The sequence below is a fragment of the Pseudomonas spartinae genome (assembly GCF_965197125.1).
In the GTDB taxonomy this organism is placed as follows: domain Bacteria; phylum Pseudomonadota; class Gammaproteobacteria; order Pseudomonadales; family Pseudomonadaceae; genus Aquipseudomonas; species Aquipseudomonas composti_A.
Map to the genome: position 1 here is coordinate 1 of NZ_CBDAMB010000009.1, position 54,702 is coordinate 54,702.

The 54,702-nt window shown below is 64.2% G+C and carries 55 protein-coding genes and 1 rRNA gene; 32 read left to right on the forward strand and 24 right to left on the reverse strand.

What is annotated here, in order from left to right; genetic code table 11:
• Both rrf and ACN8M7_RS18680 read left to right on the forward strand, forming a co-directional pair.
• Window positions 1–116: ribosomal RNA gene (gene rrf, locus ACN8M7_RS18675) — 5S ribosomal RNA — on the forward strand.
• A 563-nt stretch (window positions 117–679) separates the two neighbouring features.
• Entirely contained in the window at window positions 680–1,021 is a 342-nt protein-coding gene (locus tag ACN8M7_RS18680; RefSeq protein ID WP_490261743.1) for a PilZ domain-containing protein, read from the forward strand.
• Between the two features lie 68 nt (window positions 1,022–1,089).
• Here the strand turns inward: ACN8M7_RS18680 and flhA are convergent, their stop codons facing one another.
• The 7 genes from flhA to ACN8M7_RS18715 are packed head-to-tail and all read right to left on the reverse strand — an operon-like array spanning window position 1,090 to window position 7,360.
• On the reverse strand, window positions 1,090–3,186 hold the full coding sequence (gene flhA / locus ACN8M7_RS18685; protein ID WP_490261744.1) for a flagellar biosynthesis protein FlhA: 2,097 nt from the start codon (window positions 3,184–3,186) through the stop codon (window positions 1,090–1,092).
• Between the two features lie 3 nt (window positions 3,187–3,189).
• A complete protein-coding gene (gene flhB / locus ACN8M7_RS18690; RefSeq protein WP_490261745.1) occupies window positions 3,190–4,323 on the reverse strand; it encodes a flagellar biosynthesis protein FlhB in 1,134 nt (377 codons plus the stop codon).
• The gene (gene fliR / locus ACN8M7_RS18695) at window positions 4,316–5,110 is read right to left on the reverse strand and encodes a flagellar biosynthetic protein FliR (protein WP_490261746.1); all 795 of its coding nucleotides are present in this window, start codon (window positions 5,108–5,110) and stop codon (window positions 4,316–4,318) included. The genes flhB and fliR overlap by 8 nt, the downstream gene beginning before the upstream one ends.
• A gap of 5 nt (window positions 5,111–5,115) precedes the next feature.
• Entirely contained in the window at window positions 5,116–5,388 is a 273-nt protein-coding gene (locus ACN8M7_RS18700; RefSeq protein ID WP_036998720.1) for a flagellar biosynthetic protein FliQ, read from the reverse strand.
• A 12-nt stretch (window positions 5,389–5,400) separates the two neighbouring features.
• Window positions 5,401–6,153, reverse strand: a complete 753-nt coding sequence (fliP, locus tag ACN8M7_RS18705; protein WP_036998726.1) for a flagellar type III secretion system pore protein FliP — start codon at window positions 6,151–6,153, stop codon at window positions 5,401–5,403.
• The gene (gene fliN, locus ACN8M7_RS18710) at window positions 6,153–6,524 is read right to left on the reverse strand and encodes a flagellar motor switch protein FliN (protein WP_490261747.1); all 372 of its coding nucleotides are present in this window, start codon (window positions 6,522–6,524) and stop codon (window positions 6,153–6,155) included. Before fliN ends, fliP begins: the two co-directional genes overlap by 1 nt.
• Window positions 6,521–7,360, reverse strand: coding sequence for a FliM/FliN family flagellar motor switch protein (locus ACN8M7_RS18715; RefSeq protein ID WP_061238286.1), 840 nt, complete (start codon window positions 7,358–7,360; stop codon window positions 6,521–6,523). Before ACN8M7_RS18715 ends, fliN begins: the two co-directional genes overlap by 4 nt.
• Before the next feature lie 478 nt (window positions 7,361–7,838).
• Between ACN8M7_RS18715 and ACN8M7_RS18720 the strand changes: the two genes are divergently transcribed.
• The 19 genes from ACN8M7_RS18720 (at window position 7,839) to ACN8M7_RS18810 (ending at window position 25,060) form a co-directional block, all read left to right on the forward strand.
• Window positions 7,839–9,248, forward strand: coding sequence for a sigma-54 dependent transcriptional regulator (locus tag ACN8M7_RS18720; RefSeq protein WP_490261748.1), 1,410 nt, complete (start codon window positions 7,839–7,841; stop codon window positions 9,246–9,248).
• Between the two features lie 12 nt (window positions 9,249–9,260).
• A complete protein-coding gene (gene fliE, locus ACN8M7_RS18725; protein ID WP_490261749.1) occupies window positions 9,261–9,596 on the forward strand; it encodes a flagellar hook-basal body complex protein FliE in 336 nt (111 codons plus the stop codon).
• A gap of 19 nt (window positions 9,597–9,615) precedes the next feature.
• Entirely contained in the window at window positions 9,616–11,310 is a 1,695-nt protein-coding gene (fliF, locus tag ACN8M7_RS18730) for a flagellar basal-body MS-ring/collar protein FliF (RefSeq protein ID WP_490261750.1), read from the forward strand.
• Window positions 11,285–12,349 (forward strand): FliG C-terminal domain-containing protein, encoded by a 1,065-nt coding sequence (locus ACN8M7_RS18735; RefSeq protein ID WP_061238290.1) that lies wholly within the window; start codon window positions 11,285–11,287, stop codon window positions 12,347–12,349. Before fliF ends, ACN8M7_RS18735 begins: the two co-directional genes overlap by 26 nt.
• A gap of 1 nt (window position 12,350) precedes the next feature.
• Entirely contained in the window at window positions 12,351–13,043 is a 693-nt protein-coding gene (fliH, locus tag ACN8M7_RS18740; RefSeq protein ID WP_490261751.1) for a flagellar assembly protein FliH, read from the forward strand.
• An 18-nt stretch (window positions 13,044–13,061) separates the two neighbouring features.
• Window positions 13,062–14,378, forward strand: a complete 1,317-nt coding sequence (fliI, locus tag ACN8M7_RS18745; RefSeq protein ID WP_061238292.1) for a flagellar protein export ATPase FliI — start codon at window positions 13,062–13,064, stop codon at window positions 14,376–14,378.
• Complete coding sequence (locus ACN8M7_RS18750; RefSeq protein WP_490261752.1) at window positions 14,375–14,800, forward strand: flagellar FliJ family protein; 426 nt, start codon at window positions 14,375–14,377, stop codon at window positions 14,798–14,800. Before fliI ends, ACN8M7_RS18750 begins: the two co-directional genes overlap by 4 nt.
• A 77-nt stretch (window positions 14,801–14,877) precedes the next feature.
• The gene (gene flgM / locus ACN8M7_RS18755) at window positions 14,878–15,156 is read left to right on the forward strand and encodes a flagellar biosynthesis anti-sigma factor FlgM (RefSeq protein ID WP_061238294.1); all 279 of its coding nucleotides are present in this window, start codon (window positions 14,878–14,880) and stop codon (window positions 15,154–15,156) included.
• Window positions 15,153–15,599 carry a flagellar export chaperone FlgN gene (gene flgN, locus ACN8M7_RS18760; protein WP_490261753.1) on the forward strand — a complete coding sequence of 149 codons (447 nt, stop codon included), beginning with the start codon at window positions 15,153–15,155 and terminating at the stop codon, window positions 15,597–15,599. The genes flgM and flgN overlap by 4 nt, the downstream gene beginning before the upstream one ends.
• Window positions 15,600–15,756: 157 nt before the next feature.
• Window positions 15,757–16,308 (forward strand): chorismate--pyruvate lyase family protein, encoded by a 552-nt coding sequence (locus ACN8M7_RS18765; protein WP_490261754.1) that lies wholly within the window; start codon window positions 15,757–15,759, stop codon window positions 16,306–16,308.
• A 175-nt stretch (window positions 16,309–16,483) separates the two neighbouring features.
• Entirely contained in the window at window positions 16,484–17,377 is an 894-nt protein-coding gene (ubiA, locus tag ACN8M7_RS18770) for a 4-hydroxybenzoate octaprenyltransferase (RefSeq protein WP_490261755.1), read from the forward strand.
• An 85-nt stretch (window positions 17,378–17,462) separates the two neighbouring features.
• A complete protein-coding gene (gene phoB / locus ACN8M7_RS18775; RefSeq protein ID WP_024310067.1) occupies window positions 17,463–18,152 on the forward strand; it encodes a phosphate regulon transcriptional regulator PhoB in 690 nt (229 codons plus the stop codon).
• Window positions 18,153–18,188: 36 nt separating this feature from the next.
• A complete protein-coding gene (gene phoR, locus ACN8M7_RS18780; protein WP_490261756.1) occupies window positions 18,189–19,508 on the forward strand; it encodes a phosphate regulon sensor histidine kinase PhoR in 1,320 nt (439 codons plus the stop codon).
• 62 nt (window positions 19,509–19,570) lie between these two features.
• Window positions 19,571–20,911 carry a hemolysin family protein gene (locus ACN8M7_RS18785; protein WP_490261757.1) on the forward strand — a complete coding sequence of 447 codons (1,341 nt, stop codon included), beginning with the start codon at window positions 19,571–19,573 and terminating at the stop codon, window positions 20,909–20,911.
• A gap of 213 nt (window positions 20,912–21,124) precedes the next feature.
• A complete protein-coding gene (locus ACN8M7_RS18790; RefSeq protein ID WP_061238300.1) occupies window positions 21,125–21,880 on the forward strand; it encodes an outer membrane beta-barrel protein in 756 nt (251 codons plus the stop codon).
• Window positions 21,881–22,069: 189 nt separating this feature from the next.
• Complete coding sequence (locus ACN8M7_RS18795) at window positions 22,070–23,218, forward strand: NAD(P)/FAD-dependent oxidoreductase (RefSeq protein WP_490261758.1); 1,149 nt, start codon at window positions 22,070–22,072, stop codon at window positions 23,216–23,218.
• 188 nt (window positions 23,219–23,406) lie between these two features.
• The gene (locus ACN8M7_RS18800) at window positions 23,407–23,679 is read left to right on the forward strand and encodes an HU family DNA-binding protein (protein WP_003242571.1); all 273 of its coding nucleotides are present in this window, start codon (window positions 23,407–23,409) and stop codon (window positions 23,677–23,679) included.
• Window positions 23,680–23,829: 150 nt separating this feature from the next.
• Complete coding sequence (locus ACN8M7_RS18805; RefSeq protein ID WP_490261759.1) at window positions 23,830–24,225, forward strand: helicase; 396 nt, start codon at window positions 23,830–23,832, stop codon at window positions 24,223–24,225.
• 82 nt (window positions 24,226–24,307) lie between these two features.
• The gene (locus ACN8M7_RS18810; RefSeq protein ID WP_490261760.1) at window positions 24,308–25,060 is read left to right on the forward strand and encodes a hypothetical protein; all 753 of its coding nucleotides are present in this window, start codon (window positions 24,308–24,310) and stop codon (window positions 25,058–25,060) included.
• Between the two features lie 20 nt (window positions 25,061–25,080).
• Here ACN8M7_RS18810 and ACN8M7_RS18815 read toward each other — a convergent pair whose 3' ends face one another.
• From ACN8M7_RS18815 to ACN8M7_RS18825, 3 genes are all read right to left on the reverse strand, one after another.
• The gene (locus ACN8M7_RS18815) at window positions 25,081–26,490 is read right to left on the reverse strand and encodes an aminoacyl-tRNA deacylase and HDOD domain-containing protein (RefSeq protein WP_490261761.1); all 1,410 of its coding nucleotides are present in this window, start codon (window positions 26,488–26,490) and stop codon (window positions 25,081–25,083) included.
• A gap of 91 nt (window positions 26,491–26,581) precedes the next feature.
• Window positions 26,582–28,657 (reverse strand): ATP-dependent DNA helicase RecG, encoded by a 2,076-nt coding sequence (gene recG, locus ACN8M7_RS18820; protein ID WP_490261762.1) that lies wholly within the window; start codon window positions 28,655–28,657, stop codon window positions 26,582–26,584.
• Window positions 28,658–28,665: 8 nt separating this feature from the next.
• Window positions 28,666–29,595, reverse strand: coding sequence for a hydrogen peroxide-inducible genes activator (locus ACN8M7_RS18825; protein ID WP_061238306.1), 930 nt, complete (start codon window positions 29,593–29,595; stop codon window positions 28,666–28,668).
• Window positions 29,596–29,810: 215 nt separating this feature from the next.
• On the opposite strand from ACN8M7_RS18825, the gene ACN8M7_RS18830 reads away from it, so the two are divergent.
• The gene (locus tag ACN8M7_RS18830) at window positions 29,811–30,668 is read left to right on the forward strand and encodes an NAD-dependent epimerase/dehydratase family protein (protein ID WP_490261763.1); all 858 of its coding nucleotides are present in this window, start codon (window positions 29,811–29,813) and stop codon (window positions 30,666–30,668) included.
• 1 nt (window position 30,669) lies between these two features.
• The gene (locus ACN8M7_RS18835; protein WP_061238308.1) at window positions 30,670–31,470 is read left to right on the forward strand and encodes a helix-turn-helix transcriptional regulator; all 801 of its coding nucleotides are present in this window, start codon (window positions 30,670–30,672) and stop codon (window positions 31,468–31,470) included.
• On the opposite strand, the gene ACN8M7_RS18840 is transcribed toward ACN8M7_RS18835, so the two are convergent.
• On the reverse strand, window positions 31,433–32,011 hold the full coding sequence (locus ACN8M7_RS18840; protein WP_490261764.1) for an AAA family ATPase: 579 nt from the start codon (window positions 32,009–32,011) through the stop codon (window positions 31,433–31,435). The genes ACN8M7_RS18835 and ACN8M7_RS18840 overlap by 38 nt on opposite strands.
• Window positions 32,012–32,090: 79 nt before the next feature.
• On the opposite strand from ACN8M7_RS18840, the gene ACN8M7_RS18845 reads away from it, so the two are divergent.
• Entirely contained in the window at window positions 32,091–32,708 is a 618-nt protein-coding gene (locus ACN8M7_RS18845) for a LysE family translocator (RefSeq protein ID WP_490261765.1), read from the forward strand.
• Window positions 32,709–32,745: 37 nt separating this feature from the next.
• Here ACN8M7_RS18845 and ACN8M7_RS18850 read toward each other — a convergent pair whose 3' ends face one another.
• The 6 genes from ACN8M7_RS18850 to ACN8M7_RS18875 all read right to left on the reverse strand — a co-directional run bounded on the left by ACN8M7_RS18850 (window position 32,746) and on the right by ACN8M7_RS18875 (window position 38,148).
• Window positions 32,746–33,477: a hypothetical protein gene (locus tag ACN8M7_RS18850; RefSeq protein ID WP_490261766.1), complete on the reverse strand. Its 732-nt coding sequence runs from the start codon at window positions 33,475–33,477 to the stop codon at window positions 32,746–32,748.
• A 58-nt stretch (window positions 33,478–33,535) separates the two neighbouring features.
• Window positions 33,536–33,916 (reverse strand): RidA family protein, encoded by a 381-nt coding sequence (locus ACN8M7_RS18855; RefSeq protein WP_061238312.1) that lies wholly within the window; start codon window positions 33,914–33,916, stop codon window positions 33,536–33,538.
• 69 nt (window positions 33,917–33,985) lie between these two features.
• Window positions 33,986–36,097, reverse strand: a complete 2,112-nt coding sequence (gene spoT, locus ACN8M7_RS18860; RefSeq protein ID WP_061238313.1) for a bifunctional GTP diphosphokinase/guanosine-3',5'-bis pyrophosphate 3'-pyrophosphohydrolase — start codon at window positions 36,095–36,097, stop codon at window positions 33,986–33,988.
• A gap of 63 nt (window positions 36,098–36,160) precedes the next feature.
• Complete coding sequence (rpoZ, locus tag ACN8M7_RS18865) at window positions 36,161–36,424, reverse strand: DNA-directed RNA polymerase subunit omega (protein ID WP_061238314.1); 264 nt, start codon at window positions 36,422–36,424, stop codon at window positions 36,161–36,163.
• A gap of 94 nt (window positions 36,425–36,518) precedes the next feature.
• Entirely contained in the window at window positions 36,519–37,136 is a 618-nt protein-coding gene (gene gmk, locus ACN8M7_RS18870) for a guanylate kinase (protein ID WP_061238315.1), read from the reverse strand.
• 148 nt (window positions 37,137–37,284) lie between these two features.
• Window positions 37,285–38,148 carry a YicC/YloC family endoribonuclease gene (locus ACN8M7_RS18875; RefSeq protein ID WP_490261767.1) on the reverse strand — a complete coding sequence of 288 codons (864 nt, stop codon included), beginning with the start codon at window positions 38,146–38,148 and terminating at the stop codon, window positions 37,285–37,287.
• Window positions 38,149–38,287: 139 nt separating this feature from the next.
• On the opposite strand from ACN8M7_RS18875, the gene rph reads away from it, so the two are divergent.
• On the forward strand, window positions 38,288–39,007 hold the full coding sequence (gene rph, locus ACN8M7_RS18880; RefSeq protein ID WP_061238317.1) for a ribonuclease PH: 720 nt from the start codon (window positions 38,288–38,290) through the stop codon (window positions 39,005–39,007).
• A 28-nt stretch (window positions 39,008–39,035) separates the two neighbouring features.
• Window positions 39,036–39,407, forward strand: a complete 372-nt coding sequence (locus ACN8M7_RS18885) for a DUF4870 domain-containing protein (RefSeq protein WP_061238318.1) — start codon at window positions 39,036–39,038, stop codon at window positions 39,405–39,407.
• 52 nt (window positions 39,408–39,459) lie between these two features.
• Here ACN8M7_RS18885 and crc read toward each other — a convergent pair whose 3' ends face one another.
• Entirely contained in the window at window positions 39,460–40,239 is a 780-nt protein-coding gene (crc, locus tag ACN8M7_RS18890; protein WP_061238319.1) for a catabolite repression control protein Crc, read from the reverse strand.
• Between the two features lie 80 nt (window positions 40,240–40,319).
• On the opposite strand from crc, the gene pyrE reads away from it, so the two are divergent.
• Together pyrE and ACN8M7_RS18900 are read left to right on the forward strand one after the other, a co-directional pair.
• Window positions 40,320–40,961 carry an orotate phosphoribosyltransferase gene (gene pyrE / locus ACN8M7_RS18895; RefSeq protein WP_061238320.1) on the forward strand — a complete coding sequence of 214 codons (642 nt, stop codon included), beginning with the start codon at window positions 40,320–40,322 and terminating at the stop codon, window positions 40,959–40,961.
• A 20-nt stretch (window positions 40,962–40,981) separates the two neighbouring features.
• On the forward strand, window positions 40,982–41,584 hold the full coding sequence (locus ACN8M7_RS18900) for a DUF4124 domain-containing protein (RefSeq protein ID WP_061238321.1): 603 nt from the start codon (window positions 40,982–40,984) through the stop codon (window positions 41,582–41,584).
• A gap of 228 nt (window positions 41,585–41,812) precedes the next feature.
• Here ACN8M7_RS18900 and argB read toward each other — a convergent pair whose 3' ends face one another.
• The 4 genes from argB to coaBC all read right to left on the reverse strand — a co-directional run bounded on the left by argB (window position 41,813) and on the right by coaBC (window position 47,037).
• Window positions 41,813–42,718, reverse strand: a complete 906-nt coding sequence (gene argB, locus ACN8M7_RS18905) for an acetylglutamate kinase (protein ID WP_061238322.1) — start codon at window positions 42,716–42,718, stop codon at window positions 41,813–41,815.
• Window positions 42,719–42,742: 24 nt separating this feature from the next.
• Window positions 42,743–44,137 (reverse strand): phosphomannomutase/phosphoglucomutase, encoded by a 1,395-nt coding sequence (gene algC / locus ACN8M7_RS18910; RefSeq protein ID WP_197432149.1) that lies wholly within the window; start codon window positions 44,135–44,137, stop codon window positions 42,743–42,745.
• 1,233 nt (window positions 44,138–45,370) lie between these two features.
• The gene (gene dut, locus ACN8M7_RS18915; protein ID WP_061238324.1) at window positions 45,371–45,826 is read right to left on the reverse strand and encodes a dUTP diphosphatase; all 456 of its coding nucleotides are present in this window, start codon (window positions 45,824–45,826) and stop codon (window positions 45,371–45,373) included.
• A gap of 2 nt (window positions 45,827–45,828) precedes the next feature.
• Window positions 45,829–47,037: a bifunctional phosphopantothenoylcysteine decarboxylase/phosphopantothenate--cysteine ligase CoaBC gene (gene coaBC, locus ACN8M7_RS18920; RefSeq protein ID WP_061238325.1), complete on the reverse strand. Its 1,209-nt coding sequence runs from the start codon at window positions 47,035–47,037 to the stop codon at window positions 45,829–45,831.
• A 197-nt stretch (window positions 47,038–47,234) separates the two neighbouring features.
• On the opposite strand from coaBC, the gene radC reads away from it, so the two are divergent.
• Window positions 47,235–47,909, forward strand: coding sequence for a RadC family protein (gene radC, locus ACN8M7_RS18925; RefSeq protein ID WP_061238326.1), 675 nt, complete (start codon window positions 47,235–47,237; stop codon window positions 47,907–47,909).
• Window positions 47,910–48,024: 115 nt separating this feature from the next.
• Here the strand turns inward: radC and ACN8M7_RS18930 are convergent, their stop codons facing one another.
• A complete protein-coding gene (locus ACN8M7_RS18930; protein ID WP_061238327.1) occupies window positions 48,025–49,602 on the reverse strand; it encodes an ABC transporter substrate-binding protein in 1,578 nt (525 codons plus the stop codon).
• A gap of 345 nt (window positions 49,603–49,947) precedes the next feature.
• On the opposite strand from ACN8M7_RS18930, the gene rpmB reads away from it, so the two are divergent.
• The 3 genes from rpmB (at window position 49,948) to ACN8M7_RS18945 (ending at window position 51,829) form a co-directional block, all read left to right on the forward strand.
• A complete protein-coding gene (gene rpmB, locus ACN8M7_RS18935) occupies window positions 49,948–50,184 on the forward strand; it encodes a 50S ribosomal protein L28 (RefSeq protein ID WP_003242523.1) in 237 nt (78 codons plus the stop codon).
• A gap of 10 nt (window positions 50,185–50,194) precedes the next feature.
• Entirely contained in the window at window positions 50,195–50,350 is a 156-nt protein-coding gene (gene rpmG / locus ACN8M7_RS18940) for a 50S ribosomal protein L33 (protein WP_003464575.1), read from the forward strand.
• 264 nt (window positions 50,351–50,614) lie between these two features.
• Complete coding sequence (locus ACN8M7_RS18945; protein WP_490261768.1) at window positions 50,615–51,829, forward strand: HDOD domain-containing protein; 1,215 nt, start codon at window positions 50,615–50,617, stop codon at window positions 51,827–51,829.
• Here the strand turns inward: ACN8M7_RS18945 and ACN8M7_RS18950 are convergent.
• Window positions 51,817–54,696 (reverse strand): EAL domain-containing protein, encoded by a 2,880-nt coding sequence (locus ACN8M7_RS18950; RefSeq protein ID WP_490261769.1) that lies wholly within the window; start codon window positions 54,694–54,696, stop codon window positions 51,817–51,819. The two genes, ACN8M7_RS18945 and ACN8M7_RS18950, sit on opposite strands and share 13 nt — an antisense overlap.
• Window positions 54,697–54,702: the final 6 nt, after the last annotated feature.

Here is a 54,702-nt window from a genome sequence, read left to right on the forward strand (position 1 = left end):
CTTGACGACCATAGAGCGTTGGAACCACCTGATCCCATCCCGAACTCAGTAGTGAAACGACGCATCGCCGATGGTAGTGTGGTGCTTCACCATGTGAGAGTAGGTCATCGTCAAGCTCCTATACGAACGCCCAGTTTGCTAACGCAGACTGGGCGTTCTTCTATGTGCGCAAAAAATGGCGCGTGGCGGTGAGAGTCCCGGAGTGCCGGCCAAGCCCTCGTCAAGCTCCTATACGAAACCCCAGATCGCTAACGCGGTCTGGGGTTCTTCTTTGCGCGGCAGAAAGTCGTACAGGCCTGGGCGGGGCTGGCGGGTCAAGCTGCAGGGCCTGCTTGCGGGTGAGCAGCTGATCGCTGGTAAGCCGGCTCCTACGGGGCGGTTAGCTGGCAGACTGCCGTGCGAGTGCTTCGGTCTTGCAGGTTATCCTGGCTGAAGCCACTCCTACGGTACGCAGCCTGGGTCTGAGTGCTACTAAATCCCTGTGGCGCCCGCTTGGCGATGCGGTGATCGCCGCGCCTGGTTCGCTCTGCAAGCGGACTTAAGTAATCCCTTCTGCCAGTCGCCTTGCGTTGATGAATCACAGGTTATCAACGCGTACGTCCTCTTCGCATGACTATCGATTGATAGCACCTGATCTTCGCGATCCAACCAGACGTGGCGAGCACTAAGGCATTCTCTTATGCGTCAATCGAGCCGTATCACCTTCCGTTCCACCTTTCGCATCAAGATCAGTGATCGAGACAGCGACACCCTGATCGGTTACGCAGGCGATGTTTCCGAATGCGGGATGAAGCTGCTGAGCGATACACCCGTCGAACCCTCGACAGAGCTCCGGCTGCGGGTGCGCATGCGCGATCGTCTGGGCGAGATGCGTCAGGTAGATGTGGACATGATCTGCCAGTGGTCACTGGAGAATGTCCGTACAGGTTTCTTCGAAGCCGGTTTGGCTCTGCAGGGCGACTCGGCCGATTATGTCCGGCTGATCGAAGGCATGCGCAAACTGCGCGAGGAAAAGGCGTAGCGCTTTTGCGTGGCAGTGGTGGTGGAGGCGAAGTGCCGCACCCCACCGCTGTCATCGGCGAGTCAGGCTCAGCCCAGGGTGCCGAGGATGTTGACGCCTACTCTGTCCGGAATCTCGTTCTGTGACAGCACATGCAGGCCGGGGCTGAAGACGCGGGCATAGCGAGCCAGCAGAGGGCGTAGCTGCGGCATGACGGTGAGGATTGGTGGATGGCCATCCTTGCGCAGCTTCTCTTTCACCACCGGCATGGTGTTCTGCAGCTGGTTGAGCAGACTGGGTTCCACCGGGATGTTGTCCAGGCTTACCGGGCCGGCCTGCTGGGCGATGGCCAGGGCATTGAGCAGAGTGTTTTCCAGTGCGTTCTCGAGAATGAAGACCGAAAGCTCCTGGCGTTCACCGGCGATCATGCCGACGATGCTGCGACGCAGCGCATAGCGCACGTCGGAGGCCAGCAATACCGGATCCTTGGTCGATTCGCTGGCTTCGAGCAGGGTCGTGGCGATGGTGACGATATCCTTGAGCGGCACCTGCTCCTGCAGCAGTTGGCGGTAGACGCGGTGCTGCTGCGTGTAGCTGAGCTGACTCTTCAGACTCTCCGCCAGTTTCGGCGCCTGTACCTGCAGACGCTGCATCAGATGGTCGACGTCATCGTGCTTGAACACGTCCGGCAGGTGCTCGCGGATGACCTTGTTCAGGTGCGTGGCGATCACGCTGGCACAGTCGATCACCTGATAGCCAAGGTTGAGTGCGCGGGCCTTGTCCTCGGGCTGGATCCACACCACTTGCATGCGATAGGCCGGGTCTACGCCGAGGATGCCGTCGATCTCGCCATACAGCTCCGGCGAGGGGATGGCCATCATGCGATCGGCATGCAGCTCGGCGCTGTCGATCTTCTCGCCATTGATCTGGATGCTGTACTGCGACGCCTTCAAGCGCAGGCTGTCGCGGATATGCACTTCCGGCAGGAGAAACCCCAGGCTTTCCGAAAGGGTCTGGCGGACTCCGCGCACGCGCTGGGTCAGCGGCGCACCGGCGGCCTCGTTGACCAGGCCCACCAGCTTGTAACCCAGTGAAACCGACAGGCGCTCGACAAGCGGTATGTCTTCCCACGCCAGATTCTGTACCCGCTCCTGCTCCATTGCCTTGCCCAGCGCTTCGACCTGCTCGAGGCTGGTCGCTTCCCTGGGGGGGCCATTGCGCGCCACCATCCAGGCGATGAACGCCACCAGCGCGGCGAAGCTGATGAAGGCCAGGTGTGGCATACCTGGCACGAGCGCGAGAGTGAAGAGAATGCCGGCCACGGTATAGAGCAGTGCCGGCTGAGCGAGCAACTGGCGGTGTACCTGGTCGGTGATCTCGGACGACTCGTTGATCCGGGTGACGATGATGGCGGCCGCGGTGGACAGCAGCAGCGCCGGAATCTGCGCCACCAGGCCATCGCCGATGGTCAGTAGGGCGTACTGCTGGAAGGCCTGGCCGGCGCTCAGGTCATAGACGAACAGACCGATGGCGAAACCGCCGAACAGATTGATCAGCAGAATCAGGATGCCGGCGATGGCATCACCCCGGACGAACTTCGAGGCGCCGTCCATGGCCCCGTAGAAGTCGGCCTCCTTGGCCACTTCGGCACGGCGGCGCTTGGCTTCGTGCTGCTCGATCAGGCCGGCATTGAGGTCCGCGTCGATGGCCATCTGCTTGCCGGGCAGCGCGTCGAGGGTGAAGCGCGCGGTGACTTCGGAGATGCGCTCGCCACCCTTGGTGATGACGATGAAGTTGATGATCATCAGGATCACGAACACCACCAAACCGACGATGAAGTTACCGCCGATCACCACTTCGCCGAACGACTCGATCACCTTGCCCGCCGCGCCGGTGCCGGTATGCCCCTCGAGCAGTACCACGCGCGTGGAGGCGACGTTCAGGCACAGACGCAGCAGCGTGGTGATGAGGATCACCGTGGGGAACAGGGAGAAATCCAGCGGGCTCTTGGACGATACGCTGACCAGCAGCACCAGGATCGCCATGGCGATGTTGAAGGTGAACAGGGCATCGAGCAGCACGGGCGGCAGTGGCAGGATGACCATGGCCAGGATCGACAGGATCAGCACCGGGATGCCGATGCGGCCGCTGCGGAAGGTGGGCGCGAGTTGCTGCAGTAGGTTCATGGATCAGCCCCTGTTGGCCAAGCTGTCGGGAATCGGAAGGTTGCTCGCCAGTTGCGGCTTGCTTCTGCGGCCCTGGCGCCAGGCCTTGAGCTGCAGGATGTAGGTCAGCACGTGGGCGACTGCGGTGTAGAGCGGTGCCGGTATCTGCTGGTTGACCTGGGTGGTGAAGTAGATGGCACGGGCCAGAGGCGGGATCTCCAGCACTTCGAGCTCGTGCTTGCTGGCCATCTGGCGCATGTACAGCGCGGTTTCGTCGACACCCTTGGCCAGCACGAAAGGCGCGGCGGCCTTCTGGGTGTCGTACTTCAGGGCGACTGCGTAGTGCGTCGGGTTGGTGATGACCACGTCAGCGTTCTTGATCACCTTGCTGATCTGCCGTTGCAGCATCTGCCGCTGCAGCTGCTTGATGCGCGCCTTGACCTCTGGGCGACCCTCCTGGTTCTTGTGTTCCTCCTTGCGCTCCTGCTTGGTCATGCGCAGTTTCTTGAGGAAGAAGTAGCGCTGCAGCGGGATGTCGATGAAGGAGAACAGCACGAAGATCAGCATCAGACACAGGGTCAGATTGAAGGTCAGGTCAAAGGCCGCCGAGATCGCCTCGAGCACATTGCCGCGCTGCAGGGCGATCAGCTCCGGCAGGGCCGCGCGCACCAGGAGATAGCCGACCCCGAGCAGCACCAGCACCTTGAGGATCGACTTGAGCAGTTCACTCCAGTTCTGTGCCGAGAAGATTCTTGCCAGGCCGGTGATGGGGTTGAGCTTGCTGAGTTTCGGGGCAAAGTTCTTCGCCGAGAACACCCAGCCGCCAGGCACCAGCGACAGCGCTACCACCAGTACTGAGGTGAGCAGCAGGGGCGACAGCAGTTTGATGAACACCAGCAGGTTGTAGCCAAGCAGGGTGTCGAGATCATCCAGGTCGATCTCGCTGTGGCCGAACTGGATGTACGACAGGCGGAAGCTGTCGCTGAGCCCTTCGAGGAACAGCCCGGCGCTGAACTTGAGGATGAACAGGGTGGCGATCAGCGAGATGGTGGTCGACAGATCCTTGGAGCGCGCGACCTGGCCATCATCCTTGCTCTTCTTCAGTTTGTGCGCGGAAGCTTCTTCCGTTTTTTCCTGGCCGCTATTTTGCTCAGACATCGCCGCCCTCGCGCAGAATCAGACCAATGCCGTTGAGCAGCTCGCGAGTCAGGTGCAGGTAGTTGTCGGGCAGGTTCGGCAAGGTTAGGTAGATGCACAGCAGGCCCATCAGGATGCTGATGGGGAAACCCAGAGAGAACAGGTTCATCGCCGGCGAAATGCGGTTGAGCAAGCCGAAGCAGAACTGCACCAGGGTCAGGCAGAACACGATCGGCAGGGTCACCAGCACGGCTGCCGCCAGCACCCAGGCGAAAGCCTGGATGAAGCTCTGCGCGCCCAGGTAATTCAGCCCGCTGCCTACCGGCCAGAACAGGAAGCTCTGATACAGCACGCTGACGGTGACCAGGTGGCCGTCGATGGCGAAGAACAGCAGGACCAGCAGGATGAAATACAGCTGATAGATGATCGAGGACGACGACACCCCGTTCACCGGGTCGTTGTAGCGGGCCATGCTCATGCCCATCTGGGTCGAAACCACCTCGCCCACCAGCATGAAGATGGTGAACACCAGTTGCAGGGTCAGGCCCAGCAGCACGCCGAAGGCGATCTGCTCCAGCGCGGTCAGCAGGCCTTTGACCGACAGCGGGTCGATCTGCGGTATGTCCGGCAGGGCTGCGCCGAGCACCACCGTCAGCGCCAGGGCCAGCAGGATGCGTACGCGTACCGACACCGCCTTGTGGTTGAACAGCGGCGCCATGCTGAACAGGGCGGCGATGCGACAGAACGGCCACCAGTAAGCCTGCAGGCTGCTCAGATACTGGCTGGTTTGCAGCAGTGGCTCGTGCATGGGCATCAGCCGACCAGGTGGCCGGCCTGCTTGAAGGTTTCGATGAACAGATCACCCAGGGTGCGCAGGATCCAGTGGCCGGCGAATACCAGCATGGCCAGGGTGATCAGCAGGCGTGGGAGAAAGCTGAGCATCTGTTCGTTGATCTGCGTCGCGGCCTGGAAAATGCTCACCAGCAGACCGCCGAGCAGGCTTGGCACCACCAGCACGCAGACGATGATGCCGGTGACATAGACCGCATGGGCCACCAGCTCGGCGGCGTGTTCCGGCGTGAGCATCGCGAAGCCTCGCTAATAGGGCTGAATACTGGTTGTGAGGGTGCCGACCAGCAGCGTCCAGCCATCGACCAGGACGAAGATCATCAGCTTGAACGGCAGCGAGATCATCATCGGCGAGAGCATCATCATGCCCATCGCCATGAGCACGCTGGCCACCACCAGATCGATAACCAGAAAGGGTACGAAGATCATGAAGCCGAGCTGGAAGGCGGTCTTCAGCTCGCTGAGCACGAAGGCCGGCAGCAGCAGGGAGAAGTCCAGCTGGGCCAGGTCCTCGGGCATCTCCTCGCCGGCCAGGCTGACCAGGGTTTCCAGCGAGTTTTTGCTGGTCTGTGCCAGCATGAACTGACTGAGGATGCGCTTGCCTTCACCCATACCCTGTTCGAGGCTGATCTGGTCGGCCTCGAACGGTACATAGGCTTCGGTGTACATCTCCTGCCACACCGGGCGCATCACCAGCAGGGTCAGGCACAGGGCGATGCCGATCAGTACCGGGTTAGGTGGGCTCTGCTGCAGGCCGATGGCCTGGCGCAGAATCGCCAGGACGATGATGAAGCGGGTAAAGCAGGTCATCATCATCAGCATGGCCGGGAGAAAGCCCAGCAGCGTCATGATCAGCAGAATCTGCAGCTTGACGCTCAGGGTCTGGCCGTCTGCGGTGTCGTTGAAGTTGAACAGGGTGATGTCGCCGCCCGCCGCCTGGGCCAGCAGCGGGCAGCACAGGGCCGCCAGCAGCAGGCCGGATTGCAGCAGCCGACGCAGCATCACACGCCCAGCCCGCTGAGGCCGCTGCCGGACAGCTCGACGATGCGCAGGCCGTAGTTGCCGTTCATCACCACCACTTCGGCCTTGGCGAACAGGGCGCCGTTGACCTTCACGTCCAGCGGCTCGCCGGCCAGCTTGTCGAGGGCGATCACGCTGCCGGCGTCGACGTCCATCAGCTCCTTGAGGGTGATCTCGGTGGAGGCCACTTCCAGGGTGACGTTAACCGGGATCTTGCCGAAGAAGCTCAGGTCCTGCTGCGGCAGACCGGGCGGGACTTCTGCCGGCGCGGGCTCCTTGGCGGAGTCATCCAGATTGAGGCCGGCGTCATTGATCAGGCTGTCGAAATCGTTATCGGAAATGGGGCTGCTCATGGGGTCTTCACGCTCTCAAGAGAAGTCAGGAACAAGCAACCGTCCTCTTCGAAGATGGCGCCGCGAAACAGCTTCTGCTGGTTGATCTGTACGTCGCAGCGCTCCAGCAGGCGCATCGGCAGGATGTCGCCTGGGCGCAAGGCCAGCACCTGCGACAGCGGCATCTGCAGGCTGGCCACTACGCAGTCCAGGTGCACCGGCAGCTGGCGAATCTGGTTGAACGAGTTGCCGCTTTGCATGAGGGGCGCTGGAGGGGTGAGGCGGTTGGTCAGCTCATCGACCAGCTGCGTATCCAGGTAGATGAAGATCGATGCCTGGCTGCCGGTGATGTGGCTGGTGAAGTGAAACTCCGCCACGTACTCCCAGTCGGCTTCTTCATAGGCATTGTCGAACGGCTCGAGCTTGCCGAAGGTCTGGCCGGCGAGGAGCGAACGGGCGAACAACTGGCTGACATCCAGGCCCAGGCGCGTGCGCATGCGCTGTTCCGAGGTGCTCACCGGGGTGGCTTCATGGTTGGGCAGGCAGGTGCCGCCGTAATAGCACTCCAGTGCTTCGGTCAGCAGGGCGCGGTCCATGGCGAAGCCGACCTTGCCCAGTGCCGAGCGATACAGGCACTCGGCATCCTTGTCCAGGTGCTCATGAACATCGACCCGAAGCAGTTCGAGATTGATTCGATAGTTGCGTAGAAAGTAGTCGCTGATGATGCGCGGGTACTTGCTGGAGAACTCGCGAATATAGTGAGGAATCTTGTGATAGTGCCGGCCAAGTTTCTGCGGTTTCAACCGGGTCAGACTGTCGGCGGGCACGCCATGAAGGACTTTTTTAATCCCGCTCATGTTGTGGGCTGTATTCCTGGTTGTAACTGCAAGTGCGCCATCGAGCAGTCCGCTGGGCGTGCAGAGGGTGTTTTGATGTGCCGGCGGGCGTTAGCAGCAGCGCCTGGGCCAGGGCGTCGGATTCATCCGGGCACAGTGCTGCAGGCCAGTGATGACGGGGAGGAGTCTAGGCAGGGGGAGGGCAGAAAATTAAATCAATAGATATCAAATGCTGTTTTTGATAGCGAATGGCCGGCATTGATAGGAAATAACAGCAAGTAATTCGGCGATTTTCTGTGCGCTTGTTAACGTTCGCGCCGTGATCCGTCGCACGTAGATAAGGCGCGCCGCCAAGTGCTGCTGAAGTTGACCAATAGAGGCGACGGGAAGTTTCGAAAGATTAAGGGGCCATGTGAAAAAATCTGTCATCTGTTTGGCAGTTTTGAACACGGGGTCGAATGCCGCCGTCGGGCTCATGAAAGACAACGGGTGATTTACCTTGAAGCATTCAACTCAAACGGTAAGTTACGCCTGCGACGAGTTGTTCGATGAACAACTGGGGCAGCAACACATCGTCGTGGTCGGGCAGGCCGATGCTGCCAGTGAGCGCTTGCTGACCGGCGGTCTGCTACGCCAGGGTTTTCAGGTGCGCCGCTTCGCCAGTTGCCTGGAGCTGGACCCGCGTGCTCTGGAGAGCGCCAGCCTGGTGCTGGTTTTCGTCAGTAGCCTCGCGGGCAATACCCTTTATGCACAGGTCGGCGCCATTCTGCGCCAGGTCGGTCGCATCGGTGTGGTGCCGGTGGTGGAGTATGCCGACCAGGAAAAAGCAGCTGCGCTGCTGGAACTGGGCTGCGTCGATTACCTGCTGGCGCCGTTCAGTGAGGCCCAGCTCAGCGCGCTGCTGCGTCGTCAGGAGTCGGCCAGCGCAGGCGAAGAAGGATTTGTGTCCTGCTCGCAGGCCGGCCGCCGCCTGCTGGCCATGGCCCAGCGCGTGGCCATGACCCGTGCGCCGATCCTGATTACCGGCGAGACCGGCACCGGCAAGGAGCTGATGGCGCGCTATATCCACCGTTTTTCGGCGCAGGATGATGCGCCCTTCATCGCGGTGAACTGCGCGGCGATTCCCGAGCAGATGCTCGAATCCATTCTCTTCGGTCATGAGAAGGGCGCCTTCACCGGTGCGGTGAGCGCCCAGCCCGGCAAGTTCGAACTGGCCAATGGCGGCACGTTGTTGCTCGACGAGATCGGCGAACTGCCGCTGGGTCTGCAGGCCAAGCTGCTGCGCGTGTTGCAGGAACAGCGTGTCGAACGCCTCGGTGGACGTCGCGAGATCGCCCTGGACGTGCGCATCATCGCCGCCACCAACCGTGATCTGCCGCTGGAGGTGGCCGAGGGTCGTTTTCGCGCCGACCTGATGTTCCGCCTCGATGTCCTGCCGCTGCATATCAGCCCGTTGCGTGAGCGCAAGGAAGATGTGCTGGCCCTGGCGCGGCGCTTCATTCGCCAGTACGCCCCGCAGGACGCCCGTCACGAACTGCTGACCGAAGATGCCTGCCGCGCGCTGCTGGCGCATGACTGGCCGGGCAATGTGCGTGAGCTGGAGAACTGCCTGCAGCGTGCGCTGATCCTGCGCAACGGCCTGTACATCCAGGCTCAGGATCTTGGCCTGAACCTGCCACCCAGCAGCGTTCCGGAACCGGCACCGCGCCTGCAGCCACAGTCGCTCGAGGGCGGCAAGGCCGCGCTACGCGCCAGCGGCAAGTGGGCCGAATACCAACATGTGATCGACACCATCCGCCGTTTCGGCGGGCACAAGACCAAGGCCGCCGAAAGCCTCGGCATGACCCCGCGCGCACTGCGTTATCGCCTCAATGCCATGCGCGAGCAGGGCGTTCAGATTCCCGTCTAGGAGAAGCAAAGGATGAACCCGATTAGCCAGGTGCAGCAGAACCTGCTGGGCCAAATGGAGCAGCTCAAGGGGCTCGGCGAAGCGACGCCGATCAAACCCGCACAGGCATTCGCCGTGCAGACCGGCGAGCCAGGTTTTGCGACGGCCTTCGACGATGCGGTGCGCGCAGTCGACGCCCAGCAGCATCGTTCCGGCGAGTTGATGGCCGCGGTCGACAGCGGCCAGAGCGATGACCTGGTGGGAGCCATGATCGAGAGCCAGAAAGCCAGCGTCTCGTTCAGTGCCCTGATGCAGGTGCGCAACAAGCTGTCCAGCGCCTTCGACGACATCATGAAGATGCCGCTGTAAGCGGATCGAGGGCTGACGTGTGCTGCAGACCATAAGAAGCAAGCTGCCCGAAACCGGGCTGAAACTCGATCCGCGCATGACCCTGATCGGCCTGGCGCTGATCGCTGCGTTGCTGGCGGTTGGCGTGGTGTTCTACCTGTGGCGCGACCAGGGCTCCTTCCGCCCCCTGTACGGCACGGGTGAAGCGTATCCGGCGGCCGAGGTGATACAGGTGCTCGATGGCGACGCCATCAGCTATCGCCTGCACCCGCAGAGCGGCCAGGTGCTGGTGCGTGAGGACCAGATCGGTCGTGCGCGCATGCTGCTGGCGGCCAAGGGCGTGCAGGTCAAGGTGCCGGCCGGCTACGAGCTGTTCGACAAGGACGAGCCGCTGGGTACCAGCCAGTTTGTTCAGGACGTGCGCCTCAAGCGCAGCCTGGAAGGCGAGCTGGCGCGCACGGTGATGGCGCTCAAGGGCGTGGAAGGCGCCCGCGTGCATCTGGCGCTGCAGGAGAGCAGTTCCTTCGTGGTCGGCAAGCGCGAGCCAGGCAAGGCCTCGGTGATGTTGCAGCTGGCGCCTGGCTACAAGCTGGCGCCGGAGCAGGTCAGCGCCATCGTCAATCTGGTAGCCGGCAGCGTGCCGCAGCTCGATGCCGGCAACGTGCAGGTGGTCGATCAGTACGGCGCACTGCTGTCGCGCGGTATCGACACCCTGGGCGGTCCGGTGCAGAACTGGCAGGTGGTCGATGACTATCAGAGCAAGGCCGTGGCCAATGCCGAAGCGGTGCTGGCACCTGTGCTCGGTGGCGGCAACTATCGCATCAGCGTGTCGGCCGATATCGATTTCAGCCAGAAGGAAGAAACGTTCCAGGCTTATGGCGAGAACCCGCGTCTGCGCAACGAAGTGCTGCGCGACGAAAGCGTGCTCGACCAGCTGGCCCTCGGCGTGCCGGGTTCGCTGGCCAATCGTCCGCCGCAACCGGCGCCACCGGCCAATCAGCCCGCCAATCAGCAGGCGCAGGCGGCTGCCCAGGGCGACAACGCCAACCAGGCGGCGACTTCGCTGCGCAAGGAATCCAACCGCCAACTCGATTACGACCAGAGCATCACTCACGTCAAGCATGCGCCGTTCAGCCTGCGCCAGCAGAGCATTGCCGTGGTGCTTAATGCCGCAGTGGCCCCGGAAGGCGGCTGGACGCCCGAGGCGCGCGAGGAGCTTACGGCCATGGTCAAGAGTGCCGTGGGCTTCAACCAGGCGCGCGGCGACCTGCTGACGCTGAGCGTCTTCCCCTTTACCGATGCTGGTATCGGCGGTGCCGGTGAGGATCTGCTGCCCTGGTGGGAAAACCCCAAGGTGCATGACCTGGCCAAGCTCGGCGTGTTCGCGCTAATTAGTCTGTTGCTGCTGCTGATGGTGGTTCGCCCCGCCGTGCGCAGTCTGAGCCAGCGCAGCCAGTCCACTCTGGCCGCCCCGGCGGAAGGCGATGATCAGCTCGCGCTGCACGGCGAACGTGCGGCTGAGCGCCTGCTGGCCCGGGTCGGCGGCGATGCCCCGGGCGCCACCGTACTCGGCGAACTCAGCCCGCTGTCGGAGATTCGCCTGCCGGCGCCTGGCTCGGGCCTGGAACTGCAGATCGAACACCTGCAGATGCTGGCCAAGAACGATCCCGAGCGCGTCTCGGAAGTCATCAAACAGTGGATAGGGCGCAATGAACGAGACCTCAACCCAGCCTGACGGCCGCGGTGGTTCCACCGCCAAGGAAATGCGCCTGCGCGTGCAGAAGCGTTCGCTGAGCACTTCCGAGCAGGCCGCCATCCTCATGCTGAGCATGGGCGACGAGATTTCTGCCGGGGTGCTCAAGCACTTCTCGCGTGAGGAGATCGTCAGCATCAGCCAGGCCATGGCGCGCCTGTCCAACGTCAAGCAGCCGATGGTGTCTGATGTCATCGGCCGCTTCTTCGAGGACTACAAGGAGCAGAGCAGCATCAAGGGCGCCTCGCGTGGCTACCTCGACGGCATGCTCAGCAAGGCGCTGGGCAGCGAGATCACCCGTTCGCTGCTCGACAGCATCTATGGCGAGGAAATTCGCGCCAAGATGGCCAAGATGGAATGGCTCGACCCCAAGCAGTTCGCCGCGCTGATCGCCAAGGAGCACGCGCAGATGCAGGCGGTGTTCCTCGCCTTCCTGCCGCCGGGCATGGCCAGCGACGTGCTCGAATGCATGCCCAGGGAGCGCCAGGACGAGCTGCTGTACCGCATCGCCAACCTCAGCGAGGTCAACAGCGACGTCATCGCCGAGCTGGAGCAACTGATCGAGCGCAGCCTGGCCGTGCTCAGTACCCAGGGTTCGCAGGTGCGCGGGATCAAGCAGGCGGCGGACATCATGAACCGCTTCAAGGGCGACCGCGGGCAGATGTTCGAGCTGCTGCGCGCCCATGACGACCAGCTGGTCGAGCGCATCGAGGATGAAATGTACGACTTCTTCATCCTCTCGCGGCAGAACCAGGACGTGCTGCAGGCGCTGCTCGAAGCCGTGCCGCTGGAAGAATGGGTGGTCGCCCTCAAGGGCGCCGAGCCGGAACTGGTGCGTGCGATCCAGGGCGCCATGCCCAAGCGTCAGGCGCAGCAGATGGAATCGATCAACCGCCGTCAGGGCCCGGTGCCGCTGAGCCGCGTCGAGCAGGTGCGCAAGGACATCATGGCCGTGGTGCGCGAAATGTCGGCCAATGGCGAGCTGCAGGTGCAGCTGTTCCGCGAACAGACGGTGGAATGAGATGACGGTCAAGGTGATCAGCGGCGACGCCCGTGCGTGGCGCGCCTACCGCTTTCCGCCGCGCAGCAGCCAGCCGGAAGTGGACTGGAGTTCGGATCCGGCCGGTTTGCAGCGGGCCATGGCCGACGGTTTCCAGCAGGGTATCGAGAAGGGCTACCAGGATGGACTGCAGCAGGGCGAAGAGGCCGGGCGTCAGGCCGGCTTCGAGCAAGGCCGCGACGAAGGGCTGAAAATCGGCCGGGACGAAGGCCGCAGTGAGGGCCGCCGCGAGTTCGAACTGGCCGCGCAGCCGTTGCAGCAGATCAGCGAGAAGATCGAGCAGTACCTGGGCGAGCTGGAGCACAAGCGTCGTCAGGAGCTGCTGGAACTGGTCGAGAAGGTCTCGCAGCAGGTGATCCGCTGCGAGCTTACCTTGCACCCGACGCAGCTGCTGGCGCTGGTCGAAGAGGCCCTGGCCAGCATGCCCGGCGAGCCCGAAGAGGTGCAGGTGCTGCTCAGCCCCGAGGAATACGCGCGGATCAAGGCGCTGGCGCCGGAGCGCGCGGCGAGCTGGAAGCTGGTCGCCGACGAGCGCCTGGCCCTGGGCGAATGCCGCGTGGTCACGCCGCAGGCCGAAGCCGATGTCGGCTGCCAGCAGCGTCTGGACGCCTGCATCGAGACCCTGGCCGATCACCTGCACCTCACCGAAGCCTGACCCGGAGCCCTCGCCAGCATGCTCGACTACAAACTCGACGAAGCGCTGCGCTCGCTCGAAGGCGTGCAGCTGGCCAAGGTGGCCGGGCGCCTGGTGCGGGTCTCCGGCATGCTGCTGGAGAGCCTCGGCTGCCAGCGCAGCACCGGCCAGCGCTGCCGCGTCGAGCAGGCCGATGGCAGCCTGCTCGATGCCCAGGTGGTCGGTTTCAACCGCGATATCACCTACCTGATGCCGTTCAAGAAGCCGGTCGGTCTGGCCGCCGGTTCGCGGGTGTTTCCGGCCAAGGACGAAGCCGTGCTGCAGATCGACGAGTCCTGGCTGGGGCGTGTGGTCAACGGCCTCGGCGAGCCACTGGACGAACGCGGCAGACTCAGTGGGCGCGACCCGCTGCCGGTCGGGCTGCCTGCGGTCAATCCGCTCAAGCGGCGTCCGGTGGAGGCGGCGCTGGACGTCGGCGTGCGAGCCATCAACGGCCTGCTGACTCTGGGCAAGGGCCAGCGCGTTGGCCTGTTCGCCGGCTCCGGTGTGGGCAAGAGCGTGCTGCTGGGGATGATCACTCGCCAGACCAAGGCTGATGTGGTGGTGGTCGGGCTGATCGGCGAGCGCGGCCGCGAGGTGCAGGAGTTCATCCTCCATTCGCTGGGGGAGGAGGGCTTGCGCAAGGCCGTGGTGGTGGTGGCGCCGGCCAACGAATCGCCATTGATGCGCCTGAAGGCCACCGAGCTGTGCCACAGCATCGCCGCCTATTTTCGTGATCAGGGCCAGGACGTGCTGCTGCTGGTCGACTCGCTGACCCGCTACGCCATGGCCCAGCGCGAGATCGCCCTGGCGCTTGGTGAACCGCCGGCGACCAAGGGCTATCCGCCCTCGGTGTTCGGCATGCTGCCGGAACTGGTGGAAAGCGCCGGCAATGGCGAAAGCGGCAGTGGCAGCCTCAGCGCCATCTACACCGTGCTGGCCGAGGGCGATGATCATCAGGATCCGATCGTCGACTGCGCACGCGCCATCCTCGACGGCCATATCGTGCTGTCGCGTCGCCTGGCCGATGTTGGCCACTATCCGGCCATCGACATCTCGGCCTCGGTCAGCCGTTGCATGAGTCAGGTCGGCGAACCCGCGCACCTGGCGGCCGGGCGCCAGTTCAAGGAGTTCTACAGCACCTTCCAGAAGATCAAGGAACTGATCCCGCTGGGTGGCTACACCCCGGGCATGGACGCCAAGACCGATCGCGCCGTGCAACTGGCGCCCAGCCTCGAACGCTTCCTGCGCCAGGAGGTCGGCGCCAGTGCCGAGCTCGGTGCCAGCATCGCCACCTTGCAGAGCATCATCAAATGAAAGACCAGCTAGAAGTGCTCGGGCGCCTGGCCAGCCTGCGTGGCAACCGCGTGCAGCAGATGCTCGGACGGGTCAGCTATCAGCAGAATCTCTGTCAGCGCTATCGCAACAACATCACCGGCCTCAGCCGCCTGTGCGGTTTCAGCGTGCCGATGACCACGCCACTGCAGCGCGACAATCAGCAGCGCTACAAGGCGACCCTGTACAAGATGGTCGAGCTGCAGCGCCGCGAGCTGGCGCTGGCCGAGGAGAACCTGGCGCGCATTCAGCGCGAGTTGCTCGCGGCGATGCGCAGCGAAAAGGTCATCACCCAGTTTCTCGAGGGCAAGATGGGCGAGTGGCAGGACCTGCTTGCCCGCCAGGAACAGAAGATTCAGGATGGTCTGGCCGCGCAGGCCTGGTGGCGAACCCGGGTCAGTTAATTTTCGGCGGCGTGTTTAAGTTCTCGCCACCCTCGGTCGCTCTTGAGTCATAACACCACGCGAGTTGGATTCGAATCATGGAAATCAGCCGGCATCTCAAGCCCAGTCTCAACCTGCCCAGCGATGCGCCGGCGCAGGTGCAGAGCGCCCGCCCGCAGCACAGTGGCAATGCCCGCAGCAGTGCCAGCGAGGAACCACGCCTGGAGCAACTGCAAGACGCCCTGCGCAACCTGCCGGACGTCGACCTGGACAAGGTTGCCCAGCTCAAGGCCGCCCTCGCGCGCGGCGAACTGAGCAGCGATCCGGCCGCGTTGGCCGGCAGCATGCTGACCTATCACAGCGGTAGCGATGCGTGACCACTGCGCGTGAGCAACAGCTGCTTCAGGTGGTCGAGCAGGATCTGCATCAGGACTGCGCCGACTACCTGAGCCTGCGCGGGCTGATGCAGGAGCTGTATCAGCAGTTGCTCAAGCGCGACAGCCGGCAGATTGATCTACTCAACGAGCAGATCCTGCCACTGGTGGATCAGGCCAAGGCGCGGGCCGAGCGCCGCAGCAAGGTCCTGGCCGCCTTCCAGCTCGGCAGCGGCCACAGTGCCATGCACAAGCTGCTGGCGCGCTATCCGCAAACCCAGCGCAATCACCTCGCCCTCACCTGGGAGCAACTCGGCCAGCTGGCCGGCCAGTGCAAGCGCCTCAACGAGCGCAACGGCAAACTGCTGGCCATGCATAACGAGATTCTCGAACAGTTGCTCGGCGAGCCAGGCTCGGCGCAGCTGTACGCGCCGCAGCCTTATTGAGTCGCGGCTAAAGCCCCTCGCACATGGGCGAGTGCCAGCATCTGACTCGAGGGCTGCACTGTGGGAGGCGCTTCAGCGGCGACTGCCTCCTTGTGCAAAAAGCGACTATCGCGCCGTGCTAGACTCGCGCGCTTTCGATCTGTAGTGACTTCTTGCCGTGCCTCACACCGCTCTCGCCCATCCGCCACGCTGGCTCACCGATGCTCAGCTGCATTCGCAGCCGGTTGCCGGTGTGCGCGACTGGCTGTTCAACGAGGATTCACTGACCCGGCGCCTGACCGCGCTGTCGCACGACGGCTTCTCGGTGACGCCGTTGCAGGAAGGCTGGCAGGGCCTGCGCAATGACGAATGCGCGCTGCTCGGCGTGGCCGATGGCAGCCAGGGCTGGGTGCGTGAGGTGTATCTGCGTGGCAATGAGCAACCCTGGGTATTCGCCCGCAGTGTCGCCGCGCGTAGCGTGCTGGAAGGTTCCGGGTTGAATCTGGCGGAGCTGGGCAGTCGCTCGCTGGGTGAGCTGCTGTTCAGTGACCGGGCTTTCGACCGTGGCGAGTTGCAGGCCTGTCGCTATCCGGCGGCCTGGCTGCCGGACGAGGTGCGCGAAGAGCGCCTGTGGGCGCGGCGCTCCTGCTTCAGTCGCGGTGCGCTCGGTGTATTGGTTGTCGAGGTATTTCTGCCGGCGTTCTGGCCGGCAGCGGGTATTGACGCCTAGGGCGGAAACCGCGCAGCGTTTTCCACCAGCCATCTGCGCGACGTGCCCCGATCCGAAGGCGCCGTCGCATCTCGCGGCTGTGATGGTGGATGAAAAAAGCACCGACTACGCGCCCCGATCCACCCTACGCCAGCAACCCTCGTATAATCCGCGCAACCTGCACGGAGACGCCTCGATGTACACCCGCCTGCTGCAATCGACCACCCGCCTGCACCCGCGCGCCTGGGACTTCATCCAGCTGATGCGCCTGGACAAGCCCATCGGCATCTACCTGTTGCTGTGGCCGACCCTGTGGGCGCTGTGGGTCGCGGCCGATGGCATGCCGAGCGTGAAGAACCTGTTCATCTTCGTTACCGGCGTGATCCTGATGCGGGCTGCTGGCTGCGTGATCAATGATTACGCCGACCGCAACTTCGACGGCCACGTCAGCCGCACCCAGTTGCGGCCGCTGGCCAGTGGCAAGATCCAGCCGCGCGAGGCGCTGGTGCTGTTCGCCGTGCTGGTGGCGCTGAGCTTCGTGCTGGTGCTGTTCACTAATGCCACCACCATCTGGCTGTCGTTCGGCGGCCTGGCCCTGGCCGCCTGCTACCCCTTCATGAAGCGCTACACCTTCTACCCGCAGGTGGTGCTCGGTGCCGCGTTCTCCTGGGGTATGCCGATGGCCTTCAGCGTCGTCACCGGCGAGCTGCCGCCGCCCGAGGCCTGGCTGCTGTACATCGCCAACCTGCTGTGGACCGTGGCCTACGACACCTACTACGCCATGGCCGACCGTGAGGACGACCTGAAGATCGGGGTGAAGTCCACCGCCATCCTGTTCGGTGATGCCGACCGCCTGATCATCGCCACCCTGCAGGGCATGGCGCTGCTGTGCCTGCTCTTGGCCGGCGCGCGCTTCGAGCTGGGCCTGTACTTCCACCTCGGCCTGCTGGTGGCCGCTGCCTGCTTCGCCTGGGAGTTCCACGTGACCCGCCGGCGCGAGCCGTTGGTATGCTTCAAGGCCTTCCTGCACAACCACTGGGCGGGCCTGGCGATCTTCGTTGGCATCGTGCTGGACTACGCGCTACGTTGAGCCGTGCCGCGCACCTGTCATATCGCTGCAATAATTTCGTTATCTAATGCGGCGCAGACAGAGAACGAATAGAGGCTAAGGCCCCATGGTTGGCAAGAACATCCTGATCGTCGATGACGAAGCACCGATCCGCGAGATGATCGCGGTGGCCCTGGAGATGGCCGGTTACGAGTGCCTGGAAGCGGAGAATACCCAGCAGGCCCACGCCGTTATCGTCGACCGTAAACCTGACCTGATTCTGCTCGACTGGATGCTGCCCGGCACCAGCGGCATCGAGCTGGCTCGCCGCCTCAAGCGCGACGAGCTGACCAGCGATATCCCGATCATCATGCTCACCGCCAAGGGCGAAGAGGACAACAAGATCCAGGGGCTGGAAGTCGGTGCCGACGACTACATCACCAAACCGTTCTCGCCGCGCGAGCTGGTCGCCCGCCTCAAGGCCGTGCTGCGTCGTGCCGGCCCCAGTGACGGCGAGGCACCGATCGAGGTGGGCGGCCTGTTGCTCGACCCGATCAGCCACCGTGTGACCATCGACGGCAAGCCGGCCGAGATGGGCCCGACCGAATACCGTCTGTTGCAGTTCTTCATGACCCATCAGGAGCGCGCCTACACCCGTGGCCAGTTGCTCGATCAGGTCTGGGGCGGCAATGTCTACGTCGAGGAGCGTACCGTCGACGTGCATATCCGCCGCCTGCGCAAGGCCCTCGGTGATGCCTACGAAAACCTGGTGCAAACCGTGCGCGGGACTGGGTATCGTTTCTCCACCAAGGGTTAATCGCTGGCGTGAATTCGCGCCAGCCGCTCGACAAGGATGCGCTCCATCGTGAATCAAGACTGGCGTGGCGCCGTGGTGCGTCGGCTGTTGCTGCTGGTGGGGGCCTGCCTGCTGCTGGGCTTCATCACCGGCGAATATGCCTGGGTGCTGGCCTGCGGCCTGGCCATCCATCTGGCCTGGACGCTCAGCCAACTGCTGCGTCTGCACAAATGGCTGCGTGAGCACAAACCCGACGAGCCGCCGCCGGATGGCTACGGCCTGTGGGGCGAGGTATTCGACAGCATCTACCACCTGCAACGGCGCAACCAGAAGGCCCGCGGCCGTCTGCAGGCGGTGATCGACCGCGTGCAGGAGTCCACCGCGGCGCTCAAGGATGCGGTGATCATGCTCGACAGCCAGGGCAACCTGGAGTGGTGGAACCGCGCCGCCGAGACCCTGCTCGGCCTGAAGACGCCACAGGACAGCGGCCAGCAACTGGCCAATCTGGTGCGCGACCCGCGTTTCAAGGAGTACTTCGAGCGCGGCAACTATGCCGATGCCCTGGAGATTCCCTCTCCGGCCAACGACCGGCGTCGCCTGCAGTTCCATATCACCCGTTATGGCAATCGCGAGCATTTGCTGCTGGTGCGCGACGTCACTCGCCTGTATCAGCTGGAGCAGATGCGCAAGGACTTCGTCGCCAACGTCTCCCACGAGCTGCGCACGCCGCTGACGGTGATCGCCGGCTATCTGGAGACCCTGCTGGACAACGTCGAGGCGGTCAACCCGCGCTGGCTGCGGGCGCTGCAGCAGATGCAGCAGCAGGGCGCACGCATGCAGACCCTGCTCAATGACCTGCTGTTGCTGGCGAAGCTGGAAGCCACCGATTACCCCTCGGACAACCAGCCGGTGGCGGTGGATCTGATGCTGCTGTCGATCAAGAACGATGCCCAGGCGCTGTCTGGCGATCAGTTGCACCGCATCAGCCTGGAGGCCGATGCGCATATCAAGCTCAAGGGCAGCGAGGCTGAGCTGCGCAGCGCCTTCTCCAACCTGGTGTTCAACGCGGTGAAGTACACCCCGGCCGGTGGCGACATTCGCATTCGCTGGTGGGGCGACGAGCAGGGCGCGCACCTGGCCGTCAGCGACACCGGCATGGGCATCGAGGCCAAACACCTGCCACGCCTGACCGAGCGCTTCTATCGCGTGGATTCGAGCCGTGCCAGCAACACGGGGGGCACCGGTCTGGGCCTGGCCATCGTCAAGCATGTGCTGCTGCGCCATCGCGGCAATCTTGAGATCAGCAGCGTTCCCGGCAAGGGCAGTACCTTTACCTGCCATTTCGCCGCGGCGCAGGTGGTGCAGCGCGCGCGCTGAGTGCTTGCATTCGCCGCGGTGAAGCTCCAACCTCTAGCGATCACTGGCCAACCCGAACCTTCATGGACCCCTCCACGAGTCTTCCCGCTTCTGCCTATATCGCCGATTTCGGCCTCATGTTGTTCGCCCTGTTTCTGGTTCTGCTCAACGGCTTCTTCGTCGCCGCGGAGTTCGCCATCGTGCGTCTGCGCGCGACCAAGGTCGATGCCCTGGCCGAGGCCCATGGCTGGCGCGGGCACATCCTGCGCACCGTGCACAACCAGATGGACGCCTACCTATCGGCGTGCCAGTTGGGTATCACCCTGGCTTCGCTGGGCCTTGGCTGGGTCGGTGAGCCAGCTTTCGCCGAGTTGCTGACGCCGCTGCTGGTAGCGGTCGGCGTCGAGTCGCCGGCACTGATTCACGGCATCGCCTTCTTCGCCGCGTTCTCGATCATTTCCTACCTGCACATCGTCATCGGTGAGCTGGCGCCCAAGTCCTGGGCAATCCGCAAGCCGGAGCTGCTGTCGCTGTGGACGGCCGCGCCGCTGTACGCCTTCTACTGGCTGATGTACCCGGCGATCTTCGTCCTCAATGCCAGTGCCAACGCCATTTTGCGTATCGCCGGGCAAGGCGAGCCGGGGCCGCATCACGAGCACCACTACAGCCGTGAAGAGCTCAAGCTGATCCTGCACTCCAGCCGCGCCACCAGCGACAACGATCAGGACCTGCGGGTGCTGGCTTCGGCGGTCGAGCTGGGTGAGCTGGAAGTGGTGGACTGGGCCAATTCCCGTGAGGACCTGGTCTTTCTCGAACTCAACGCCAGCCTGGATCAGGTGTTCACCACCTTCCGCCGGCACAAGTACAGCCGCTATCCGATCTTCGACGAGAGCAAGGGCGAGTTCGTCGGTGTGCTGCACATCAAGGACCTGCTGCTGCATCTGTCGCTGCTGGAGATGTTGCCGTCAGCGCTCAAACTGGGGGATCTGATGCATCCGCTGGAGCGCGTCAGCCGCCATATGCCGCTGTCGCAGCTGCTCGAGCAGTTCCGCCAGGGTGGTGCGCACTTCGCCCTGGTCGAGGAGGCCGATGGCAAGGTGATCGGCTACCTGACCATGGAAGACGTGCTCGAAGCACTGGTCGGCGACATTCAGGACGAGCACCGCAAGGCAGAGCGCGGCATTCTCGCGTACCAGCCGGGCAAGCTGCTGGTGCGTGGCGACACGCCGCTGGCCAAGGTCGAGCGGTTGCTTGGCGTCGACCTCGACCATATCGAGGCCGAGACGCTCGCCGGCTTGATCTACGAGACGCTCAAGCGCATGCCCGATGAAGAGGAAGTGCTCGACACCGATGGCCTGCGCATCATCGTCAAGAAGATGAAGGGGCCGAAGGTGGTGCTGGCCAAAGTGGTCAAGCTGGACTGAGTCGGCAAGGCGCCAACGGACCGCGTCTCAGTCGGTGAAGATCGCTGTTCGTTCGGTCAGCTTTTTCTCCTTCAAGCCAGGCCCGTTCAGGGCCTGTTCAGTTTCGCGACCGCTTATCCGGTTTGTCGAATAGCCGTTGGCAAGGGAAGTCTAGGTACTTGCGTCCCATCTCCCGGTGGGGCGGGGTATCCACTCATTGCCAAGGAAATCGTCATGCAGCTGTCCAGCATCACCCCCAAAGCAACACTCGCCCTGTGCCTGGCGGGCGCCTCGCAGGCCTATGCAGACTCGGTCACCGACCCCATCTCGACCTTCGGTGTCATCGCTTCGCACAACCAGTACAAGCTCACCGTGGACGATGAAAGCGACAAGGAGCGCCTCAACCAGGGCGGTCTGTTCTACCACTTCGGCAACAAGCTGACCGGGCAGGAAGGCTTCATCTACCAGGCCGGGATCGAAGGTCAGTACCGTGACAAGGACGACGTGGAATACAAGTCCGCACGTGCCGACATCGACCTTGGCCTGCGCGCGGCGCTGAGCACCAACAACTACGTCGACCTGATCGTCGGCGGCGGCTATGACTGGGGCCGCATCGAGCAGGACGACGTCGGCCCGCTCGACAGCAACGTCAAGCTGACCAGCAAATCGCCTTTCGCCAAGGCCGGGCTCGGTTACAACTACCTGACGCCGGATTACACCCTGCGCCTGGAAGTGGGGGCGCGCTATTCCATCAACTCCGAAGCGCGCCTGAAGGTCGATGGCGACAGCGACTCCGTGGACCTCAAGGACAAGGTCAATCCCTACGGCGAGCTGACCGTGCTGTGGAACAAGGGCATCAACAGCCTGCCGGTCAGCACCAGCCTGTACTACACCCAGACCCGTTACGAGCTCGACAGCAACAGCGAGATTGCCGAGCGCAGCAAGCTCAAGCAGGAGCAGGTTGGCCTGCGTGTAGGTCTGGCGTTCTAAGCGCCGCGTGGACCGCCTGGCATGCCGGGCGGTCTGCCGTGATTCCCCCGCTCACATCCTCCCCAACCTCCGAATGGCGGGCTGCACGCGATCTGGCCAGCGCTTGCTCGATCCAGTAGGGTGTCATCCCGCCATCTCGGGAGGCGGCCGCTGTGCCGTCGTGTCGTTTTCATTGTGAGGAAAGAGCGCATGAGTGCACCCGTCGTCATCATCGGCACCGGCCTGGCCGGCTACAACCTGGCCAAGGAGTGGCGCAAGCTCGACACGCAGACGCCCTTGCTGCTGATCACCGCTGACGATGGCCGCTCCTACTCCAAGCCGATGCTGTCCACCGGCTTTGGCAAGAACAAGGATGCCGACGGCCTGGCCATGGCCGAAGCCGGTGCCATGGCCGAGCAGCTCAATGCGGAAGTCCGTACCCATACCCGCGTCACCGGTATCGACCCAGGCCACAAGCGTCTGTGGATCGGTGAGGAGGCTGTGGCCTACCGCGACCTGATCCTGGCCTGGGGCGCCGAGCCGATTCGCGTGCCGGTCGAAGGTGATGCCCAGGACGCGCTGTTGCCGATCAACGATCTCGAGGACTACGCCCGCTTTCGCAGCGCCGTGGCTGGCAAGCGCCGCGTCCTGATTCTCGGCGCAGGCCTGATTGGTTGCGAGTTCGCCAACGACCTCAGTGCCGGCGGCTACCAGGTCGAGGTGCTGGCGCCCTGCGAGCAGGTGATGCCCGGCCTGCTGCATCCGGCGGCGGCCTCTGCCGTGCAAGCGGGTCTGGAGGGCCTGGGCGTGCGATTCCACCTGGGGCCGGTGCTGGCCAGCCTCGACCGCCAGGGTGATGCGTTGCAGGCGTCGCTGTCCGACGGCAACCTGATCCAGTGCGATGCCGTGGTTTCGGCTGTCGGCCTGCGTCCACGCATCGCGCTCGCCGCGGCGGCAGGGCTCGACGTCAACCGTGGGGTGATGGTCGACCGCCAGCTGCGTACGTCGCACGCCAATATCTACGCCCTGGGCGATTGCGCCGAGGTCGATGGTCTCAACCTGCTGTACGTCATGCCGCTGATGGCCTGCGCCCGGGCGCTGGCCAAGACCCTGGCCGGCGAGCCCACGGCTGTCAGCTACGGGCCGATGCCGGTGACGGTGAAGACCCCGGCATGCCCGCTGGTGGTTTCGCCGCCACCGCGTGGCCGCGAGGGCGAGTGGACGGTCGAAGGCAGCGGTAGCGACATCAAGGCGCTCTGCCGCGAGGCTTGCGGAACGCTGCTCGGTTACGCGCTGACCGGCGCAGCCGTGCAGGAGAAACTGGCCCTGAACAAGGAATTACCAGCACTGCTGGCATGATTGGCTGCCGTTCTGTCGGATACGCCACGAAATTGCCCGGTTAAACCGTCCGACGAGACTGGCGCCGCGCGGTGCGGCGTGCCATTCTCCCTTGGGTCTGCCGCAGCGCAGAGCTGTTGCGGCGCCTTGGGCGCTGTTCTGGAAGAACAGCACGGACACAACAACAAAAAACCGTCAAAGAGGCATCTATGCGTAAACCGGAACTCGCCGCCGCCATCGCCGAAAAGGCTGATCTGACCAAGGATCAGGCCAATCGTGTACTCAACGCCGTACTGGAAGAAATCACCGGTGCACTGAACCGCAAGGACAGTGTGACGCTGGTTGGCTTCGGTACCTTCGTCCAGCGCCATCGTGGCGCCCGCACGGGCAAGAACCCGCAAACCGGTCAGCCGGTGAAGATCAAGGCCAGCAATACCGTCGCCTTCAAACCGGGCAAGTCCCTGAAAGACGCGGTCAACTGAGCCCCTTACCCGGGGCCATTCGGCTCCGGGGTCCCCCTGCGCAGGCATACTGCGCCCCACGCTGCTACGGCCGTGCTTTAGACGGGCTGTAGTCTTGCAAGAAAACCACTACAATGCGCGCCCATCATCTTCGATCACGAGGGCCTGTGCATGAAATTCCGTTTTCTTCTGTGGATGCTGGGCCGCCTGATGGCCAAGGCCAGTCGTGAGAACCCGGCGTTCCGTCAGCAACTCGAAGGCCGCGATATGGTGTTCCAGCTGCACACCCTCGACGGCAAGGTCGCCCGCCATTTCATCGTTGCCGGTCAGCGTGTGACCAGCAAACGCGGCACCGCGACGGACCCCGCTTTCGCCATCGGTTTCAAGGATGCCGCCTTTGGCTTCGAAACCATGACCACGAAGAACAAGCAGCTGGCCTTCATGCAGGGTATCCAGAACAAGGACATTCAGATCCAGGGCAACCCGGCGCTGGTGATGTGGTTCCAGGGGCTGACCAAGTACCTGATGCCGAAGAAGAAGACCGAGGCGCCGAAAAAGGCTGCCTGAGCGACACCGACAGGCGTCGCGGCTGGCCGCAACGCTGCGCTTTGGTTAGGCTGCCAGGCACGTTCCTGTGGAAAACCTGGCCATGCGTCTTTTCCTGCTCCCCCTGCTATTGCTGAGCGCGACCACTGTGCGGGCCGAGCCGGCCTCTGCCAAAGCCCTGCTGCCTCTGTTCGAACTCGCCGGTATCCATCTGCTGTGCGAACAGAGTGCGCCGTTGCTGCAGCGTGGGCAGGCTGAAGCCGAACAGCAGCGCCTCGCTCAGCTGTTCGCTGGCGAGGCGTTCTGTCTGGAGCTGGCGACGCGGGTCGCGACCCGCTTCGATGCGGTGCAGGGTGAACAGGCCCGTGAGCGTCTCGATAGTGCGCTGGCGCAGCGTTTCACCGCGGCCGAGCGGGCGGTGGGCGAGCAACCCGAGGGCCTGGCCGAGTACCGCCAGCGGCTGCAGGAGCAGCCGCCACGCGGCTCGCGCCTGGAACTGATCAAGCGTCTCGATGCCGCCGCGCATACGACCGAACTGGCCAGCCTGCTGCGCTACGAAGTCGGCAAGACCCAGGCGTTACTGGCGCTGAGGGCGCGTGGCGAGAATCTCGGTGAGGCTGAGTTGCAGGCACAGACGCAGGCACAGGCGGATGCCATTCGCCAATCCAGCGAGCAGGCAGTGGAGACCTTCATGTTCTATGCCTATCGGCAGATGCCCAGCGACCAGCTCGCCGAGTATGCGGCGCTGTACGAGCATCCCAGCGTCAGCCAGTTGCTCAGCACCAGCCTTGACCTGTTGCCGCAGCTGTTCGCGGAGCGCCGCGAGCAGCTGCGCAAGGCGGCTATCGAGCCTTAGACAGCCGCGCTCACGACCACTCAGTGTTGCGGCTGTTGGAACTGCGCCGCCAGTTCACGCAGGGCAACCTCGGCGCTGAGCACCTTGCTCACCGCATCGTCGGCCTTTTCCCGGCTCAGGCCCAGGGCCTCGAACAGCTCGTCAGGAATCTCGTTCTGCGGGCCGGCACCGATACCCCGGTTGCGCAGCAGGCTGACCGCCAGGCACACCAGGTTGGGGAAGGCGGCGTTGTCGCCGGCATAGGACGGGTCGTGCTGGAAGCGCAGGGCGTTGGACAGCTCTTCGGGCATGTCCCAGTGGCGCATCAGCCAGGCACCGATCTGCTCGCGGGTGATGCCCAGCAGGTGTTGCTCGATATGGCTGTGCGACAGGTGCGGGTTGACCTCCAGATGACGGCAGATCAGCGAGAAGTGCGGCGGGAAGACGTGCGCCAGAACCAGATAGCCGAAATTGTGCAGCAGGCCGGCGAGGTAGGTCAGGCCGGCTTCTGGGCGCTGCGCGCGCGGCATGGCGCGGGTCAGGCCTTCGATTACCGCAGCGGTGTAGATCGCCTGTTGCCAGTAGGGCGTGGCGTGCTGGGGCTGGTCCTTGGGCAGGCTCAGGGTCTTGCCCAGGGCCAGGCCGAGGGCCAGGTTGATCACCAGATCGAAGCCCAGCACGCGAACGATGGCGTCCTCCACCGAGCGAATCTTGCCGGGTGCGGCGTAGTACGGCGAGGCCGCCCAGCTGACCACTTGGGCGGCCAGCGCCGGATCGGTTTCCACGACGCCGGTGATGTCGTCCACCGTGGCATTGGGGTCGACCCGTAGTTTGATGATTCTCTGCGCGGTTTCCGGCAGCGGTGGAATCTCGATGGTTTCTTCCAGGCGCTGCTGGATGCGCCGCGCGGTGAAAGCCTGTACCGCCTGGGTGATTTCCGCGCGGTCGTCATGCGGGCGATCGAGGTTCGGTTTGATCGCGCTGACCGGCTCGCCGAAACGCGCCGCGCTGGCCTTGCTCAGCAGCGCCTTGAATGCGTCGGTGGGGATTTCCAGCAGCACGCCGGGCTGGCCGGAATCGATCAGCAGGCTGGGGGCCAGCAGCAGGCGTTCCTCATACAGGCAAGGCGAGCTGGTCAGCGGTGGCAGGCCGGGCAGGGCGGCCAGGTTGTGCTTGCCGAGCATGCGCTCCAGGCGCTCCGGTTTGACCGCGGTGAGCTGGCGCCCGGTCAGTTCGGCCAGGCGCGACAGGTCGAGCAATTGGCTGCGCGGGTAGAGCACCAGCAGAGCACCGACGGCGTCGTCCAACAGCACGGCTTGCAGGCGTGCTTCGCTTGGCTGGCCCGGTCGCTCCGCACGCACCTGGTAGGGCACGGCGAGTTTCTCCAGCAGTTGCGCGATCACGGCAGGTGGTTGCGGAGTTGGATTGGCGGCGAAGGCTGCTTCAGTCATATCGATATCCAGCGTTGGCGCATGTGCCCCGGAGTATAACCAGCGAGGATTTGCGCAAAGGTTCGTGGCGACGGTTGTCCTGTGAACAGGTTCACACTTGACCGTATTGCTGGCCGTGACGCAACCAGCGCTCCAACAATGGAGCCACATGTTGCGGCCAATGTTCCAAAAGAGCTTGCGCGGCGTCGCGCACGGCGGGTAACAGGTCGGCATCGCGCATCAGGTCAGCGACCTTGAACTGCAACAGGCCGGTCTGCCGGGTGCCGAGCATTTCGCCGGGGCCGCGCAGTTCGAGATCCTTCTCGGCGATGACGAAACCGTCGGTGGTTTCGCGCATGATTGCCAGGCGCTCGCGCCCCAGTTGTGACAGGGGCGCATGGTAGAGCAAGACGCAGTGGCTGGCGGCGCTGCCGCGCCCGACCCGGCCGCGCAACTGGTGCAACTGGGCCAGGCCCAGGCGCTCGGGGTTTTCGATGATCATCAGGCTGGCGTTGGGCACGTCGACGCCGACTTCGATCACCGTGGTGGCCACCAGCAGCTGCAGGTTGCCCTGCTTGAATTCGTCCATCACCGCCGCCTTTTCGGCGGGCTTCATGCGTCCGTGGATCAGCCCGACACGCAACTCGCCAAGCGCCGCAGAAAGCTCCTCGAAGCTGGTTTCGGCAGCCTGGCAGGTGAGTTCTTCGGACTCTTCGATCAGGGTGCATACCCAGTACGCCTGGCGCCCCTGCTGGCAGGCATTGCGCACCCGCTCGACCACCTCGATACGGCGGCTGTCGGCAATCACCAGGGTGTTGACCGGCGTCCGTCCGGGCGGCAGTTCGTCGAGGATCGACGTGTCCAGATCGGCGTAGGCGCTCATCGCCAGGGTGCGCGGGATGGGGGTGGCGGTCATGATCAATTGGTGCGGGCTGAGGCGTCCGTCGATGCCTTTCTGGCGCAGCGCCAGACGTTGCTGCACGCCGAAGCGGTGCTGCTCGTCGATGATCACCAGGGCCAGGCGTTTGAACTTCACTTCGTCCTGGAACAGGGCGTGGGTGCCGACCACCATCGGGCAGCCGGCGGCGATCTGCTCCAGTGCGGCGGCACGCGCCTTGCCCTTGAGCTTGCCGGCCAACCAGGCGACGTCCAGGCCGAGCGGCGCCAACCATTTGCTGAAATTGAGAAAGTGCTGCTCGGCTAGGATCTCGGTCGGCGCCATCAGCGCTACCTGGTAACCGGCCTCCAGCGCCTGCAGGGCGGCCAGGGCGGCGACCACCGTCTTGCCGGCGCCGACGTCACCCTGCACCAGGCGCAGCATGGGTTCGCTCTGCGCCAGGTCATAGGCGATCTCGGCGCCGACGCGCTGCTGCGCGCCGGTCGGGGCAAAGCCGAGGTTCTGCAGGTACAGCTGTGGCAGTTTTTTCGCCGGCGGCAGGGCTGGCGCCTGCTGGGCGCGTACCTGTTCGCGCAGGCGTTGCAGCGACAGCTGATGGGTCAGCAGCTCTTCGAAGGCCAGGCGATGCTGCGCCCAGTGGCGGCCCTCGGCGAGTTCTTCGACATCGGCGTCCGGTGGTGGCCGGTGCAGGTAGCGGATGGCATCGCTCAGCGGCGCCAGGCGATAGTCGCGGGCCAGCTCGTCGGGCAGCCAGTCCGGCAGGCTGCGCGGACCGAGGCGCGCAAGCGCCTGCTGGCTGAGCTGGCGCAGACGCTGCTGGGTCAACCCTTCGGTGGTCGGGTAGATGGGCGTCAGGCTTTGCTCCACCGGGGCCGGCTCGTCGCCGCTCTGCGCGCGGTATTCCGGGTGGTAGATCTCCAGGCCGGTGGCGCCGGGGCGTACTTCGCCATAGCAGCGCAGGGCGGTGCCGCGCTTCAGGCCGTCCTTCTGCGCCTGGCTGAAGTGGAAGAAGCGCAGGCTGAGGGTGCCGCTGCCATCCTGCAGGCGCACCAGCAGGCTACGGCGGCGGCCCATGACCACGTCAGCACCGGCAACGATGCCCTCGACGACCGCATCCTGCCCCGGGCGCAGCGCGCCGATGGGGGTGATGCGGGTGCGGTCCTGGTAGCGCAGCGGCAAGTGGAACAGCACATCCTGCAGGTTTTCCAGGCCGACCTTGGCGAGTTTCTCCGCCAGCGCGGCGCCTACGCCTTTCAGCGCGGTGACGGAAATCGCTGACAGCTCGCTCACGTCCGGCCTCAGGCGCTCTTGGTCTGCGGGCTACGGGCGACCGAGCAGAGGCGGATGGAGTCAGCCAGCACTTCGATGGCGTTGGGCCGCGGGAAGCTGGCGCGCCAGGCGATGGCCACGGTGCGGAAGGGTACCGGCGCGCTGAGCGGACGCACTTCGATCACGCCCGGCGCGTAGTGGTGGCTGTCCACCGCCGAGAACGGCAGGATCGATACGCCAAGGCCGGAGGCGACCATGTGACGGATGGTTTCCAGCGAGCTGGATTCGACCGTGGTGTGCTTGCCGTGGTCGTCGCCGCCCTTGCGCAGAGTGGGGCAGGCCTCCAGTACCTGATCGCGGAAGCAGTGGCCTTCGCCGAGCAGCAGCAGGCTCTTGTCGTTGAGCAACTTGGTGTCGATGGTGTCCATCGCCGCCCAGGGGTGGCCGGCCGGCAGCAGCGCGTAGAAGGGCTCGTCGTACAGCGGCTTGGTCAGGACATCGGCTTCCTGGAATGGCAGGGCGATGATGATGGCGTCCAGCTCACCGGTGCGCAGCTTGTCGCGCAGGATGTGAGTGAAGTTTTCCTCGATGTACAGCGGCATGTCCGGAGCGACCCGGTGCAGCTGCGGAATCAGGTGCGGGAACAGATAAGGGCCAACGGTGTAGATGGCGCCGATCTTCAGCGGTGCGGTCAGCTGGTTCTTGCCGGCCTGAGCCAGTTCGCGAATGCCCTGGGCCTGCTCCAGCACTTTCTGCGCCTGGGTGACGATGCCCTCACCGACCGGGGTCAGGCGCACAGCGCTCTTGCTGCGCTCGAAAATCAGTACGCCGAGCTCGTCCTCCAGCTTCTTCACGCCGACCGACAGGGTTGGCTGGCTGACATGGCAGCGTTCGGCGGCGCGACCGAAATGCTGTTCCTGAGCGAGGGTGACGATGTAGCGCAGTTCGGTGAGGGTCATAGTGTTTATCCATTAAGTTGCCGCCAAGCATAGCCTTTGCAAACAGATGAACCAACCGGGCTAACAGGCTGTTGCACAACTATCGCGACTTTGGCGACTGCTGCGCGCGCCTTCACCCAGGCGTCGTCGCGTTGCCGCCTGGCGCCGGCTGCCTCGCCAGCGCTCTGGGACGGCCTGTTACACTGCGTTTTTGCGTTAAGGTCATGGAGAAAAGCATGTCGGGAAGCAAAAGTCTGCTGATCGCCGGGTGCGGGGACGTCGGCAGCCGTCTGGGTCTGCGCATGGCCGACCAGGGCTGGCGTGTGCTAGGCATGCGGCGCAACGTGGCTGCGCTGCCGGGCGGCATCGAGCCGCTGGCGGGTGATCTGCATGCCGATGCCTGTCCGCCGGGCTGGCCGCAGGGGCCGCTGGACTATCTCGTCTACTGCGCCGCCGCTATCGAGCACGACGAGGCCGGTTACCGCGCGGCCTATGTCGATGGCCTGCGCCGTGTGCTGGGCTGGCTGGCACAGCATGGCCAGCGCCCGCGACGTATTTTCTTCGCGTCCAGCAGCGGCGTGTATGGGCAGCAGCAAGGCGAATGGATCGATGAAGACGCTCCAGCCGAGGCCCAGAGCTTTTCCGCCGTGATCATGCGTGAGGCCGAACGCGTCGTGCTCGACAGCGGCCTGGCCGCGACCACGGTGCGCCTGACCGGGCTCTACGGCCCCGGTCGTGAATGGCTGCTGAGCCAGGTACGTGGAGGCTATCGGGTCAGTGAGACGCCGCCGCTGTATGGCAATCGCATTCATGTCGATGACGCTGCAGGCCTGTTCGCCACGCTGCTGCAAGCGGACGCCGAAGGTGCCTCTCTGGCCGACTGTTATCTGGGTGTCGACGATGAGCCGGCGCCGCTGCATGAGGTGGTGGGCTGGCTGCGCGAGCAACTGGGCGTCAGCCATTGGAGCGATGAACAGCGTGTGCGCCGTGCTGGCAGCAAGCGCTGCCGCAATGCCCGCGCCCGTGTGCTGGGTTGGGCGCCGCAGTACCCCAGCTATCGCGAGGGCTATGCGGCGATCCTCGGCGGGCACTGAGGTGGACGCCAATAGCCTGCTGGCCAAGCCGTGGTTGCCGGGCGTCGAGCTGTTTCACGCCGATTTCTCCGGGCAGGCATTCGGCCGGCACAGCCACGATGCCTTCGCGATCGGCGCCATCGTGCACGGGGTGGGCGGCTATCAATGCCGTGGCCAGCGCTATGCACTGCCTGCCGGCACGCTGTCGCTGATGAACCCCGAGGAGCCGCACACCGGGCATGCCGAGTCCGAGCGCGTGGTCTATCGCATGCTCTATATCGAGGAGTCGCGCCTGCCCACGTTGCTTGGCCGCAAGCGGCTGCCCGAAGGATTTCGTGAACTCAATCCGGCCGATGATGGACAGGTCGCGATGCGCCTGGCGCGCCTGGCGGATGCCTTCGAACGCAGCGATGCGCTGGGGCTGGAAAGCGAGCTCCTGGGGCTGCTGGAGCAGGTATTCGTCCGTCATGGTGGCTTGCGCGAGGCGCGCCCGGCCCGTCGCGACAGCGGGGTGACGGCGGCCCTGCGGGATTATCTGGAGGCGCACTACGCCGAGGCCGTCAGTCTGGAACGCTTGGCCGGCCTGGTGCAGCGTCACCCGCGACACCTGATCGAGGCGTTTCGCCGGGCCTATGGCGTGCCGCCGCACACCTACCTGCTGCAGCGCCGGGTGCGCGAAGCCAAGCGTAGGTTGCTGCAAGGACAGGCGCTGGCCGAGGTGGCGCTGGAGCTGGGTTTCTATGACCAGGCGCACTTCAACGGTGTGTTTCGCCGCTTCACCGGGGTCACTCCGGGGCGCTTTCGCACGCTGGCGCAGGGCTGAGCACGCAGCACCGCAGGACGAAGTCGCGGCGCTGCGTCAGGCTCGCCGGTGGGACCTCGAGCAACTGATAGCCCGCTTTGGCATAGACCTCGCGCATCACCGCGCAGGTCCGTTCGGCCTCGGCCGCATCCTGGCGGCGCTCAGGGTCGTTGCGGTAGATCTGTGGCCAGTGGGGCAGCAGGAACACTTGCCGCTGGTAGCGCAACTGGCGCGCCGCCTGCAACAGGTGTTCGCCGACCGGCAGGTCGTTCAGGCGCAGGTAGCCGATGATGTCGATCAGGCTGCGGTCGAAGAACACCGGCCCCTTCATCGTCAGTGCCTGGCGATGAGCCCTGAGCTCCCAGGCCAGCATCAGTTCGGCGAACAGCTTCGGGTCACGCCAGGGCAGGCCGGCGCCGCCGATGGCCTGTTGCTCGCGAATGATCGCCCGGCCGGCTTCCTCGCAGGTACTGTGGCCGGCCTGCGCCAGAGCTGCCAGCAGGCTGCTCTTGCCGCTGCCGGGGCCTCCGGTGAGGACGTGAAAAGGTGGAGGGCATGGCATCAGGGTGAGTTCCTCTGAGTTTTTTCCAATACACCGCTACCGGTAGTTGCCGACACTGCCTCCGCCAAACGGAGGTTGCATGTTCGCGTTGTTTCTACTGGTTTCCGGTACTCATTTCGCCGCCCTGCTGTCGCCCGGGCCGGATTTCTTTCTGTTGATTCGTACCGCGCTGGCGCAAGGCCGGCGTCAGGCCGACGGTTGCGCCTGTGGCATCGCGCTGGCCAATCTGCTGAGCATGCTGCTGGTGCTGTTCGTCATGGCCCTGCTACCCGCCGAGGGCAGTTGGTTGTGGCGCGGATTGCAGCTTGTCGGCGGCTTGTACTTCGCCTGGATCGGTCTGCAGGCGCTGGCCTCGCGGCGGGATCTGCTGCTGCCGCAGGGCGACCAACTGAGGCTGGGCGGGTTGTGCAAGGGTATGCGCCAGGGCTTGCTGGCCAGCAGCCTCAACCCCAAGCTGCCGCTGTTCTACGCCGGGCTGTTCGGGGTGTTGCGCGAGTCCGCGATGCCGGCATGGGGGCTGGGCCTGGCGATGGCGTGGATGACCCTGGTGGTGCTGTGCTGGGATCTGGCGTTGGTACGTCTGCTCGATCAGGCGCGCTGGCGCGCCTGGTTGCAGCGCCGGGTACGCTGGCTGGATCGCGGCTGCGGCGGGTTGCTGCTGGCGCTGGGTGTCTGGTTGCTGCTGGGGGCTTTTTAGCTGGCGCCGCTCCTGCCCGGAGTCGGCGCATCCTGCGTCAGCGGCGCTTGAGCAGCCAGCGCTGCGGGCCGGGCTGGTACTCGGGCATCTCGTCGAACTGGGCGCGGTTGTGCGCTTCGAAGATGCGCAACTGGTTGCCCTCGTGGACGAACAGCCAGGGGCTACCCTGATCGCCCGCCTGCAGCCAGATACTGTCGTGCTCGCCGCTCATGGCGGCGCAGTCGCCCGCCAGGCACAGGGCGAAGCGCTCGGCGCCGGGTAGGCCATGCACCTGGCCGTCGCTGTCGAAACGCACCAGGCCGCCCTGGCCTTGGCCTTCCTCGATCAGCCAGTCACCGCCCAGGTAGTCGCGGTACAGCGCCTGTTCGAAGCTGCTGCCCAGAGCCTTGGGTTCGCCCGAGCCATCGACGCGGGTGAAGTGCTGCTCGGGCCAGTAGTCGCTGGCGATCTGCACCAGTTCGCCATTCTGCACGCTCAGCTGTTCCTGGTAATCGCCATAGAAGGTGACCTGCCAGCGTCCCTCTGCGGCGCTCTGCAGCTTGCCTTCGGCCAGCTCGAAGCCATTGCTGTAGCTGGCTTGCTGACGGTCAGGAGCGATATGCCATTCGAGGTTGGGACCATAGGCGAGCAGGGCTTCGCGTAGACGACCGCTTTCACGGGCGGCGTCGATGGCGGCCTGGTTGATCCAGGTTCCACTCGGGTCGTTGTTCGGCTTGCTGGCGCAGCCGGCCAGCAGGGTCGCGCAGAGCAGCAGGGAAAGCAGACGCATGGTGATCTCCATGCTACGTGAGGAGGGAAGAGCGGGGCGTGAGGCCCCGCTGTGGCGCTTATTCCAGAACCAGAATCGCGTCCATTTCCACCAGCGAACCACGCGGCAGGGCGGCAACGCCGATGGCCGCACGCGCCGGGTAAGGCTGTTCGAAGTAACGGCCCATGATCTCGTTGACCTTGGCGAAATGCGACAGGTCGGTGAGGAAGATGTTGAGCTTGACGATGTCCTTGAACGAGCCGCCGGCTGCTTCGGCTACGGCCTTGAGGTTTTCGAACACCTGTACGGTCTGCGCTTCGAAGCCTTCGACCAGCTCCATGCTCACCGGATCCAGCGGGATCTGGCCAGACATGTAGACGGTGTTGCCGGCCTTGATCGCCTGGGAGTAGGTGCCGATGGCGGCGGGGGCCTTGTCGCTGCTGATGACGGTCTTGCTCATGAATCGCTCCTTATGAGAACTGACTGGGTCGAGGCACCCAGCCTACAGACTGGAAATAGGGGGATTGTGTCAGGCGCGTACTCGGGTGATACGCATCACGCCCTTGAGCGCGCGCAGTTTCTTGATCACGCGGGCCAGGTGTACGCGGTCATGCACGCTGACCACCAGTTGTACCACGCTGATGCGACCATCGCGTTCGTCCATGCTGATCTTCTCGATGTTGCCATCGGCGGCATTGACGCTGCTGGCCAGCAGGGCGATCAGGCCGCGCTGGTGCTCCAGCTCGACGCGCAGTTCGACGTTGAATTCGCCGGTGACGTCCTTGGCCCAGTTGAGCTGGATGCACTTTTCCGGGTTGTGGCGGATTTCGACGATGTTCCGGCAGCTTTCCATGTGTACCACCATGCCCTTGCCGGCAGACAGGTAGCCGACGATGGGATCGCCCGGAATCGGTGTGCAGCACTTGGCGTAGCTCAGCACCAGGCCCTCGGTACCGCGAATCGCCAGCGGCCCTTCACTGCCGGGCAGGGTTTCGTCGCCACTTTCGGCCAGCAGGCGACGGGCCACGACGTAAGCCATGCGGTTGCCCAGGCCGATGTCTTCGAGCAGGTCCTCGATGACTTCCTGGCGATACTCGCCCAGCACGGCTTGCACGCGCTCGGGAGCGATCTTCTCCAGGTGCGTATCGAAGCTGGCCAGCACCTTGTTCAGCAGGCGTTCGCCGAGGTTGATGGATTCCGAGCGGCGCTGCTGCTTGAGCGCATGGCGGATATGCGTGCGCGCCTTGCCGGTGACCACGAAGTTGAGCCAGGCCGGATTCGGCCGTGCGCCCGGGGCGGTGACGATTTCCACCGTCGAACCGCTTTCCAGCGCCTGCGACAGCGGCGCCAGGCGACGGTTGATGCGGCAGGCGATGCAGGTGTTGCCGACGTCGGTGTGCACCGCATAGGCGAAGTCGACCGCCGTGGAGCCTTTCGGCAGCTCCATGATGCGGCCCTTGGGCGTGAACACGTAGACCTCGTCCGGGAACAGGTCGATCTTCACGCTCTCGATAAATTCCAGCGAGTTGCCGGCACGTTGCTGCAACTCCAGCACGCCCTTGACCCACTGGCGCGCGCGGGCGTGGTTGCCCTTCGGCACTTCGTCCTCGTTGGACTTGTACAGCCAGTGCGCAGCGATGCCGTTGTTGGCCATCTCTTCCATCTCGCGGGTGCGGATCTGGATCTCGATGGGCACGCCGTGCATGCCGAACAGCGTGGTGTGCAGCGACTGGTAGCCGTTGGCCTTGGGAATCGCGATGTAATCCTTGAAGCGCCCGGGCAAGGGTTTATACAGGTTGTGCACGGCGCCAAGCACGCGGTAGCAGGTGTCGACCTTGTCGACGATGATGCGGAAGGCGTAGACGTCCATGATCTCGTTGAACGCCTTACGTTTACCGCGCATCTTCTGGTAGATGCTGTAGAGGTGCTTCTCGCGGCCGATCACCTCGCCTTCCATACCTTCGTGCTGCAGGCAGACCTGGATCGATTCCTCGATCTTGGCGACGATTTCCTTGCGGTTGCCCCGAGCGCGGCGCACGGCGGCGCGGATGCGCTCGGAGCGCATCGGGTGCATGGCCTTGAAGCCCAGGTCTTCGAACTCCACGCGCATGTTGTGCATGCCCAGCCGGTTGGCGATGGGCGCGTAGATTTCCAGGGTTTCCTTGGCGATGCGCCGGCTCTTCTCGTGCGGCATGGCATCGAGAGTGCGCATGTTGTGCAGGCGGTCGGCGAGCTTGACCAGAATCACGCGGATATCGCGGGCCATGGCCATGGCCATCTTCTGGAAGTTCTCGGCCTGCGCCTCGGCCTTGGTCTCGAAGTTCATCTGGGTCAGTTTGCTGACCCCGTCGACCAGTTCGGCCACGGTTTCGCCGAACTGCGCGTTGAGCGCTTCCTTGGCGATGCCGGTGTCTTCGATGACGTCGTGCAGCATGGCGGCCATCAGGCTCTGATGATCCATGTGCATTTCAGCGAGGATGCTGGCCACGGCCAGCGGATGGGTCACGTAGGCTTCGCCACTGCGGCGGCGCTGGCCATCGTGCGCCTGTTCGGCGTAGAAGTAGGCTCGGCGTACCAGGTTGACCTGGTCATGGCCGAGGTAGGCCGAAAGTCGGTCGGCGAGAGCGTCTATGCCTGCCATGGGGTATCCCCCTCAGGGCTGGCTTGGCTACACGCCGCGCGACTTCGACCCGGCATCATCGACTTACAGAGGCTCGTTGGCCTCTTCCTCGAAGGCGGCGAACAGCGGCTCTTCCTCGACGATGTCGTCCTGGGCGATCACTTCATAGTCCACCAGGCCAGCCGCGATTTCGCGCAGGGCCACTACGGTGGGTTTGTCGTTTTCCCAAGCCACTTTCGGCTCTTTGCCGCCGGTGGCCAGCTGGCGCGAACGCTTGGTCGCGAGCATGACCAGTTCGAAGCGGTTATCAACGTTGTCCAGGCAATCTTCGACGGTAACGCGAGCCATGGTGTTCCTCGTAACTTGTGCGGATAAGCTTGGCCCGAGCGGGCGAGCGGACTGAATAGTCTAAAAAATCACCAGCGACAATGGAAGCGCTGTTTTACGCCAGCAGTTCGCTGAGCAGGCCGGCATGGCGCTGCTGCTGTTGCTGCTGGATCAACTGATTGCTGCGGAAGATGGCTTTCAGGTCGCTCAGGGCGTGGTTGAAGTCATCGTTGATCACCAGGTAGTCGTACTCGACGTAGTGGCTCATTTCACTGACCGCCTCGCGCATGCGCCGCTCGATGATCTCGCCGCTGTCCTGGCCGCGATTGGTCAGGCGATGGCGCAGGGCCTCCTGGGTCGGCGGCAGAATAAAGATGGACTTGGCCTGTGGCATCAGCTTGCGTACCTGCTGCGCGCCCTGCCAGTCGATCTCCAGGATCAGGTCGAAACCTTCGGCCAGGGTCTGTTCGACCCACTTCTGCGAGGTGCCGTAGAAGTTGTCGAAGACCTGCGCATGCTCGAGGAACTCGCTGCGCTCGATCATGGCGCTGAAGTGTGCATGCTCGACGAAGTGGTAGTTGACCCCGTCCTGCTCGCCCGGGCGCATGGCACGCGTAGTGTGCGAGACCGAGACGCGAATTTGCGCTTCGCTGTCGATCAGGGCCTTGACCAGGCTGGTCTTGCCGGCGCCGGAAGGTGCGGAAATGATGTAGAGGGTGCCGGTGGTGGCCATTAGAGCTTCCTGAGCGAATCTTGGTGGACGTGAAGACGTAGCGAGCGACGGCTGGGCAAGGCGAAATCAGGTGAGAAAGCGGAGTTTACGACTGTAAATGAGCATTTCGAACCTGATTTGTACGCGGTATAGCCTAGCGTAGCCGTCTTCACTCGATATTCTGAACCTGCTCGCGCATCTGCTCGATCAGGACTTTCAAGTTGACTGCCGCTTGCGTGCTGCGCGGGTCGAAGGCTTTGGAACCGAGGGTGTTGGCTTCGCGGTTGAGTTCCTGCATCAGGAAGTCCAGGCGCCGACCCGCGGCGCCGCCAGCCTTGAGCACGCGGCGCACTTCGCTGACGTGGGTGCTCAGGCGGTCCAGTTCCTCGGCCACGTCGCTCTTCTGCGCCAGCAGCACCAGTTCCTGTTCCAGGCGTTGCGGGTCGAGCTCGGCCTGCATCTCGGCGAAGCGGGTTTCGATCTTCTGGCGCTGGCCGGCGAGCATCTGCGGCACCAGTTGGCGCAAGGCGGCGACTTCGTCGAGGATGCTGTCGAGGCGCTCGTTGAGCAGCTTGGCCAGTTCCGCGCCTTCACGGGCGCGGCCGGCCTTGAGCTCGCCCAGCGCCTGGTCGAATAGCTTCAGTGCGGCCGCGTTGAGGGCTTGCGGGTCGGCCGAGTCGGCTACCAGCACGCCTGGCCAGGCCAGCACTTCCAGCGGGTTGAGCGGCGCCGGCTGCTGAATCAGGGCGGCGACCTGCTCGGCGGCGCTGATCAGTTGGCGAGCGCGCTCGCTGTCGACCTGCAGTTGTTTACCGGCGCTTTCTTCGGCGAAGCGCAGGGTGCATTCCACCTTGCCGCGCGACAGGCCCTGGCGCAGTGCTTCACGCACGGCGCCTTCGAGGTCGCGAAACGCTTCGGGCAGGCGCAGGTGCGGCTCAAGATAGCGGTGATTGACCGAGCGCAGTTCCCAGCTCAGGGTGCCGTGGGCTGTTGCCTGCTCGTTGCGGGCAAAGGCCGTCATGCTGTGAACCATGGGATACCTCGTGGAAGTCGGCTCGAAAAACGCAGGATTGTAGCGCAGTGAATCGACCCGACCCAATTCGGCATGTCGCCACAGCCGCCCGGCCCCTATAATGCGGACTGTTTTCACTTAACGAAGTAGGTATCGCTCGATGAAACGTCCCAGTGGCCGCGCCGCCGATCAGTTGCGCTCGATTCGCATCACCCGCAACTACACCAAGCACGCCGAGGGCTCGGTGCTGGTGGAGTTCGGCGATACCAAGGTGATCTGTACCGTCAGCGTCGAGTCCGGGGTGCCGCGTTTCCTCAAGGGCCAGGGCCAGGGTTGGTTGACCGCCGAGTACGGCATGCTGCCGCGCGCCACCGGCGAGCGTAACCAGCGTGAGGCCAGCCGCGGCAAGCAGGGTGGTCGTACCCTGGAGATCCAGCGCCTGATCGGCCGTTCGCTGCGCGCTGCGCTGGACATGACCAAGCTGGGCGAGAACACCCTGTACGTCGACTGCGACGTGATCCAGGCCGACGGCGGTACCCGCACCGCGTCCATCACTGGGGCCATGGTGGCGCTGATCGACGCGCTGAAGGTGCTGAAGAAGCGTGGTGCGCTGAAAGGCGAGCCGCTCAAGCAGATGATCGCAGCCGTGTCGGTCGGCATCTACCAGGGTGAGCCGGTACTGGATCTGGATTACCTGGAAGATTCCGCCGCCGAGACCGACCTCAACGTGGTGATGACCAACGCCGGCGGTTTCATCGAGGTGCAGGGCACCGCCGAAGGTGCGCCGTTCCAGCCTGACGAGTTCAACGCCATGCTGGCGCTGGCGCAGAAGGGCATGAACGAGATCTTTGAACTGCAGAAGGCCGCTCTGGTCGACTGAGATCTTCAACCGCGCAAGGAGCACCCGCATGAATGACGATATGCAAGACCCGGTTCCGACGCCCAGCCAGGAAGCACGTCAGTGGGCGATGTTCTGTCACTTCGCCGCCTTTCTCGGCCTGGTGTTCCCGTTCGGCAATCTGCTCGGTCCGCTGATCATCTGGCAGATCAAGAAGGACATGGACCCCTTCGTCGACGCTCAGGGCAAGGAAGCGCTGAACTTCCAGATCAGCGTGGCGCTGGCCGCTGTCGTCTGCTTCATTCTGATGGTGGTGGTGATCGGCTTCCCATTGCTGATGCTGCTGGGCCTGGCCGCGCTGGTGCTGACCATCATCGCCGGGATCAAGGCCAACGAGGGGCAGGCTTATCGCTACCCCTTCAGCTGGCGCCTGGTGAAGTAAAGCTGCGTGCAAGAAAAAGCCGGCGATAAGCCGGCTTTTTCGTATCTGTCGATCAGATGCTGAGAATCCAGTCGTAATCGACGATCAGCGGCGCATGCTGGGAGAAGCGCGGCTGACGCGGCAGGCGGGCGCTGCGAACGCTGCGGCGCATGCCCGGAGTGAGCAACTGGTAGTCGAAGCGATAGCCCAGGTTGAGCATCTCGGCCTGTTCGTTGTCAGGCCACCAGCTGAACTGGTCGCCTTCGCGGCTGACTTCGCGCAGGGCGTCGACATAGCCCATGTTGCCGACCACTTCATCCATCCAGGCGCGCTCGGGCGCCAGGAAGCCCGGTGATTGCTGGCAATCGCGCCAGTTCTTCACGTCCATCTTCTGGTGCGCCACGTGCAGCGAGCCGCAGTAGATGTACTCGCGACGCTTGCGCCGTTGCTTGTCCAGATAGTGGGTGAAGTCGTCCATGAACTTGAATTTCTGATTCAAGCTCTCGTCACCGTCCCGCCCGCTTGGCAGAAGCAGGGTGGCGATACTTACCTTGTCGAAATCTGCCTGCAGGTAGCGCCCGTAGCGATCGGCCATCTCGAAGCCGAGGCCGCTGATCACCGCCTTGGGTTGCAATCGCGAGTAGAGCGCCACGCCACCTTGGCTGGGCACTTCACCGTCGCATGCATAGAGGAAATAACCATCCAGCTGGAAGGCTTGGTCGTCCATTTCAAAGGCGGAGGCACGGGTGTCTTGCAGGCAGATCACGTCGGCATTCTGGGCTTGCAGCCAGCTGAGCAGACCTCGCTCGGCCGCAGCCTGAATACCATTCACGTTCACACTGATGATCCGCATAAATGGCCCCCAAAAACACATGCATGTATGATACCCGAGCTCACTTCAATTAGCTAAATCCGTGCCGTCCGGGACTTTTCATGCAAGCGTACCAGCGCGATTTCATTCGTTTTGCCATCGAGCGCGGAGTTCTGCGTTTCGGTCAGTTCACCCTCAAGTCCGGGCGCACCAGCCCCTATTTCTTCAACGCCGGCCTGTTCGACAGCGGCCTGGCGCTGGCCCAGCTGGGGCGTTTCTATGCGGCGGCTATCGTCGATAGCGGCATCGAATTCGACGTGCTGTTCGGCCCGGCCTACAAGGGCATTCCGCTGGCGGCGACCACTGCCGTCGCGCTGGCCGAGCATCATCAGCGCGATCTGCCCTGGTGCTTCAACCGCAAGGAAGCCAAGGATCACGGCGAAGGCGGCACTCTGGTCGGCGCGCCACTCCAGGGCCGTGTGCTGATCGTCGATGACGTGATTACCGCAGGCACCGCCATCCGCGAAGTGATGCAGATCATCCAGGGCCAGGGCGCCCAGGCTGCCGGCACGCTGATCGCGCTGAACCGCCAGGAGCGTGGCCAGGGCGAGCTCTCCGCGATTCAGGAGGTCGAGCGCGACTTCGGTATGCCGGTAGTGAGCATCGTGTCACTCGAACAGGTATTGGAATATCTGGCAGGGGATGCTGAACTGAAGCAATATCTGCCGGCTGTCGAAGCCTATCGCGCCGAGTACGGAATCTAGCCCTAGCACAAGGTTGTCCTATGCCTGCACCGCTCCTGACCCGCTGTACGCTGCTCTGTAGCCTGCTACTGCCGTTGTCTGGAGTGGCTGCGGAGCTGTATCGCTATGTCGATAACAAGGGCGTGACGGTGCTCAGTCGTCAGGGCGTGCCGCCGGAACTCATCGGCAAGGGTTACGAGGTGCTCAACGATCAGGGCCGGGTAGTACGAGTGATTCCGCCTGCGCCGACGCCGGAAGAGTTCGCCCGCATGCAGGCGGACAAGGTTCGCGCCAGCAACGATGCCCAACTGCTGCGCCTGTACACCAATCTCGATGATGTCGACCGCGCCCGCGAACGCAAGCTGTCCGAGCTCGACGGCGTCACCAGCGTCGCTCGCGGCAATCTGCAGTCGGTGCGTACCCAGCAGGCCAACCTGCAAAGCCAGGCCGCCGATCATGAGCGCGCCGGGCGCCAGGTGCCGGAACACCTGCTGGCGCAGATCAACAACCTCAAGGAAGAGCAGCAGCGTCTGTTGCGAGATATCGCCCGTTACAAGGACGCGCGCGCCCAGGCGGAGGCCAGTTTCGCCGCTGATCGCGCACGTCTGGCGGAGTTGTTCGGCGAGCCGCAGAGCAAACCCTGACGTTCAGCCCTGCGGCGCAACCTTCTCGACGTTCTCGATCTTTTCCCTGAGCCACTGCGCCAGCGCTGCGCTGCGGCGTGTCGCGCCATCAGCGTGTACATAGACGATTTCACCGCTGGTCAGCAGCTCGCCGTCGCGCGGATGGCCCGAGTATGCGCATCGCTATGTTTGCCAAGCCCTCTCCCGCGAGCGGGAGAGGGGCATCAGAAGGCCGCGTAGCGGCCGCTGTTAAGGGCGCTTGCGATTGCTGATCATGGTGCCGTTGCCGACATCGGTGAAGATTTCCAGCAGCACCGCATTGGGCACACGGCCATCGATGATGTGCGAGCTGGTCACGCCACCCTGCACGGCTTCCAGGGCGCATTTGATCTTCGGCAGCATGCCGCCGTAGATGGTGCCGTCGGCGATCAGCTCGTTGACCTGCTCGGTGTTCAGGCCGGTCAGTACGTCACCCTGCTTGTTCATCAGGCCGGCGATGTTGGTCAGCAGCATCAGCTTCTCGGCTTTCAGCGCCTCGGCCACCTTGCCGGCCACCAGGTCGGCGTTGATGTTGTAGGACTCGCCGTCCGGGCCGACCCCGATGGGCGCGATGACCGGGATGAAGTCGCCCTTGACCAGCATGTTGAGCAGGTCGGTGTTGACCCCGGTGACTTCGCCGACATGGCCGATATCGATGATTTCCGGCTGGGTCATCTCCGGCGTCTGGCGGCTGACCTTGAGCTTCTTCGCGCGGATCAGGCAGGCGTCCTTGCCGGTCAGGCCAATGGCGCTGCCGCCATGCTGGTTGATCAGGTTGACGATGCTCTTGTTGACCTGCCCGCCGAGTACCATTTCCACCACATCCATGGTGGCGGTGTCGGTGACGCGCATGCCATCGATGAAGTGGCTCTCGATGCTCAGGCGTTTGAGCAGATCACCGATCTGCGGGCCGCCACCGTGTACCACCACCGGGTTGATGCCGACTGCCTTCATCAGCACGATGTCACGGGCGAAGCCCTGCTTGAGCTCCTCGCTTTCCATGGCGTTGCCGCCGTACTTGATCACCAGGGTCTTGCCGACGAAGCGGCGGATATAGGGCAGGGCTTCGGACAGTACCTTGGCAACCTGGGCGGCGGCGTCACGCTCGAGGGTCATGCAGGGGCTCCTGGAACAAATAGGTCAAAAGGGCAGTTGCAGGTCGGGGGCGACCTTGAGCAGTTGCGCGCGGAACACGTCCTGGATGCGCTCCAGCTCTTCCTGGGTTTCGGCTTCGAAGCGCAGCACCAGCACCGGTGTGGTGTTGGAGGCGCGGATCAGGCCCCAGCCCTTGGGATAGTCGACGCGTACACCGTCGATGCTGGTGATGTTCGCCTCGCCCCACTGGCCTTCACGCTGCAGGCGTTCGATCATGCCGAACTTGGTCTGCTCGGTGACCTTGATATTGATTTCCGGCGTGGAAATGTCGTTGGGGAAGGCGCTGAACACCTGCTCGGCGTTGCGCTTTTCGAGGCTGAGAATTTCCAGCAGACGGGCCGCGCTGTAGATACCGTCGTCGAAACCGTACCAGCGCTCCTTGAAGAAAATGTGGCCGCTCATTTCGCCGGCCAGCAGGGCGCCGGTTTCCTTCATCTTCTTCTTGATCAGCGAGTGGCCGGTCTTCCACATCACCGGGCGACCGCCATAGCCGCTGATCAGCGGGGTCAGGCGACGGGTGCATTTGACGTCGAAGATGATGTCGGCGCCAGGGTTGCGCGAGACCACGTCCTTGGCGAACAGCATCAGCAGGCGGTCCGGATAGACGATGTTGCCGGTGTTGGTCACCACGCCGACGCGGTCGCCGTCGCCGTCGAAGGCCAGGCCCAGGTCGGCGTTCTCGGATTTGACGCGGGCGATCAGGTCGACCAGGTTCTCCGGCTTGCCCGGATCCGGGTGGTGGTTGGGGAAGGTGCCATCCACTTCGCAGAACAGCGGAATCACGCTGCAGCCCAGGGCTTCGATCAGTTGCGGGGCGATCACGCCGGCGGCGCCGTTGCCGCAGTCCACCACCACCTTGAGCGGCTTGGCCAGGGCAATGTCGTCGCGGATGGTCTTGAAGTACTGCGGCAGCACGTCGACCTGCTGCACGCTGCCGACGCCGCTGGCCAGGTCGTTGTTGTCCAGGCGGCTCTTCAGCGCGAGGATCTGCTCGTTGGCCAGGGTGTCGCCAGCGATGATGATCTTGAAGCCGTTGTAGTCCGGCGGGTTGTGGCTGCCGGTGAGCATCACGGCCGAGCGGCCTTCCAGCACGTTGGCGGCGAAGTACACCACCGGGGTTGGCACCATGCCGATATCGGTGACTTCGCAGCCGCAGTCGAGTAGGCCTTGCACGAGCTGTTGCAGCAGTTCCGGGCCGGACAGGCGACCGTCACGGCCGACGATGACCTTGGGTTCGCCCTGGGCCAGGCTTTGCGAACCGATGGCGCGGCCAATCCAGTAGGCGTATTCGGCGGTCAGGGTGTCACCGACCACGCCACGAATGTCGTAGGCGCGGAAGATGTCGGCGGGAAGTTTCGGGGCGCTTTGGCTTTTGCTCATTGCGGGGCTCTGCTCCAGTCCCAGGAGATCCTGGTCTTCATCGAGAATGTCGATATCGAGGATATCGGTGTCCTGAAACAGCGGGTCGACCAGCTCGGCCGGTTTGGCGGCCGGCTGAGCGGCGGGGGCCGCTGCTGTTCCTTTAACGGGGGTACTGCTGCCTTCAGGGCTGCTACGACGCGGCAGTCTCGCCAGGCTCTGGGCCAGGACATCGAGCGCCGGGACGCTGAGGCTGAAGGCTTTGACGTTCTTACCGGCAGAGAGTTCTTTGAGCATCTGCCCAAGCTGCTGGGCATCGCCATTGACGCGCCGTTGCAGGGCACCCTGCACCAGAATCAGGCCGATCAGGGCGCCGCCGAGCGCCAGCAATGCCGCAAGGCCGAGCAGCGGTAGCGGAAGGCCGCCCCCTGTCAGGCCGGGACCCGGGCTGAAGCTGAGCTTCCAGTAGGGGTTGCCGGTGGTGAAGGTCTGCGTAGTCCCCTCGCCTGGTTGGCCGCGTTGCAGCAGGATTTGTGCCGGAGTGTTGGCGAACTGCTGCACCAGCTGCACCTGGCCGTACTCGGCAGGAAGCGCCGGCAGGGCTGCGAGCAGGCGTTGCAGGTCGAACGCCAGCATGAGCGTGCCCTGGGGCGGTTGGCTGTCGCTGGTGCGCAGCACCACGGCGTTGTAGGCCAACCAGCGTTTGCCGACGCGATAGGCTTCGACAGCCGGCTGCTGACCGCTTTCGGCGCGGCGCAGCATATCCAGGCCGGCGAAGTTCATCGGCGCGGCGCGCGAGGTGTTCTGGACGGCTTCGCCACGGCGATTGAGGTGGGCATCGATCACGCCATCCCAATAGCCTAGGCGCCGTTCCGCTTCGCTGACCTGCAGGTTGTCGCCGCTTTGCAGTGCCTGCAGCAGTTCCGGGTTGCGCGCCGCCGCGAGGCTGTCGGCCTGCAGTTGCTTGAGTGCCTGTTGCACTGCAGCGGCCTGGTTGCTGCCGATGGCCTGGGTCAGTTCGGCCTGGCGCGCCTGGCTGCCGCTGCTGTCGGCGAACCACAGCAGTGCGCCCCCTGCGCCGACGCCAAGCAGTGCGGCCAGCAGGCCAGGCAGGAGAGGGCCCAGCGAGGGTTGGGCGGCCTTGCTCCTGGACTTGCTCGGCGCCGGGCTGGCGGCAGTGTCGGCTTCCTTGGCGCTACGCTTGAAGAGTTTCACGTCGGTGCTCCTCGGCGGGTCGTCCTACGGTGGGATGAGTCAGTGGCTACCGGAGTGGCCAAAGCCACCTGCGCCACGTTGGGTCTCGTCGAACTGTTCGACCAATTCGAAGTGCGCCTGCACCACGGGCACCAGTACCAGCTGCGCGATACGCTCGCCGATGGCGATGGTGAACGGCGTCTGGCCACGGTTCCAGCACGACACCATCAGCTCGCCCTGGTAGTCCGAATCGATCAGGCCGACCAGGTTGCCGAGGACGATGCCGTGTTTGTGGCCGAGCCCCGAGCGCGGCAGGATCATCGCCGCCAGGCCGGGGTCGCCGATGTAGATCGACAGGCCGGTGGGAATCAGCACGGTCTGGCCCGGCTCGAGGACGATCTCCTCCTTGAGCATGGCGCGCAGGTCGAGGCCGGCGGAGCCGGGCGTGGCGTACTGCGGCAGCGGGAATTGTTGGCCGAGGCGGGGGTCGAGGATCTTGGCTTGCAGAGCGTGCATGGTCAGTTCTTGTTCAGTCGTTCGGCGATAAGGGTGATCAACTGGCGGGCGATCTTGCCCTTGCTGGTCTGGGCGAAGCTGGTTGGCTGCAACCCACGGTCGATCACGGTGATGGCGTTCTCTTCACTATTGAAGCCGATGCTGGGGTTGGCCACATCATTGGCGACGATCAGGTCGAGATTCTTGTCGCGCAGCTTGCGCGAGGCGTATTCCAGCAGGTTCTCGGTTTCGGCGGCGAAGCCCACGCTGAACGGGCGATCCTCACGGCCGGCGATGGTGGCGAGAATATCCGGGTTGCGCACCATTTGCAGGAGCATGCCTTCGCCGCTGGTGGGGTCTTTCTTCAATTTGTGCTGCGCGACCACTTCCGGGCGATAGTCGGCCACCGCTGCGGCGGCGATCAGCACGTCGCAGGGCATCGCGGCTTCGCAAGCGGCGAGCATGTCACGGGCACTGACCACGTCGATGCGGCTGACCCGGTCCGGCGTCGGCAGGTGCACCGGGCCGCTGACCAGCGTCACGCGCGCGCCAGCTTCGGCTGCGGCCTCGGCCAGGGCGAAGCCCATCTTGCCGGAGCTGTGGTTGGTGATGTAACGCACCGGGTCGATGTTTTCCTGAGTCGGCCCGGCGGTGATGAGGATGTGCAGACCATCGAGTGCCTGGCGCTGGAAGCAGTCGGCGGCCAGCAGGGCCAGGTCGTTGGGTTCGAGCATGCGGCCGAGGCCGACATCGCCGCAGGCCTGGCTGCCGGATGCCGGGCCGAACAGGCGCATACCGCGCTGCTGCAGCAGGTCGAGATTGGCCTGGGTGGCGTCGTCGCGCCACATGGCCTGGTTCATTGCCGGCGCCAGTGCGACGGGGGCGTCGGTGGCCAGGACCAGAGTGGTCAGCAGGTCGTTGGCCACGCCCTGGGCCAGTCGCGCGATCAGGTCGGCGGTGGCCGGGGCGATCAGGATCAGGTCGGCCCAGCGCGCCAGCTCGATATGGCCCATCGCCGCTTCGGCGGCCGGGTCGAGCAGATCGAGATGCACGGGGTGGCCGGAGAGGGCCTGCAGGGTCAGCGGGGTGATGAACTCGCGTCCGCCCTGGGTCATTACCACGCGGACTTCGGCGCCTTGATCCTTGAGTCGGCGAACCAGTTCGGCACTCTTGTAGGCAGCAATACCGCCCCCTACGCCGACAATGATGCGTTTGCGATACAGCCGCTGCATAGGCCTGCCTTTTATATACCGGTGGATGTGCGCCACGTGACCAACGCCTCCCCAGGCCGGCCCCGTGTAAAAAGATGGGCTACGATAGCACAGCGCCCGCAGCGGAACAGTGGGCGCCTGGCTCGACTAGGCACCTCTGAAAAACCTGGGGATGACAACGCAGGTAGTTTTTAGAGGCGCCGCACAAGGAGGTGTACATGAGCATTCGTGATTGGCCCGCGGCAGAGCGTCCGCGGGAGAAATTGCTGGAGCAGGGCGCCGCGTCGCTGACCGACGCCGAGCTGCTGGCGATCTTTCTGCGTACCGGGGTGACCGGCAAGAGTGCGGTGGACCTGGCGCGCTATCTGCTGAGCGAGTTCGGCAGCCTGAGGGCCCTGCTCGAAGCCGATCTGGCCGGCTTCAGCCAGCACCTCGGCCTGGGCCCGGCCAAATATGCGCAGTTGCAGGCGGTGCTGGAGATGTCGCGGCGCCACCTGGCCGAGCGCCTGCGCCGCGATTCCGCGCTGGAGAGCCCGCAGGCGGTGCGTGACTACCTCAAGGCGCAACTGCGTCACGAGCCGCATGAGGTGTTCGGCTGCCTGTTTCTCGACGCCAAGCACCGCGTGCTGGCCTTCGAGGTGCTATTTCGCGGCAGTATCGACAGCGCCAGCGTCTATCCCAGGCAGGTGGTCAAGCGAGCGCTGGGCAACAATGCCGCGGCCGTCATCCTCACCCATAACCACCCATCTGGCGTGTCGGAGCCCAGCCAGGCCGACCGCGTGCTGACCCAGCGGCTCAAGGACGCGCTGGCATTGGTCGAGGTGCGCGTGCTCGATCATTTCATCGTCGGCGATGGCGAGCCGCTATCGATGGCCGAGCTGGGCTGGATGTAGCTGGGACAGGCGCAGGGCGGGTGTACCCGCCGTTATCGATGCGGCGGGTTGCCCCCGCCCTGCGTGTCGTAGTCTGCCATCTGTAGGTTGGGCTTTAGTCCGCCACGATGGCGCCTTATGGTGCGATCTGCACCGAGGCGAAATTCTGCCGGCCGAAGGGGCTGACCTTGTAGCCCTCGACCTTCTCGCTGAGCAGGGCGAAGGCGGTGGGGTGGGCCAGCGGCACCCACAGCGCCTGCTCCTGAATGATCTTCTGCGCCTGATGATAGAGGCGGCTGCGCTCGGCCTGGTCGCTGCTGGCCTTGCCGTCCGCTATCAGCTTGTCCAGCGTTTCGTCGCAGTAGCGCGCGAAATTGAGGCCCGATTGCACCGAGGCGCAGGCGAATTGCGGGGTGAGGAAGTTGTCCGGGTCGCCGTTGTCGCCGGCCCAGCCCATGAACAGCAGGTCATGCTCGCCGGCCTTGGCGCGGCGGATCAGCTCTCCCCATTCGATCACGCGGATCTCGGCGTCGATGCCGATCTTGGCCAGGTCAGCTTGTAGCAACTGCGCGCCGAGACTGGGGTTGGGGTTGAGCAGGCTGCCGCTCGGGCGCGTCCAGATGGTGGTCTTGAAGCCGTCCTTCAGGCCCGCTTCGGCCAGCAGGGCGCGGGCCTTTTCCGGCTCATGGGCGTAGCCGGGCAGTTCGCTGGCATAGCTCCAGGTGTTCGGCGGGTAGGGGCCGTTGGCCGGCTCGGCGCTGCCTTCGAACACGGCCTTGACGTAGCTGGCCTTGTCGAACGCCAGGTTGATCGCCTGGCGCACCTGCGGCTTGTCGAGCGGCGCATGCTGGCTGTTGATGCCGACGAAGGCGGTCATGAAGGCGGCGGTCTGCGCGCTTTTCAGCTTGGCGTCGTCGGCGATGGCCTGTACGTCCTGCGGTTTCGGCGACAGGGCGATCTGGCATTCGCCGCGGCGCAGCTTCTGCAGGCGCACGTTGCTGTCCGGGGTGATGGCGAAGATCACCCGGTCCACACCCGGTTTGCCGGCGAAGTACTCCGGGTTGGCGCGGTAGCGCACCACCGCGTCTTTCTGGAAGCGCTCGAAGACGAACGGGCCGCTGCCCACCGGCGCGCTGTTGAGTTTCTGCGGGGTGCCGGCGGCCATCAGCTGGTCGGCATATTCGGCCGAGTAGATCGATGCGAACCCCATGCTCAGGGTGGCAAGGAAGGTGGCGTCGCGTCGGTTCAGGGTGATGCGCACGCTGTGCGCATCCGGCGCCTCGACCTTGGCGATCAGGCTCGGCCACTGCATCGACTGGGCGTGTGGATAACCGCTGGTGGCGACTGCATGCCAGGGGTGCTGCGGATCGAGCATGCGCTGGAAGCTGAACAGCACGTCCTGGGCGTCCAGGTTACGGCTGGGCGTGAAGTCTGCGCTGTGGTGAAATTGCACGTCGTCGCGCAGGCTGAAGTCGTAGGTCAGGCCGTCTGCGGAGATCGACCAGCTGCTTGCCAGGCTCGGCAGCAGCTTGCCCTGCTCGGCGTCGAACTCCACCAGGCGATTCATCAGCATGTCGGCCGAGGCGTTGGTGGTGGTCAGCGAGTTGTACTGCACCACGTCGAAACCCTCCGGACTGGCTTCGGTGCAAACGCTGAGGGTGGCGGCCTGAGCCAGAATCGGGGTGCACAGCAGAGTGGCGAGCAACAGGCGCATGGTTGATTCCTCATTCCTGGCGTTGACGGCAAGCTTGCAACCCTAGTCGATTTGTCGGGCGCTGAATACCTGGGCGAGGCGACGAGCGGTCGAATCTTGATCAGGCCCCCAGGGGCCGGTCCCTGGCCGGTCTGCTGGCCCGGGCTTGTGTTTTATCCTGCAGTTTTCCTTGTTGCTCCCTGGGCTTTCTGGTATAAAGCAGCGCTCTTTTCTAGGGGCCCGGTTCTTGCGCTATCCAGTGCGCCCGGTAAGACCCTCGAGAAACGCGGCGCTGAGCGCCAATGACATTGAGTTTAAGCGGCCAACCCATGCCGGGTTGGGCATGTGGTTTTAGAGGGCTGAGGCATGTCGAGAGTCTGTCAAGTTACCGGTAAGGGTCCGGTAACCGGGAACAATATTTCCCACGCAAACAACAAAACCCGTCGTCGTTTCCTGCCGAACCTGCAGCACCATCGCTTCTGGGTCGAGTCCGAGAAGCGCTTCGTGCGTCTGCGCGTATCTGCCAAGGGCATGCGTGTCATCGACAAACGTGGCATCGACGTAGTGCTGGCTGAGCTGCGCGCTCGCGGCGAAAAGGTTTAAGGAGAGAGTCATGCGTGAACTGATCCGTTTGGTGTCCAGCGCCGGTACCGGCCACTTCTACACCACCGACAAGAACAAGCGCACCACCCCCGACAAGATCGAAATCAAGAAATTCGATCCGGTCGTACGCAAGCACGTGATGTACAAGGAAGCCAAGATCAAGTAATTGATCGGCTACCTGTCGAAGAAGCCCGCCTCTATGGCGGGCTTTTTTGTTGCCTGCGTTTCTGCTGTTCTCGCGTGCGCGGGGCGGCGCGACCATTGGTCGCGGTTGTTTCATTGGCAACTCGACCTTCTGTTACTTACGTCACAAAAGCCCCCGGTTTAGACTGCGGCGTTGCCGTGGACCTGACTCATCCATCAGCTTTTTGGTGGATTTGGGCACATGCAGTTCGGGCACTCTCCGTTCGTCATTTGCCCAGAGGCTTGCATGACTGCTTCAGCTCATTGTGTGGAAGTTCTGATCGCCGAGGCTGACCCCTGGACCTCCAACCTGTTGCAGCAGCTGGTGCTCGATGTGCGCGGCGATGCTCGCGTGTTGCAGGTCAGCGATGGCCAGGCGGCACTGGCGCGCTGCAAGCGCCGCCTACCTGATCTGGTGATTGCCGATGGCGAGTTGCCTGGGCTCGATGGTCTGGAGCTGCTGCGTCAGCTGCGCCGTCACCCGCGTACGCCGGCACTGCCGTTCGTGCTCATCAGTGGTCGCCTGGATGCCAGCAGTGTGCGCGCTGCGCGACCACTGGCGCCGAGTGCTTACCTGGCCAAACCCTTCAATGCCGAAAGCCTGCGTCAGCGCTTGCAGGCCCTGTTGCCTTCGCCTGCGTCAGCGATGGTGGTGCGCCAGCCGCTGCTGGTGAACGAGCTGCGCGACTTTCTCGATACCTTGCGTGAAGAGGGGCAGGGCGCGCCGCTGCTCAGCGATGTGCGCAATGCGGTCAGTCAGGGGCTGCAGTCCGGCGAACAGGACCTGGGCGAGCTGGAGGCGGTGTTCGGTAGCGACCCGCAGATCACCGCGTTGTTGATCGCTGCGGCCAGTAGCGCTGCGCAGCATCAGGGCGCGCCCTGCCATACCCTGACTCAGGCGCTGCATCGCCTGGGTGTGGCGCGCACGCTGAACCTGGTGCTGGGCCTGGCGGTGCAGCGCAACGCACAGCTGCGTGATCCGCGCCTGGCCGAGCTGGCCAGCCACGCCTGGCAACAGGCGCGGCGCAGTGCCGATCTGGCGCGCTGGCTGGCGTTGGAGCTGAAGCTGGATGCCGAACTGTGTTACACCGCCGGCCTGCTGCACAACCTGGGGGAGCTGGCGCTGCTGCGCAGCCTGCAGGATTGGCTGGAAGCCGGCGGTGAGTTGAGCAACGAGCAGATCGAGCAGACCATGCAGCGCAGGGCGGCGAGCTTCGGTTCGGCCTTGCGTATTCGCTGGCGTCTGCCATTCGGTCTGCGCGAGCTGATCGCAGCGTTCTACGGCCTGGGCAGCGGCGTTTTCTCACGCGAGGCACTGGTGCTCAACCTCAGCGGCCTGCTGCTGGCGCTGCCGGCCCGCGAATCGCCGACGAGCCTGGTCGAGGCGCGCTGCGTACGCATGCTGCGTCTGCATCCGGCGCTGCTCGAACGTCTGCCTGCGGAGCTCTATCAGGCTTCCTGAGTGCCGTGGCGACGGGCGTCGTCGGCCAACTGCCGCAAGGGTTGCGGACGGCCGACGAAGTAGCCCTGGGCGTAGTCGATACCGAGGCGGCGCAGGCAGTCCAGGCTGGCCTGGGTCTCGACGAATTCGGCAACGGTGAGCAGTCCCAGTTGCCCGGCGATCTGGCGCATCGAGCCGACCATGGCCTGGTTGATCGGGTCGTGCTCGATGCCGCTGATGAAACTGCCGTCGATCTTGAGAATGTCCAGCGGCAGGTGGCGCAGGTAGGCGTAGGACGCAAAGCCGCTGCCGAAGTCATCCAGTGCGACCTTCAGCCCCTTGCTGCGCAGCGTCTCGATCCACTGGGCGGAGACGCCCAGCTCGCCCAGGGCGACCATTTCGGTCACTTCGATACACAGCTTGCCGGGCGGCAGGCCGTAGCGCTGCAGTTCGTCCTGCAGCAGGCGATGGAAGTTGCAGTCGAGCAGCGAGCTGGCGCTAAGGTTGACGTTTACCTGGGCCAGCTGCGCCAGGTGCCGCGGGTTGGCGGCCAGCCAGGCGCACAGGTGCTGGACCACCCAGCGGTCGATGGCGCCGAGAAAGTCGTAGCGCGCCGCCGCATCGAGAAACTGCGCCGGGCTGATCCACTCGCCGCTCTGCGGATCGCGATAACGCAGCAGTACTTCGTAATGCAGGCCGCTGGTGGTGCTTTGCAGCGCCTGGACCGGCTGGAAGAACAGCTCGAAATGACCGCGCTCGGTGGCTTCGCGCAGGCGGGTGATCCATTGCAGTTGGCGCTGATGTTCGAGCAGCGCACCGTCAGCCGGGTTGAACTGCTGCACGCGGTTGCGGCCTTGATGCTTGGCCAGCTGGCTGGCGCTGCTGGCCCAGTTCAGCGCGGTTTCCCAGTCGCTGACGCCGGAGCTGAGGGCCAGCATGCCGATACTGGCGTGCAGGCGAAACGGCCGTCCCTGCCAGGTGAAGACGAACTGCTCGACGGCGCGGCGCAGTTGCTCGGCCTGGCTCAGCGCGGCTTCGTCATCGACTTCGCACAGGAGAATGGCGAATTCATCGCCGCCGACGCGGGCCAGCTCGGCATGACGGGCAAGCTGATGCAGCAGTTGGCTGGCCAGCTGCTTCAGCAGTTGGTCGCCTGCTGAGTGGCCGAACAGGTCGTTGACCTGCTTGAAGCGATCCAGCCCCAGCAGCAGCAAGTGGCTGAAGCGCCGTTTGGCCGTGCCGTTGAGGGTTTCCGAAAGCAGTCTTTCCAGCTCGCGACGGTTCAGCAGGCCGGTCAGGGCGTCGTGGGCGGCCAGCTGTTGCAGGCGTTCTTCCAGCGCGCGGCGCTCGCTGAGGTCGACCACGATGCCTTCGATGAACTCCTGATGCGGGCGCAGGTGCAGTGACAGGTAAACCCAGCGGGGCCGCTGTTCGAGGTCGTACAGCTGGCACTCGCAGCTGACCGCGCCGGTCTGCACGTCGAGCTGCAACAGCAGCCAGCGCCATTGGGTTTCCCCCACCAGGCTTTGCAGGGACAGTTTGCTGAGGTCGTCCGGCAGGGTTTCGCTACCGAGCAGGCGCGCCAGGCTCGGGTTGGCCTCACTCAGGCGGCCGTCGCGATGGCAGCGGAAGATGCCTTCGCCGCTGTGACGGAACAGCGCCTGGTACTGCTCCAGATTGTCGATGGCCTGTTCCTGGCTGCTCAGCAGCACACGGCGCACCCGCTCCAGCTGTTTGTCGAGCAGGGCGCCGAACAGCAGCATGCTCATGGCCGGCAAGTAGGCGTACAGCGCATAGAATCCGCCGGGCAGCGGGATCAGCCCGGCGCGGCTCAGCGGCACCAGCAGCATCAGCACCAGTGCGGCGCTCCAGCACAGCAGGTAGCCAGGTGCATAAGGGCGCCGCTGATAGACGCCGAGGATCATCAGCAGCAGCTGATACAGCCCGGTGGCCAGCGTCAGCAGATTGAGGATCTGGTAGGCCTGAGGGTGATCGACGAAGACGCCGCCAAGGCTGACCAGCAAGGTGGCCGCGAACAAGGCGTCGCGCAGCCAGCGCAGGCGCCCCAGGCGCAGGCCCAGGGCGCTGGCGATGAACAACGAGCTGAAGATCATCATCCCGGCGGTGGGCAGATTGATCAGCAACTTGGGCAGCAGCGGCCACTGCGGCCAGAGCAGCCCGGCCAGGTTGTACAGGCTGGCGTTGTAGAGCGCCACGCACAATGAGGTGAGGCTGAAGTAGGCCAGCTGCGCTTCGCGCAGGGTGCTGTACTTGACCAGATAGAACAGCGCCAGGGCCAGCAGCGCGCCAATCAACAGGCCGCTCTGCAGCCAGCTGTGGGCGATCAGTTGCTGACCCTGCGCGGCACCGACCACCTGCAGCGGCAGGTTGATCGCCGAATGGCTCTGCACACGCAGCAGCAGGCTGTGCGGGCCTTGGCCCAGGCGCGGCAGGTTGAGGAGAAACTGCGGGTAGGGCTCGCCGCGCTCGGCGAATGGACGAGTGGCCCCGCTGTACAGGGGGGCGAGCGGGGTGTCACCGTCGAACAGCCAGATTTCCAGGTCGTCGAGGAAGGTCTGGCCGATGATCAGTTGCAGGCGTTCGGCCGGAGGCGTTTGCAACTGCACGGCCAGCCACCAGGCGCTGCGCGTGTAGCCGATGCGTGCGGTGCCCTGCACCTCATGGCCTTGCTCGCGGATGCGTTGCAGCACCTCGCTGGCCGTCAGTTGGCCGCTGGGGTCTTCCAGCACCAGGCTGCGCTCGATACTCACTGGCTCGGCCAGGTCGGCTGCACCGAGCTTTAGCAGAGGCAGCGCGCCAGCTGCCCAGGCCGGTAGAGCGCAGGCCAGGCACAGCAGAAATAGCAGTGAGCGAAACGGGTGGAGCATCCAGAG

Coding starts and splice junctions, on each gene's coding strand:
- ACN8M7_RS18680 (WP_490261743.1), top strand. CDS start 680: ATGCGTCAATCGAGCCGTATCACCTTCCGTTCCACCTTTCGCATCAAG.
- flhA (WP_490261744.1), bottom strand. CDS start 3,186: ATGAACCTACTGCAGCAACTCGCGCCCACCTTCCGCAGCGGCCGCATC.
- flhB (WP_490261745.1), bottom strand. CDS start 4,323: ATGTCTGAGCAAAATAGCGGCCAGGAAAAAACGGAAGAAGCTTCCGCG.
- fliR (WP_490261746.1), bottom strand. CDS start 5,110: ATGCACGAGCCACTGCTGCAAACCAGCCAGTATCTGAGCAGCCTGCAG.
- ACN8M7_RS18700 (WP_036998720.1), bottom strand. CDS start 5,388: ATGCTCACGCCGGAACACGCCGCCGAGCTGGTGGCCCATGCGGTCTAT.
- fliP (WP_036998726.1), bottom strand. CDS start 6,153: ATGCTGCGTCGGCTGCTGCAATCCGGCCTGCTGCTGGCGGCCCTGTGC.
- fliN (WP_490261747.1), bottom strand. CDS start 6,524: ATGAGCAGCCCCATTTCCGATAACGATTTCGACAGCCTGATCAATGAC.
- ACN8M7_RS18715 (WP_061238286.1), bottom strand. CDS start 7,360: ATGAGCGGGATTAAAAAAGTCCTTCATGGCGTGCCCGCCGACAGTCTG.
- fliE (WP_490261749.1), top strand. CDS start 9,261: ATGAACCCGATTAGCCAGGTGCAGCAGAACCTGCTGGGCCAAATGGAG.
- ACN8M7_RS18735 (WP_061238290.1), top strand. CDS start 11,285: ATGAACGAGACCTCAACCCAGCCTGACGGCCGCGGTGGTTCCACCGCC.
- fliH (WP_490261751.1), top strand. CDS start 12,351: ATGACGGTCAAGGTGATCAGCGGCGACGCCCGTGCGTGGCGCGCCTAC.
- fliI (WP_061238292.1), top strand. CDS start 13,062: ATGCTCGACTACAAACTCGACGAAGCGCTGCGCTCGCTCGAAGGCGTG.
- ACN8M7_RS18750 (WP_490261752.1), top strand. CDS start 14,375: ATGAAAGACCAGCTAGAAGTGCTCGGGCGCCTGGCCAGCCTGCGTGGC.
- flgM (WP_061238294.1), top strand. CDS start 14,878: ATGGAAATCAGCCGGCATCTCAAGCCCAGTCTCAACCTGCCCAGCGAT.
- ubiA (WP_490261755.1), top strand. CDS start 16,484: ATGTACACCCGCCTGCTGCAATCGACCACCCGCCTGCACCCGCGCGCC.
- phoB (WP_024310067.1), top strand. CDS start 17,463: ATGGTTGGCAAGAACATCCTGATCGTCGATGACGAAGCACCGATCCGC.
- phoR (WP_490261756.1), top strand. CDS start 18,189: ATGCGCTCCATCGTGAATCAAGACTGGCGTGGCGCCGTGGTGCGTCGG.
- ACN8M7_RS18785 (WP_490261757.1), top strand. CDS start 19,571: ATGGACCCCTCCACGAGTCTTCCCGCTTCTGCCTATATCGCCGATTTC.
- ACN8M7_RS18790 (WP_061238300.1), top strand. CDS start 21,125: ATGCAGCTGTCCAGCATCACCCCCAAAGCAACACTCGCCCTGTGCCTG.
- ACN8M7_RS18795 (WP_490261758.1), top strand. CDS start 22,070: ATGAGTGCACCCGTCGTCATCATCGGCACCGGCCTGGCCGGCTACAAC.
- ACN8M7_RS18800 (WP_003242571.1), top strand. CDS start 23,407: ATGCGTAAACCGGAACTCGCCGCCGCCATCGCCGAAAAGGCTGATCTG.
- ACN8M7_RS18805 (WP_490261759.1), top strand. CDS start 23,830: ATGAAATTCCGTTTTCTTCTGTGGATGCTGGGCCGCCTGATGGCCAAG.
- ACN8M7_RS18810 (WP_490261760.1), top strand. CDS start 24,308: ATGCGTCTTTTCCTGCTCCCCCTGCTATTGCTGAGCGCGACCACTGTG.
- ACN8M7_RS18815 (WP_490261761.1), bottom strand. CDS start 26,490: ATGACTGAAGCAGCCTTCGCCGCCAATCCAACTCCGCAACCACCTGCC.
- ACN8M7_RS18825 (WP_061238306.1), bottom strand. CDS start 29,595: ATGACCCTCACCGAACTGCGCTACATCGTCACCCTCGCTCAGGAACAG.
- ACN8M7_RS18830 (WP_490261763.1), top strand. CDS start 29,811: ATGTCGGGAAGCAAAAGTCTGCTGATCGCCGGGTGCGGGGACGTCGGC.
- ACN8M7_RS18840 (WP_490261764.1), bottom strand. CDS start 32,011: ATGCCATGCCCTCCACCTTTTCACGTCCTCACCGGAGGCCCCGGCAGC.
- ACN8M7_RS18845 (WP_490261765.1), top strand. CDS start 32,091: ATGTTCGCGTTGTTTCTACTGGTTTCCGGTACTCATTTCGCCGCCCTG.
- ACN8M7_RS18850 (WP_490261766.1), bottom strand. CDS start 33,477: ATGCGTCTGCTTTCCCTGCTGCTCTGCGCGACCCTGCTGGCCGGCTGC.
- ACN8M7_RS18855 (WP_061238312.1), bottom strand. CDS start 33,916: ATGAGCAAGACCGTCATCAGCAGCGACAAGGCCCCCGCCGCCATCGGC.
- spoT (WP_061238313.1), bottom strand. CDS start 36,097: ATGGCAGGCATAGACGCTCTCGCCGACCGACTTTCGGCCTACCTCGGC.
- rpoZ (WP_061238314.1), bottom strand. CDS start 36,424: ATGGCTCGCGTTACCGTCGAAGATTGCCTGGACAACGTTGATAACCGC.
- gmk (WP_061238315.1), bottom strand. CDS start 37,136: ATGGCCACCACCGGCACCCTCTACATCATTTCCGCACCTTCCGGCGCC.
- ACN8M7_RS18875 (WP_490261767.1), bottom strand. CDS start 38,148: ATGGTTCACAGCATGACGGCCTTTGCCCGCAACGAGCAGGCAACAGCC.
- rph (WP_061238317.1), top strand. CDS start 38,288: ATGAAACGTCCCAGTGGCCGCGCCGCCGATCAGTTGCGCTCGATTCGC.
- ACN8M7_RS18885 (WP_061238318.1), top strand. CDS start 39,036: ATGAATGACGATATGCAAGACCCGGTTCCGACGCCCAGCCAGGAAGCA.
- crc (WP_061238319.1), bottom strand. CDS start 40,239: ATGCGGATCATCAGTGTGAACGTGAATGGTATTCAGGCTGCGGCCGAG.
- pyrE (WP_061238320.1), top strand. CDS start 40,320: ATGCAAGCGTACCAGCGCGATTTCATTCGTTTTGCCATCGAGCGCGGA.
- ACN8M7_RS18900 (WP_061238321.1), top strand. CDS start 40,982: ATGCCTGCACCGCTCCTGACCCGCTGTACGCTGCTCTGTAGCCTGCTA.
- argB (WP_061238322.1), bottom strand. CDS start 42,718: ATGACCCTCGAGCGTGACGCCGCCGCCCAGGTTGCCAAGGTACTGTCC.
- algC (WP_197432149.1), bottom strand. CDS start 44,137: ATGAGCAAAAGCCAAAGCGCCCCGAAACTTCCCGCCGACATCTTCCGC.
- dut (WP_061238324.1), bottom strand. CDS start 45,826: ATGCACGCTCTGCAAGCCAAGATCCTCGACCCCCGCCTCGGCCAACAA.
- coaBC (WP_061238325.1), bottom strand. CDS start 47,037: ATGCAGCGGCTGTATCGCAAACGCATCATTGTCGGCGTAGGGGGCGGT.
- radC (WP_061238326.1), top strand. CDS start 47,235: ATGAGCATTCGTGATTGGCCCGCGGCAGAGCGTCCGCGGGAGAAATTG.
- ACN8M7_RS18930 (WP_061238327.1), bottom strand. CDS start 49,602: ATGCGCCTGTTGCTCGCCACTCTGCTGTGCACCCCGATTCTGGCTCAG.
- rpmB (WP_003242523.1), top strand. CDS start 49,948: ATGTCGAGAGTCTGTCAAGTTACCGGTAAGGGTCCGGTAACCGGGAAC.
- rpmG (WP_003464575.1), top strand. CDS start 50,195: ATGCGTGAACTGATCCGTTTGGTGTCCAGCGCCGGTACCGGCCACTTC.
- ACN8M7_RS18945 (WP_490261768.1), top strand. CDS start 50,615: ATGACTGCTTCAGCTCATTGTGTGGAAGTTCTGATCGCCGAGGCTGAC.
- ACN8M7_RS18950 (WP_490261769.1), bottom strand. CDS start 54,696: ATGCTCCACCCGTTTCGCTCACTGCTATTTCTGCTGTGCCTGGCCTGC.